The organism is Hyphomicrobium sp. GJ21 (assembly GCF_001006785.1).
GTDB lineage: Bacteria > Pseudomonadota > Alphaproteobacteria > Rhizobiales > Hyphomicrobiaceae > Hyphomicrobium_B.
In genome coordinates, this window is sequence record NZ_CDHO01000003.1 from 449,360 (window position 1) to 505,768 (window position 56,409).

The window sequence follows — 56,409 nt, forward strand, 5'->3', positions numbered from 1 at the left end:
AAAGCGCAAAGCGATCCGCAAGGAACGCCAGGCCGCCGTCGCGCCGGGGATCGAGATCGAGCACGTCACCGGCCGCGACATCACCGAAGCGCACTGGGACGCGATGTTCGCGTTCTACATCGACACCGGCAATCGCAAGTGGGGCCGGCCCTATCTCAACCGCGTGTTCTTTTCCGAACTCGGACAGACGATGCCGGAAAGCTGTCTGCTCGTCCTAGCGAAACGCGACGGCCGCTATATCGCCGGCGCGTTGAACCTCATCGGCGGCGATTGCCTCTATGGCCGCTACTGGGGGTCAACCGAGCATCATCCCGCTCTGCATTTCGAAATCTGCTACTATCAGGCCATCGATTTCGCGATCAGCCGCAAACTGGCGCGCGTCGAGGCGGGCGCGCAGGGCGAGCACAAACTGGCGCGCGGCTATCTCCCGGTCGAGACCTACTCCGCCCACTGGCTTTCAGACCCCGGCCTGCATCGCGCCGTCGAGCGGTTCCTCAAAAAGGAGCGAGCGCTTGTCACGCAATACTCTGCCGACTTGACCGACCTTGGTCCCTATCGCAAAGACGACGCCTAGAGTGCTTCCGGAAAAGTGGGAACAGGATTTCCGATAAGAAGCGCGACAAAACGAAGGCCTGGAGCCTCCCGCGATTCAGCGAAAAGCGGCAAGGCTCTAGGGCACGTGCGGATGGGCCGGACGTGTAAAAAGCCAGCGCGAGCGAGCCTCATCATGTCCTATGACACGAACAACATTTTCGCGAAGATCCTGCGCGGCGAAATCCCATGCCACAAGGTCTACGAGGACGCCGACGCCATCGCCTTCATGGATGTGATGCCGCAATCGCCGGGGCACGCGCTGATCCTTCCTAAATCGGCCTCGCGCAATCTCCTCGACGCCGATCCGGCTGTGCTCGCGAAAATCATCCCGCTCGTGCAGAAAGTCGCGGTCGCCGCGAAATCGGCTTTCGACGCTGACGGCGTCAGCATCGCGCAATTCAACGAAACCGCAGGCGGGCAGACGGTCTTCCACCTGCATTTCCACGTCATCCCGCGTTACGAAGGCAAGCCGCTGAACACGCACGCGCGCAACATGGAAGACAACGCGGTGCTCGCAACCAATGCCGAAAAGCTGAAGGCGGCGCTCGCGGCGTAAGCCGGAACCGCGCTCGGCTTCAAGGATTTGGTCTGATACGCTCGAGACATCAGGCTGAACGGGAGTTGACGCTCATGGCTTTGATCCTTGTAATCGGCGCGAGCCGCGGCATCGGACTGGAAACAGTGAAGGCGGCGCTCGCAGCGGGCCATAAGGTGCGCGCCTTCGCACGATCGGCCCCATCGATCGATATTTCGGATCCCAATCTCACGAAGATCACCGGCGACGCGCGCGTGCGGGGCGAGGTTGCAGCAGCCGTGCAAGGCGTCGACGCTGTGATCTACGCTGTCGGAGCGACCAGCCTATCGGATTTGCTTTTCGGAACGACGTTGTTTTCCGATTCAACGCGCGCACTCGTCGAGGCGATGCAAGGCGCCGGCGTTCGCCGACTGATGATGGTGACGGGCGCCGGTGCCGGAAACAGCCGCGGCCGCATCAATTTCCTTTATGACAACCTGATTTTTCCGCTCGTGCTGCAACGGGCCTATAACGACAAGGACATCGCCGAAGACATCGTCGAAAAAAGCGGGCTCGACTGGACGATCGCGCGACCCGGTGGGCTGACGAACAGACCTGCGACAGGGCGCTACAAAATCCTGAATGAGCCGAAGGACTGGCGCGGCGGCTTCATCTCGCGCACCGACGTCGCGAATTTTCTCGTCAAGCATCTCGACGATGCAACGCTCTTTGGAAAAACGCCGCTCCTGGTCGATTGACAACCTGACAAAGAAAATCCTGCCAAAGAAAAAGAGCGCGGCCTGGACCGCGCTCTTTTCAATCCCAGTCGCGCGGTGATCCGCGCAACTATTCCTCTTTCTTTTTGCGCGGAACGCTCGGCACCGCACCGGACTCTTTCGGCTTCTCGCCCTTCTCCTTCGGACCGGGCAGCGCCTTCTTCGGCGTTGCATCGGCGAGCACGGGCTGCGGACTGTCGTCGTCCGTCTCCTCGTCCTCGACCGACCGGGCCCGCTTCGACGGATCGAGCGGCAGGAACTCGAACGCCAGTTCGCGATCCGGGCCTTTGCCCTTCACGAGCACCTTCACCGTTCCACCGTTCTCGAGCTTGCCGAACAGCAGCTCTTCCGCCAGCGGCTTCTTGATGTGCTCCTGAATGACGCGCGCCAGCGGCCGTGCGCCGAACTTTTCGTCGTAGCCCTTCTCCGCCAGCCAGCGCGTCGCCTCGTCCGACAGCTCGATCGAAACGCTGCGATCGGCCAGCTGCGCTTCGAGCTGGAAGATGAACTTCTCGACGACCTGCGCGATGATCTCCGGCGACAGACCCGAGAACGGCACGATGGCGTCGAGACGGTTGCGGAACTCCGGCGTGAACAGCTTCGTCACGGCTTCCGTATCTTCACCCTCGCGCTTCTGACGGTTGAAGCCCATCGGCGGCCGCGCCATGTCGGACGCGCCTGCGTTGGTCGTCATAATCAGAATGACGTTGCGGAAATCGACCGACTTGCCGTTGTGATCCGTCAGCTTGCCGTGGTCCATCACCTGCAACAGGATGTTGAACAGATCCGGATGCGCCTTCTCGATTTCGTCGAGCAGCAACACGCAATGCGGATGCTGATCGACGCCGTCGGTCAGAAGACCGCCCTGGTCGAAGCCGACGTAACCTGGCGGCGCACCGATCAAACGCGAGACCGTGTGCTTCTCCATGTATTCCGACATGTCGAAGCGCAGAAGCTCGACGCCCATCAGATTGGCGAGCTGCTTCGCGACTTCGGTCTTGCCGACGCCGGTCGGACCCGAGAACAGGTAGCAGCCGATCGGCTTCTCCGGTTCGCGAAGACCCGCGCGCGCCAGCTTGATCGCGCTCGACAGAGCCTCGATGGCCTTGTCTTGCCCGAACACAAGCCGCTTCAGATCGCGATCGATATGCGCGATGACCTGCGCATCGCTCTTGGTGACCGTTTTCGGCGGGATGCGCGCCATCACGGCGACCGTCGCCTCGATCTCCTTGGTCGTGATCTTCCGCTTGCGCTTGCCTTCCGGCAGCAACATCTGCGACGCACCCGTCTCGTCGATCACGTCGATCGCCTTGTCGGGCAGCTTGCGGTCATGAATGTACTTGGCCGAAAGATCGACAGCCGCCTTGATGGCTTCGTTCGTGTATTTGACCTTGTGATAATCCTCGAACACGGTCTTCAGACCCTTGAGGATCTCGATCGCGTCTTCGACCGTCGGCTCCTTCACGTCGATCTTTTGGAAGCGACGGACGAGAGCACGATCCTTCTCGAAGTGCTGGCGATATTCCTTGTAGGTCGTCGAGCCGATGCAGCGCAGTGTACCCGACTGCAGGGCCGGCTTCAGCAGGTTCGACGCATCCATCGCGCCGCCGGACGTCGCGCCCGCGCCGATGACCGTGTGGATCTCGTCGATGAAGAGCACCGCGCCCGGGAAAGCCTCGACTTCTTTCATCACGGCTTTGAGGCGTTCCTCAAAGTCGCCGCGATAACGCGTTCCGGCAAGCAACGCGCCCATATCGAGCGCGAAGATGGTCGCGCCCTTGAGCACGTCCGGTACCTGTCCGCCGACGATCTTGCGCGCCAAGCCTTCGGCAATCGCCGTCTTGCCGACGCCCGGATCACCGACGAACAACGGATTGTTCTTCTGACGGCGGCAGAGCACCTGCACGGTGCGCATGACTTCCTGCTCGCGGCCGATCAGCGGATCGATCTTGCCGTCGCGCGCCTTCTTATTGAGGTTCACGCAGTAGGTGTTCAGCGCGTCGCCGGGCTTTCTCTCTTCGCCCTCTGTCGCCGTGGCATCCTCGTCGACGCCGCGAACCGTGCGCGGCTCGAACATGCCCGGACGCTTCGCGATGCCGTGCGCGATATACTGCACGGCGTCGAACCGCGTCATTTCCTGTTCCTGCAGGAAGTATGCAGCGTGACTTTCCCGTTCCGAGAAAATGCCGACGAGCACGTTGGCGCCGGTGACTTCCTCGCGGCCCGACGTCTGCACGTGGACGATCGCGCGCTGCACGACGCGCTGGAACGAGTTCGTCGGATGCGCGTCGCGCGCCGACTTCGACACGATCGGCTTAAGCTCGGTGTCGAGGTATTCGATCAGCCGCGCACGCAGCTGCTCGAGATCGACCGAGCAGGCGCGCATGACGGCCGCTGCATCGCGGTCGTCAACGAGCGCCAGCAACAGGTGCTCAAGCGTTGCAAATTCGTGATGGCGCACATTCGCGTACTGCACCGCGCGGTGCAGTGATGCTTCGAGATTTTTGGAGAGCGATGTCAATCGAGTCCTACTCTTTCTCCATAGTGCACTGTAGAGGGTGGCCATGTTGCCGCGAAAAGTCCATGACCTGCGTCACCTTGGTCTCGGCAACCTCGTACGTGTAGACCCCGCAGATGCCGACGCCCTTGTGGTGAACATGCAGCATGATGCGCGTCGCGTCTTCCTGTCCTTTGTTGAAGAACCGCTGAAGGACAAGAACGACGAACTCCATCGGCGTGAAATCGTCATTGAGAAGGAGAACCTTGTAGAGGCTCGGCTTCTTCGTTTTCGGTCGGGTCTTCGTGACGATGCCGGTCTTTGAATCCCCATCGCGATCGTCGCGACCCGGACCATTCGGTTGGTCGTCGTTCCCTGCCATCCGGATCAACGCAGCAATGGGCAAATTTCTCGTCTTCATCTCCCGCCTCAAGGAAGTCCCGAATCCTTCTATCCTTCGGAACCTAGCCGCCAATACGGACGCGGGCGAGGCAGAAAAGCTGCGCTCCACTGCCCAGACCCGGGCCCAGACGGCTACCAATGCGTTTCGCCAAATATCCAACAGAACGCGCCCACACGAATTTGGATCTCAATATAAGCATCGCCCAGGCAAAAAACAGAATGGGCAAAGTGGGGTGTCGCATCGCAATTCGCAAATTTTCCGTTCGAATGATGTCATCGAAGCTTTCGATCAACCGCAAGCGGGTTGTCTCCGAGGAGCCGTCCACCCGCTCTGCTGGAAAGATCTGAATTCTTCCAAGCTCGCCCCCTCCGCCGTTCCCGACACAATTTGCCCATTCCCGTTTCAGGACGTGCCGTTACCCGATATTTACCGCGGTTTTTAACGTTACCGCAGCCCCTCCGCGATACAGTCTATAAGCTCCTTGAATGTGCGGGCCGGTGCTCCCGCGCCCAAAAGGTGCCTAAAAACAGTGCTCTGCTCGAAAATCTGGGTGGGGCAAACCCGCGGGAGCCAAATTTGGCGAACTCGCGGCGCAACAGGCAGTCAAGCGGGCCGCTCCTTCGGGCGGTTAGAGGGATTAGCGTCGTGTTCCGACGGGCGTTTGCGTTTGCGCTCCTATGTCTGGCGTTTTCCGGAGCCGTCCCGGCGCGCGCTGCGGCAGCCCCGCAGAAGCACGCCGCGTTCGTGCTGGACGTGAACTCCGGCGCGGTCCTGCACAATGACGACGGCGATGCCATTCGCCATCCGGCTTCCCTCACCAAGATGATGACGCTCTACCTCACGTTCGAGCTCATCGAGAGCGGCCGGCTGAAAATGTCGGACATGATCACAATTTCAGAGCGCGCCGCGAACGCTGCGCCATCCAAGCTCGATCTCAAACCCGGCGCTCAAATTTCTGTCGCCGACAGCATCAAGGCCGTCGTCACGAAATCGGCCAACGACATAGCCGTTGCGCTCGCCGAGAAGATCGGCGGCACGGAAGCGAACTTCGTCCGGCTGATGAACACCCGCGCCCGCGACCTGGGTATGACGAAGACGCATTTCGAGAACCCGTCCGGACTGCCTGACGACGATCACGTCTCCACGGCGCACGATATGGCAATTCTGGCGTTGCGCCTGATGGACGATTTCCCGGTGCACTACCAGGTCTTCTCGACCCGCACCTTCGCGTATCGCGGCAAGTCGTACCGCAACCACAACACGATGCTCAACACGTTCCAGGGCGTCGACGGCATCAAGACCGGCTATACGCGAGCTTCCGGGTTCAACCTCGTAACGTCCGTGCATCGCGGCGGCCGCCATCTCGTCGGCGTCGTATTCGGCGGCTCGACGGCAGCGGCGCGCAACGCCGAGATGCGCGTTCTGTTGACGAAAGCCTTCACGCGCGCCTCGACAGCGAAAACACGCAAGCCGATGCTGGTTGCCAAACTCAAAGGTGCGCCGAAAGCTGCGCCGCGCCCATCCCTGCGCACGCCGAAGCCGACTAACGTTGCGGCCGCCGAGCCGGAACCGCTATCCGCAAAACCGGCGCCGCGCTTCGCTGAAGCAAAAAGCCGCGAAACGCCGATCCAGATTTTCAAGGTCAAACCCGTCCCAATGACGGCGAAACCCGCCGCGCCGGATGCCGGCGAAACGACGGATATGCAGGACACGCCTCAGGATTCCGCTCCGGAGTCACGCCCGGACACCGGCGAAGCGCCGGAAACTGGCGTCGTCCAGACCGCAAGTGCCGATCACAGCGACGATGCCGGGTTCCTTGCCGCTGCCGAACGCCTTGGCCAGCGCGCGGAAATGCTCGGCACGTCCGGCACGGCAGCGCGTAAGCCTGCTCCCGCCGCCAAGCCGATCGCGCGACCCGCCGCGAAACCCGTGGCTTTTGCCGCGGCCTCGACGCCTGTGGCCGAAACCGAGCCTGCTCCCGCGCCGCCTCCGGTGGCTATCGGCGACGCACAGCCGTCCGAACCCCGCCAGCGCGGCCTGCCGCCTTCGACGCTCAATGCGCAGGCGTGGGCCTTAACGGGCCGGTCGCAACCGCCGCCAGCTCAGCCACAGTACGAGCAACGGCAGGTCACACGTGTCAGCGCCGCAGCCGGGGCTTATGAAGTCCAGATCGGCGCATACGGCTCGATCGCAGAGGCCCAGCGCGCGCTCAATTCCGTGCAGGACCGCGCCAAAAAGCTTCTGGCCGGTGTTCCGTCCGTCACCCACCCGGCGACAGCCAACGGCCGCCAGATTTTCCGTGCCCGTTTCGCAGGCTTCGACGCCGGTCGCGCCGCATCGACATGCACGGAGCTACGCCGCAAAGGCGTCGATTGCTTCGTGATGGCTGGACAATAGATCCACTCACCACGCGCCAGCTCGTAGAGATCAGACGTTGCGAATTGCACCCTTCGCGGCACTCGTCGCCATCGCGGCGTAAGCCCGGAGTGCTTTCGAAACCTGCCGTTTGCGCGGCACGGTTGGCTGCCACCCGATCGCCGATTGCTTGGCGCGACGCTCTCCGAGTTCCTTGTCATCGACCCTGAGATCGATCTTGCGATTGGGGATGTCGATATCGATCATATCGCCATCTTGGATCAGCCCGATCGCACCGCCTTCCGCGGCTTCCGGAGACACGTGCCCGATCGAAAGCCCGGACGATCCGCCCGAGAACCGCCCGTCGGTGACGAGCGCACAGGCTTTGCCCAAACCCTTCGATTTGAGATAGCTCGTCGGATACAGCATCTCCTGCATGCCCGGACCGCCGCGCGGACCTTCGTAGCGAATGACGACGACGTCGCCCGGCTTGATATCGCCCCCGAGAATGGCAGACACCGCCGCGTCCTGACTGTCGAACACGCGCGCGCGGCCCGAGAACGTCAGCAGGCTATCGTCCACGCCAGCCGTCTTCACGATGCAGCCGTCCTCGGCGAGGTTCCCGTAAAGAACGGCCAGCCCGCCATCCTGCGAGAACGCATGCGCCTTATCGCGGATGACGCCCTTCTCGCGATCGAGATCAAGCTCCGAGTACCGGCGTTCCTGGCTGAACGCGACTTGCGACGGCACGCCGCCCGGCGCTGCGCTATAGAATTTATAGGCCGTTTCGCCGTTGGTCTGCTTGATATCCCAGCGCGCTAGAGCTTCGCCGAGACTTGCCGAATGCACCGTCGGAAGCTCAGTCTCGAGCAGCCCGGCACGATCCAGTTCGCCGAGGATCGCCATGATGCCGCCCGCGCGATGCACATCTTCCATGTGAACGTCCGACTTCGCCGGCGCGACCTTGCACAGACACGGCACGCGGCGCGACAGCCGGTCGATATCCTGCATGGTGAAAGGAATGTCGGCTTCATGCGCCGCCGCAAGTAGATGCAGAACCGTGTTGGTCGAGCCACCCATCGCGATATCGAGCGTCATCGCATTCTCGAACGCCGCAAAGCTCGCGATCGAGCGCGGCAAAGCGCTGGAGTCATTCTGCTCATAATAGCGGCGCGCCAGATCGACGATGAGGTGCCCCGCTTCGACGAACAGCCGCTTGCGATCCGCATGCGTCGCAAGCGTCGAGCCGTTGCCCGGCAATGCGAGACCCAGCGCCTCTGTGAGGCAGTTCATGGAATTGGCCGTGAACATGCCCGAGCACGACCCGCACGTCGGGCACGCCGATCGCTCGATCGTCTTGACGTCTTCATCCGAAACGCTGTCGTCGGCCGCCGCGACCATAGCGTCGACGAGATCGAGCGCGTGCTGCTTGCCGCCGAGAACGACTTTGCCCGCTTCCATCGGTCCGCCGGAAACGAAGACGGTCGGAATGTTGACGCGCAGCGACGCCATCAGCATGCCGGGCGTGATCTTATCGCAGTTGGAAATGCACACCATCGCGTCGGCGCAGTGCGCATTGACCATGTACTCGACGCTGTCCGCAATCAGCTCTCGCGAGGGAAGCGAATAGAGCATGCCGTCGTGGCCCATCGCGATGCCGTCATCGACAGCGATGGTATTGAACTCCTTCGCGACGCCGCCCGCCCGCTCGATCTCGCGCGCAACCAGCTGACCGAGGTCCTTGAGATGCACATGCCCCGGAACAAACTGCGTGAACGAATTCACGACCGCGATGATCGGCTTGCCGAAGTCCTCATCCTTCATGCCGGTCGCGCGCCACAGACCGCGGGCCCCCGCCATGTTCCGGCCGTGAGTCGTCGTTCGTGAACGATAGGGAGGCATGTCAAAGTCCGTGTTGTTGAACAGCGATTTTAGGATGAGCACGCCGCGACGCAATTGTCACCGTGCTTCACCACGATTGGCAGCATACCAGTTGTGTTGGCAATGCGGTAACACGCCGTGGGGGTTAACGCGGCGCTAATGCCCGCTCCCCGCTCAGCGCCGTCGCGGCAGGCGTTCTAGCGATACCACAGCAGCCATTTTCGCCTGATTACGGCGCTGCCGCCCCGTCGCATGCCCCTGTCCGCCGCCCGTACTGGATTTCGACGTTCTTCAATTTTCCGGCCGCATCCTTGATCTCGATGCGGCCACGAAAGGCCGTGGGTTCGAGAGCGAACATGCCAACCGCGCTCGATATGTCCGCCGACGCACACTGCGCGATGAAACCGGTTCGCGTTTCCCCGGCACAGACCTCGTATTTCGGACAGTCCGACGCCGGCATATCGCTGAGAATGGCAAAGACCTCGTGCTTGACGATCGCGGGGGCTTCGAGGCAGCGCTCGACCTTGCGAACCGTCTGCTGTGCTTTGGTCGCCGGATCTTCTGCGATCACCTCGACCTCATAGCTGCCGGGCTGCAGGACATGGTTCAACCCCGTGCCCTGCGTTTCGCTCGACAGGAACGCCATCGCCACAACGGCGAGCGCCCCGAAGTAATGCGCATTATGAAAGCCCATCGCTGCTTCCTGACGGCTGCAACACCTATCGCTTCGGCGGCGGTTCGGGGAAATACTGGATATCGAACGGCCGCGAATACTTCAGATAGAGAACGCACGGCGCGGAGGCTCCGCATTCCAAGCCATGCGGAGGCGCATTGCCGGGAAAGCTGATGTAGGCTGGCCCATTGAATGCCGTCCTCGTTCCATCATGCGCTATGAGCGTGAAAGCTCCGCTCAACCAGAGATAAACCTCGTCCGACGTGTGGCTGTGATTGGGAACCACGTATCCCGGCGGAAACCGCAAAAGCACCTCGGCGTCGCCCTTGGAAAGGTCGCCTCTGAGGACTGCGATCTCGCCCCCTTCCGGCAATCCCTCGACTTTGAGCGGGCCCCAGACGGCCTTGCCGATGTCGACGATTGTCTGATCCTTGCCGAAGGACAACGGCGTCACATTCGATCCGACCTCAGCCGCGCTCGCGGTCTGCGCTGCAAGAAAAAGAGCCGACAGAAAAATGGATGCTTTGAGCATTCAACCTCTCCCTAGTTTTGGTGAGTGAGAGAGCATTTTGCGTGCCACATCCCGTCCAACGGAAAATCATCAGCGTTATAACGGAGTTACACCCTCCACGAAATTTGCGCCGAACTCATTTGCGAAATGTCATAACCACGCTATCGTGAGAAATCGCAAACAAATGCGAAATCTCGCAATGACCGATAACAGCTCTTCTGCCATCATCGGACAAAGCCGAAGTCTCCGGCAATGTGTGGAGCGCGCGGATGCCGTCGCGCTGACCGATGCAACGGTTCTCATCCTCGGCGAGTCCGGCGTCGGCAAGGAACTCATCGCCCGCCGCATCCACGAACGTAGCCGGCGCGCGCGCCAACCGCTGGTCGTCGTGAACTGCGCGGCCGTCCCGAGAGACTTGTTCGAAAGCGAATTCTTCGGCCACGTGAAGGGCGCCTTCAGCGGCGCAACGCGCGACCGCAAGGGGCGGCTCGAAACCGCGCATCAGGGAACACTGCTCCTCGACGAAGTCGGAGAGATCCCACCTGAGCTGCAGGGAAAGCTTTTGCGCGCGCTTCAGCAAATGTCCTTCGAGCGCGTCGGCGACGACCAGACCCGGCAAGTCGATGTCCGGGTGATCGCGGCGACCAATCGATGCCTGGCGGACGATGCGGCATCCGGAAGATTCCGGCCCGATCTTTACTACAGGCTGAGTACGTTTCCGATCGAGGTTCCTCCTCTGCGAGAGCGCGCCGACGACATCGGCATGCTTTCGGATCACATCCTGGCCGAGATCGCAGGCCGCTTGCGGCGCAAACCGCCGCGTCTTTCTAAGCAGCAAGTGCGCCAGCTCTGCGCTTACGACTGGCCGGGAAACATTCGCGAGCTCCGCAACGTCCTCGAGCGCGTCATTATTCTTGGCAGCGCGGATTTGGACGCCGTCCTGCCGCCCGCTCCGAAACCGAGGGCAGCCGCTCTTCCGCGCACGCCAACCGAAACCGTCGATGGCGACTACGTCACCGCCGATGAAGTGCTGTCTTTCGAACGCAATAATCTGATTGCCGCACTGGAAGTCGCGAAATGGCGTGTATCCGGCAAGGGCGGCGCAGCGGAACTTCTGCGCATGAATCCATCGACCCTGGCGTCGCGTCTCAAAGCTTTGGACATTCAGCGACCCGCAGCAGACTCGCTGTATTTGCGGATCGGAGGGCGCGCGACGATCACCGCGCTGGCGCGTGACCTTCTTGGCCGCATGCAGGCAGATCCGCAAGTCGGCCGGTTCTGGTCCGATCGCAGCATCGTCGGTATCCGCCAGGAAGAAAAACTTCTGATTCAGTATCTCTGTTCAGAGCTTGGCGGGCCCACACGTTACGCCGGGCGTGACATGGTAAGCGCCCACGCGCACCTCCCGATTACGGCAAGCGATTGGCGGGTTTTTCTCCAATATCTGGAGCGAACGTTTGAAGCGTTGGGCCTTGATCAAGGCAGCAGACGCTCGCTGCAAGCTGCGGTGGGACAGCTGGAGCCGTCGATCGTAACGTCGTAAGTTATCTCATCAAAAACCGGCTGCCATTGCGAAACGTTCTAAATCCGGAGCCAGCCATGGGTCTCGACGAACTTCATGGATAATTTAACTTGTTCTTCGATATAGCCGAAACGCTATATATAAGTTTGTTTCGACGCTACCCTCAAAATCGAGCGCGCAACCGATGTTTGTTCGTCAATTGACCTACCTTGTGACGCTGGCTCGTGAAAAGCACTTCGCGCGCGCGGCCGAGAAATGCAACGTTACCCAATCGACGCTCTCCGCCGGATTGAAGGCGCTCGAACGCGAACTCGATATGCGGCTCGTCATTCGCGAGCCTCGCTTCATGGGGCTGACACCCGAGGGCGAGCGCGTCGTCGAGTGGGCAGCCCAAATCATCGTCGACTACGAAAGCCTGAAACAGGACGTCGAAGGATTGCGCGACGGCCTCAAAGGCACGTTGCGCCTGGGCGTCATTCCGGCAGCCATTCCGGCTCTCGCGAGGCTGACCGCAGCATTCAGTGCCAAGCATCCGCACGTTTCCGTCGACGTCAACTCGATGACGTCGGTCGAAATTCAAAGCGGCCTCGACAAGTTCGAACTCGATGCGGGCTTGACCTATCTCGACAACGAACCCTTGGTGAACGTCCGTAAATGCCGGCTTTACGAAGAAAAATACGTCTTCGTTACGAGCGCACACGGCCCCTTCGCAAAACTGCCGAGCATCACGTGGCAGGACGCTTCGAACGAGAATCTGTGCCTGCTGAACGAAAGCATGCAGAACCGGCGCGTCCTTAACAATATCGCCCGTTCAGCTGGGCTCAAGCTCGCTCCGACCGTAACGACGAACTCGTTCTTAGCCGTCTGTTCCTACGTCTGCAGCGGCGTGTGGTCGAGCATCGTCCCGCACACGTTTTCGTACCTGTTTTCCGAATGCAAAGATCTCGTATCGATCGACCTCATCGATCCAATTCATTCACAAAACATCGGCCTGGTCACATCCGATCGCGATCCAATGCCACCGCTGGCGCATGCTCTGTTGCAATGCGCAAAACGCCTCGATTTCGAAGACGCTCTGCTCGCAGCGAGCTGACAACGACGTGATCGATGGCATCGATCAAACGACAAAATCCATTTGTTTGACGATTTTGGCGCACGCCCCGACAGTCGCGCCAACCTTAACGCGCGACAACGGCAAGAGACATTGCCACGCCGTCGAGGTGAGGAAGCGCGAGGAGCAGCAAACGCGATTAGCCGAGGGCTGATCCGCAACCAGCCCCTCATCATAAAAGTAATCCACCTGCACGCGAGTGCGGGGGCGCTCCCTCATGCCCTAGTCCATGAAGGAATATGAAAATGGCAAAAGTCGTTTGTGTCCTCTACGATGACCCCATCGGCGGGCTTCCGAAGTCCTACGCGCGGGATGATATCCCCGTCATCACCAAATACCCTGACGGGCAAACCGCGCCCACGCCCCAGGCCATCGACTTCAAGCCCGGAGAACTCCTCGGCAGCGTTTCGGGCGAACTCGGCCTGCGCAAGTTTCTAGAAAGCAACGGCCACACACTCGTCGTCACGTCCGACAAGGACGGCGCAAATTCCAAGCTCGACCAGGAACTGCATGACGCTGAGATCGTCATCTCGCAGCCGTTCTGGCCCGCCTACATGACAGCCGAACGCATCGCCAAGGCGCCGAAGCTGAAGATGATCGTCACGGCCGGCATCGGATCGGACCACACCGATCTTCAGGCTGCGATGGATCGCGGCATCACCGTTGCTGAAGTCACGTACTGCAACAGCAACAGCGTTGCCGAGCACGTCGTAATGACGATGCTCGCGCTCGTTCGCAACTACATCCCGTCCTACAACTGGGTGATCAAAGGCGGCTGGAACATCGCCGATTGCGTAAGCCGCTCCTACGACCTCGAAGGAATGCACATCGGCACCGTCGCCGCCGGCCGCATCGGCCTGCGCGTTCTGCGCCTGCTGAAGCCTCACGATGTCCACCTGCATTATCTCGATCGCCATCGTCTGCCCGAAGCCGTCGAGAAGGAGTTGAACCTCACCTATCACACGAGCCTCGAAAGCTTGACGAAGGTTTGCGATGTGGTGACGCTCAATTGCCCATTGCATCCTGAAACCGAGCACATGATCAATGACAAGTCGCTGAAGAACTTCAAGCGCGGCGCGTACTTGGTCAATACCGCTCGCGGAAAGCTTTGCGATCGCGACGCGATCGTGCGCGCTCTCGAAAGCGGTCAGCTCGCAGGATACGGCGGCGACGTCTGGTTCCCGCAGCCGGCTCCGCAGGATCATCCGTGGCGGACGATGCCGCATCACGGTATGACCCCGCACATCTCCGGCACGTCGCTGTCGGCGCAGGCCCGCTATGCGGCTGGAACGCGCGAAATCCTCGAGTGCTATTTCGCGAACAAGCCGATCCGCAACGAATACCTGATCGTCCAGGGCGGCAAGCTTGCGGGCGTCGGAGCGCATTCCTACAGCGCCGGCAACGCCACGGGCGGCTCTGAAGAAGCCGCGAAATTCAAGCGCTAGAACTTCAAGTCACATGACAATCGGCGGCGAGCGGCGACGCTCGCCGCCTCATCACCATCTTGGAGAGCACCATGCGTCGCGATCAATTGACCGAGAAGATTCTTGATATCAAGCGTGCGAAGGGTTGGAGCTGGAAGCACATCACCGATGCGGTCGGAGGTATTTCGCCCGTCCTTGTCGTCGGCGCATTGCTCGGACAGCAGAAGCTCGTCAAACCGCTGGCAAAGAAAGCAGCCAACCTTTTCGGTTTGTCGGAAAGCGAGGAGCGCCTGCTCAATGAAGTGCCGTACCGCGGCATGCCAATGCCCCCGACCGATCCGCTGATCTATCGGTTCTACGAACTCGTCATGGTCAATGGACCGGCTTGGAAAGCCTTGATCGAGGAAGAATTCGGCGACGGCATCATGTCGGCGATTGATTTCGACATGAGCATCGAACGCCAGCCGCACGCCAAAGGCGATAGGGTGCAAATATCGATGTCAGGCAAGTTCCTGCCGTACAAGTATTACGGTAACGAGGAAGGCATCCAGGAGACCGGAACGAAGGAAGACTAGCGTCCGCCTTCTCCTGTACCGCCATTATAAGATGGATATTTAGAGTGCCGGTCACGTTGCTGCGACGCAGCAGCAGGGCCGGCATTTTTCAATTTGATTTGGCTCATGGTGCGCGCTTTTGAACGCTGCAAATATTCAATATAGTCGCTAGGCTATGAATAGGCGTTCGCAGCCCTTGCTCTGCATCGAACGCTGGCATGGACGATGCGCGCTCTCCGAGCCGGCTAGATCCATCTTAAGACGATAAGGAAAAGGATTTTAGAACGCGATGACGGACGCCAGCGAGAAGCACGTTACCCTGACCAAGATGTGCGAACTGCATTCCATCGCGATGCCTCGCGACGGCGAACTCGCGGAGCGATTTCAAAAGGCCTTCCCGACAGCCGCATTCGACGAGTCCGCTCAGGAATGGCGCATGGTCTGGAAGAAGGGCACATACGCCGTCTCCAACGCACGCCTCGAGGCGTTTTTTCACGACAACGGCGCATCCGTAGTCCACGTCGATAAGTGCTGAGTCCTGGGGAACCCGCCCGGCGATTCCCAAATCCCTTTAAATCGGCGCTTTTCTCGGAGAACTCGCATGCATCATGCTAAGGAGGCCCACCATTTCGACAAACCTCCAAGTCATGCGTTTGCATTGCCCAGGGAGGGCGGGCTGACCGAGCTGCTCCTGAAGGAATTTCCCGAAGCTCACTTCAATGAAGAGTTTCAGGAATGGCGGATTGATTGGGACGAGAAGGCCTTCCCACACCAGGGTCAGCGGCTGGATGCGTTCGCGACGACCCACGAACTCGAAATTTTCCATCGCTATTAATGCGCGTCGCGCAGTCGGCAACAGAGTTCAAACGATGCGGAACACCATTCCGCATCGCCTCGATCGTTGAGCCCCTTATCTTACGCAGCCATCACTTCCGATGTGGCAGCAATCCTGTCGAGCGAGAGAACACTGATCATCCGCCCCTCGCCTGCGATGACGCCTTGAATCAGATTGCGCGTGGCAGCTGAGGCGACATCCGGCGTCGGCTGAATGTCGTCGTCCTTTCCGCTGAAGATTTCCGAGACAGCATCGACCAGAAATCCGATCACCTGCTTGCCCATTTCGACGACCATGATGGCATGGCGTGTCGAGGGTTCGGCGGGAGCGAACCCCATCCTCGCGGAAAGATCGATGATCGGCAGCACCGTTCCGCGGAGATTGATGACGCCGAGCATATAGCTCGGCGCGTGCGGAAGCGGCGTCACCGGCGTCCAGCCGCGAATTTCGCGAACGTTCATCACATCGAGACAGAATTCCTGCTGTCCCAGCCGAAACGCGATCAGTTCGCGAGCCTGAGTCCCGTCGGATTTCGTTAGCGTCGTCGTCATGATCTCATCCCTTGGACAAGGTTTGAGGGCTCGGCCGAACCGAACCCTCTCCATTTCCGGTAGCGATTAGAATTCCGTCCAGCCATCATCCGCGCCGTTGACGACCTTGCGGGCCGATGCGGCCGGTTTGACTGCAGACCGCGCCGCCGCCCGTTGCGGTCGCGACGCAGCGGCTCGTCCCGCCGCAGAACTCGGCGCGTTCCGGAAGGCATGCGGAGCGGCACGTTCGAGATCCCTGCGCAGGGTATCTTTTTCACCGATGTCGAAGTTCGCCATGAGACTCGCCATCGTGTCGGCTTCCGCCGCCAGGGCATGGACCGCGGCCGTGCTCTCCTCGACCATCGCCGCGTTCTGCTGCGTGCCTTCATCCATTTGAGCGATGGCCTTGTTGATCTCGCTCAGGCTCGTTGCTTGCTCTTCGGCGCCGGTCGCGATGTGACGCACGAGATCGCTGATCTCGTTCACCCGCAGGACGATGCGGTTCAAGGCATCGCCTGTCTCGCTGACCAGCTTTGCCCCGGTTTCGACCTGGTGCGAACTGGTGGAAATAAGGCCCTTGATCTCCTTCGCGGCTTCAGCCGAGCGCTGCGCCAGCGCTCGAACTTCGCTCGCCACGACCGCGAAGCCACGTCCGGCATCGCCCGCGCGCGCCGCTTCGACGCCTGCGTTCAGCGCCAGAAGATTGGTCTGGAAGGCAATCTCATCAATGACGCCGATGATCTGCGAAACCTTGCGCGATGAAGCCTCGATCTGCTGCATCGCCGTCACCGCCTGACGGACGATCTCGCCGCTACGCTCGGCCTCGGAACGTGCCGTGCTGACGGTCGCGCTCGCCTGCTTCGAACCTTCCGCCGTCTTGGTGACGGTTGTCGTGATCTCGTTCAGCGCAGCTGCGGTTTCTTCGAGAGACGCAGCCTGCTGTTCCGTACGCCGCGAAAGATCATCGGACCCGCCGGCAAGTTCAGCGGCGCCGGAACGGACCGCGTTCGCATTAATGCCGATGCCTTTGAGAGCATCCTGCAGCTTGCTCATCGCGACGTTGAAATCGCTCCGAAGTTGCTCATACTCTTGCGGGAAGGCCTCGTTGATACGGAACGTCAGCTTGCCTTCGGTGAGCTGGTGCAGCCCGTTTCCGAGCGCCTTGACGACCTCGTCCTGACGCGCCGCAAGCTCTTCACGATCGTGCTCGTTACGCGTGCGCTCCTCTTCGGCAGCCGTGATGTCAGTCGCGAACTTGACGAACTTGTAAACCTTGCCGTTGGCATCGAACATCGGATTGTAGGAGGCCTGAATCCAGACATCCTTGCCGCTCTTGGCGATCCGGCGGAATTTCTCGGCGACGAACTCTCCGCGATTGAGACGGTCCCAGAAGTTGCGATAATCGTCGCTCGCCGCGTATTCACGGTCCACAAACATGCGGTGATGACGCCCGGCGACTTCCTCCGCTGTATAGCCGAGAACGGACAGGAAGTTCTCGTTGGCCTGAATGACTGTGCCGTCGAGGTTGAACTCGATGACCCCCTGCGACCGGTTCATGGCGGCGACTTTTGCTTCCAGATCCTTGATTCGCTCCGCTTCTGCCGGATCCACAACGACAGTTTCGACATCCCCCTGTTTGGCCTGCTCGGGTTCTGCCTGGCGCGTCCATTTCAAAAACATCGGGGGGATCATCTCCGGATAACGTCTGAGCTGCGCAGGATCATGCGGCCGTGGTCGTCAAGAAAACGCGCGCAAAGGATCGACGCCGATAGATCATCGGGCGATTCGTGCACGAGAAAGTTGGAAGGCGGATCAAATCATCCCGGGCAGACCGGAACGGAGAGAGGCGGCTTCATGCCCTGATCGTGTCGATCAGTCGCTCCGTGTGCTGAAGTTATCCGAATATTAGTTTACAGATAATAAACTTAAAACAGCGAGCGGGGGCATCATAAAGCCGTCGATGCCCCGCAATTACAATCATCGCCCTACGACACAAATGGCAACGCGGGCCGCAACTCGAACGGCCTGATCGGATTGACCGACTGCGCATTATCGGCGTCAACCGCCGCAAAGGTCTGCCCGATCGCCGCCGGATCATCCAGCACACGGACGATCAGTTCGGCGACGTCATCGCGATTGATGAAGCCATGCGTCTCCGGATCCTGCGTGAGGATGCCCCGCCCCGTTCCCGGATCTGAGCGAAGTCCGCCGGGACGGATGATCGTCGCAGACGGGATCACGCGTCGCAGATGGTTCTCGGCCCGCGTCTTGGCATCGACGGTCGCGCCAAACGCGGCGATAACACGCTCGGAGCGAAACGGAGCCATGTCGCCACAACCGATCGACGTGACGAAAACGAAGCGTTGGGCGCCATGAGCCGCGGCGGCGTCGATGATGTTGATGTTGCCAACCTCATCGACATAGATGCCATCCGGCGTGCGCCCACCGATCGTCGACACCACATCGCATCCAGCCGGTAGACACGCGAACGCAGCGGCGACATCCTCGCGCGACATCGCATCACCATGCACAATCCGAACGCCGAGGGCCGCGAGTTCATCTCTCGCAGAGCCGGAACGCAGCATAGCCGTTACCGGAACGTCCCGCCGGCGCAGCAGCCGGGCCAGCGCGAGGCCGACACCACGGCTTGCGCCGAAAATCAGAAGAGGACGCATCTACACCTCACCACCCGAACCAAATCTGCCTTCGAGCGCCCCGAACCGCGCGACCTGACCGGCCTTGAAGTGGCGGTCCTTGTCGCGCCCAACAAAAATCTTGAACATCGCTTCTCCGTCGGCGTTGAAGAACTGCACCGACATCGTCCCCTGAACGGCCGGCACCGTATTCTCTAGCCCGGCACCGAAAGTTCACGCAACGGCGCAAACGCGCGCCATCGCATCAAAGCTGCGCTCAAATTCGCAATGACGTTTTAGGGATCGCAACCGACCGAACGAGCGGCCGTCAGTGCAGCCCGCGATCGATCTTTCCGCTTGGGTTCGGCTGCTTCAGGCGATGCTTCCACACGGCAGCTTCAAGCCGGCTCGCGAGGTTTAACTTGCGCAAAACGTTTTTGACGTGAACCTTCACCGTCGCATCGCTGATCCCGAGTTTGCGCGCAATGGTCTTGTTGTTCAGCCCTTCCGCCAGACATTCGAGAATCTCGCGCTCGCGCGGCGTCAGAAGTTCCTCCCCGGAGCTTCCGGCGATGACCGGCGAAAGCAGCGCACTTTTCAAAACTTCCGCCAGCGTGTCTTGTAGAACCGTGGCCCCGCTCGAAGCCTTGAGCAGGTTCGTGCACAAGTCTTCCGGCTCCATATCCTTGAGCAGATAACCGTCGGCGCCTGCACGAAGCGCCTCGATCAGATCGTCTTCTGAGTTCGAGACCGTCAGAATGATATAGCGCGCAAGAAGATGCGTCGCCTTCAAGTGCCGAAGCGTATCGATCCCGGTCATGCCCTTCATGTTGATGTCGATCAGCACGATATCTGGGTTCAACGCCAGGGCGAGTTCGATGCCCTGCTGTCCGCACGCCGCCTCCCCGACAACCCTGAAGTTTGGGTCCTGCGAGATCATTTGCCGAACGCCTTTGCGAAACAACGGATGATCATCAATGAGGACAACCTTGATCATGATCGGCACCTGAACATCATTGATACTGCAATTTCTGCGGTGTGAACGTCAGTGTCACGCGCGTACCGGCTTCCGGCCTCGGACCGATATCGATCGCTCCGCCGAGACTGAAAGCGCGCTCCTTCATAATCGTCTGCCCATGATGCGACGTTTCCTTGGTTTCCGCCGGGCGGTATCCAATCCCGTCGTCATCGATTGTTACGGTCACTTCCCCATTCCGTCGAACGTCCATCGTGATCCAGACGTTGGTCGCGCGCGCATGGCGCAGGATGTTGCTCAGCGCCTCGCGCACGACATGCAGGACATGAAATTCCTCGTTCACCGTTAGCGTGGCACCGGTGAGCCTGTTATCCAGAGCGATCGGCAGGCCCGACCTCTGACTGAATTCTTCGATCGCGGACGCAATCGCAAAATCGAGCCCCCGGATGTCCATGTGAACACGGAAGGTGGCAAGCAGCTCGCGCAATTCCCGGTACGCATTGTCCAGCCCATGGCGCAATTCGCTTGTGATGGCCTTCGTCTGCTCACGGGACTCGCTGGTCACGTTGTTCTGATATGACTGCAACCGCGCGAGCTGGATCTTCATGAAGGACAAGGACTGTGCCAGCGAGTCGTGCAGCTCTCGCGCGATCGCGGCGCGCTCTTCAAGCACGGCAATACGTCGGGCCTCCTGATCGTGCCCATCGAGTTTCGCCGCCATCGAGAGCAGGCTGGCCGTAATACGTAGCGTCTTGATCTCGAGCGCTTCCAGCGTCCGATCGCCCGACAACTCGATCAGCAGCACGCTCGTTTCGCCCGTCGCATCGACGAATCCGAGACCCACTCTGCGCGTGCGCAATTCTTCCGAATGCTCTTCAACGATGGTCCCGGCTCCGGCCTGAGATATCTCCGCTTCGAACTGCTTCGACAGCGCCGCCGGCTCCCGGTTCGAGAATAGGCATCGTCCGGAATGAAACACCGCCGCGTCCTCGGAAAAAACGATCGCCGTGTTCTGCAAATCGAGCGTACGCTCCAGCGCATAGAGAATTTTCCGAAGCATTCCGTCGCCAAACGGATGCCGAAGCATCACGCTCATGGCATTCGAAAGATAATCTTGAATGCGCGTCATGCGCTCGAGGGAGTTACGCGTTTCCTTGCTTGCACCCGAATTTGCGATCTCGGTCAGCAAGCGGCCAACGCGTTCCTCGATCCGTGCAATCTCATCGCGGTGCGCTCGATTGTTAGAGTGTGCGCCGCCAGCGCACACCGCACCCGCGATGCCATCCACGCGATCAACGAGAACCCGCCGAGACCCAACGCTCAGACGAGCGAGGCAAAACAGCAAAACGCAAAAGCTCAACAGCTGCAGAAACGCGACCTGCGTACGCCTCGCCTCGAAATTCCGTTGAAGATTGAGCCCCGCCTGCCGCAGCAGCTCGATCGCATCGCGAGAGGCTGCTTCGCCTTTGCGCTGCTGACCGTCCTTTAGGACGTCGAGATTGACGTCCGACTCTCGCACAATGATCTGATCGTCGAAAACGCCAGAGCCAATGAGATCTGCAACGGCGGATGCGTTTTGATCCTTCGCACCCTCGAGCGGCTGCGCAAGCAATGAAACCTCGGCTGCATGCAGCTTGCGCAATGCATCGCCGATAGCCGCGCCGTAATTCGACAAGTACCACGATGCCGTGAAAAGAGTCAGCGCCGCAAACGCTGCGATCACAACCAAGCCCACAGTTCGAAAATATAGCGGGTAACGATCTAATGCTTTACGCACACGGCTGATATAAGCAGAATAATTTCCGCGATCGCCGAAGCGGGACTGCGTGAAGGAACGCGCTGTTTCGGTGGTCATCGGACTGGTCGTGCTCATGACGATGCTCATTTTCAGCACCATACAAGCATTCGCCCTCTTCGGTCTGGGAGCGATCGCGATACTCGTTGGCGTTATCGTTCTGGTGCTCGTCCCGATTGTTCGACGCGGCGAACAAATAAAATCGAGCGATGATGATCCGGAACTGGCCCAGCCTGTATTGACAAAGATCAAACCGGACTCGACTCCGCAAACAATTAAACCGCTCGGCTCGGCAGCCCAGCTCGACCCTCCGAACGAGGCACCCGGACCTACCGCGCAAGCGCTCCCAAGAGATCGCCTTATGCCGGTCGACTACCGCCAGATCGTCGAGCACATGGAGCAGATCGTCTTTACGATCGACGGCGATGGAAACATCTCGATGCTCAGCTCATCGTGGGAGAATTTGCTGGACTACACGATCGCCGACAGCCTCAATCAGCCTTTCGGTACATTCGTGCATCCCGAAGACCGCCCTTTGGTCGACGCCCAGATCAGCGGTTTGCTGCGCCGCAGCCGCGACACCTGCCGGATGGAGCTGCGCATGATCGCGCGCAATCACACATCCCGTTGGCTCGATATGCGCGCCAGAAGCGTCAGCGGTTCGGATCGCACCGTCATCGGAACATTGACGGACATAAATCAGCAGAAGGAAATCGAAGCGCGCCTACGCGCGGTGCGGCGCTCTCTGAGCACACTGCTCAACAGCATTCCGGGCATGGTCTATCGATGCAAAAGTGACCGCAACTGGAGCTTCGAGTTTGCCAGCGACGGCTGCCTCGAAGTCACCGGGTACGAGCCGTATCATCTGGTGAACGACCCCAACCTGTATTTCCAGCACATCATGTTTCCCGACGACCGCGACTACGCGTGGAACCACGTGCACAAGCAGGTCATGCTGAAGCGCAACTTCCAGCTCGTCTATCGCATCATCGACAGGTCTGGCCGGGTAAAATGGATCTGGGAGCAAGGGCGCGGAGTCTATTCCGTGAGCGGCGAACTGCTGGCGCTCGAAGGCTTCATCAGAGTGATCGCCGACGACAGCGCCAAAGCGCGCGTCGTGCTCGAAGGGTTCCACGACTTGATTCTCGACGAGCCGCTGCCGTCGTGAAGAAAGCCGGCACTCATAAAAAAGGCCGCTGAGAATGCGGCCTTGGTCCCAATCGACTGTCGTGGGTGATCAGATCAAGCCGAGAGTTGCTCGAGCTTCACCTCATCGAGAACGTGTACCTCGGTCGAGTTGACGATCTCGATCACGCCCATGCTGCGCAACTTCGTCAGTGTTCTGCTGACCGTCTCGATCGTCAGGCCCAGAAGATCGCCGATATCCGAGCGGCGCATCATCAGGCTGAAGGCGCTGCCATTCCGCCCCGAACTCGCTGCGCGGTCACTCAACCTGACGAGAAAAGCGGCAATGCGCTCCATCGCCGTGCCCTGGCCGACGCAAACAAGCAGGTTGCGGGCGGTTGCAAGCTCGGCCGATACCGCCTTATAGAGCGTCAGCGCGAGGTCAGGATCGGACGCGGCTGCTTCTTCAAGGGCCGTGGCCGGGATGCATTTAACCTTTGCGGCGCAAGTGGCCTGCGCGTCGAAAATGTACTCGCCGTGAAGGCCAAGCCCAATGTAATCACCGGGATAAGCGAAATCGATGACCTGTCGGCGCCCGTCACCCAGCACTTTCGAAAGCGCGACGACCCCTTGCTCGACATAAAAGACCTGCGTTCTCGGATCGCCTTCGCAGAAAATGTACTCTTTGGCTCGCAGCCTTCGGATCGTGGCATGCTCGAACCCATCACGCTTCCTTACGCCCGAGTTTCGCGATAGCCCCTGATGAGGGTTGTACGGAAAAGCATCATGAACAGTTGTTGCACCCAGCATATCCGCTCTCCTTGGCTCGCGAACGGCGGCATCAATCGAGACCATAGAAGCCGATAGCTTTCGCCCAGGTTTGCCTTAACGGTAAAGAATTGTAACAATTTGTAATCTATACACTCACCGCGCCATGCCCCTCGGAGAGCTGACGTGACAACGAAAATCCTGGTTGTTGACGACGAACCCGAAATTCGGCGTCTGCTGAGGACGTGCTTCGAGCGCGAAGGGTATGCCGTGGCCGAAGCAGCCGATGCCGCAGCGACGCGCGCCGCGCTGAATGAGGGTATCGTCAGCCTCGTCACGCTGGATTTGGCCCTTGGGCAGGAAGATGGACTCTCCCTCGCCCGCGAAATCCGGGCCAAGCACGATGTCCCGATCGTGATGGTCTCCGGCAAAGGCGACACCGTCGACCGCATTGTCGGCCTCGAGATCGGAGCCGACGATTACATCTCGAAGCCGTTCAACCTCCGCGAGGTTCTCGCCCGCGTGCGCTCCGTCCTGCGACGGCACGACGGCGGCAACCGCGCCGCCGCGACGACATCCTCCCCGGCGCACGAGATCTACGAATTCGGCGGTTGGTCGTTGGACGCCACCAGCCGCGAACTCAAAGACGAAAAAGGCGTGTCACGCGAATTGACGACCGCCGAATTCAACCTCCTTGAGATGTTCGCGCGCCGCCCGCATCGCGCTCTGACGCGCGACGAGATCATGGACATCTTGAAGGGGCACGACTATTCGCCGCTCGATCGTTCGATCGATGCATTGGTCAGCAGAGTGCGCCGCAAGATCGACAACGGGTCAAACGCGTCGCCGAAGATCAAATCCATCCGCGGCATCGGATATATGTTCACCTGCGATGTCAGGCGACGAAAAGCCTAGTCTGCGCCCCGTCTCAATGAACTCTGCCGCGAATAGTCAACGGCTGCACGCTCAAGCCTTGCGCTTCTCCAGCGTTTTCCGGACGATTTCAGCAAGGTCTCTTTGCCCATAAGGCTTGCGCAGGATCGGCCATTCATCGGCGATCGTGGCGATATCGCCGGCGTCTCCCGCAAAACCCGTCGTCAAGATCACTGGCAGAGCCGGATCGAACGCGCCGATCCAGTTTCTGAGATCGACCCCCGTCATCCCGCCCGGCATGATGATGTCGCTGAATACGAGGTCGGCCTTCAATCCGCCCATGAGCGCTTCGCGCGCCGCCGTCCCCGTGGGAAACTCCACCACTTCGTAGCCGAGACGTTCGAGACGCTGAACTGTCAACGCACGTACGTCGCCGTTGTCTTCAACGACCAAGATGCGCTCGCCACGACCTCGTTCCTCCTTTGCCGCGTCCGCCACGGAAACGACGGCGCCCGGATAATCGAGGCATCGCGGGAAATAGAGGTTCACGGTCGTGCCCGCTCCGGGCTCGCTGTAGATCGTGATGCTACCACCGGATTGTTTGATGAAACCGTAGATGGTGCTGAGCCCCAATCCCGTTCCGCGTCCCGGTGGCTTCGTCGTGAAGAAAGGCTCAAAAACACGCCCGAGCACGTCCTTCGTCATTCCGGCGCCATTGTCCGATACCGAGACGCGCACATAGTCGCCCGCCGCCAGCGAACCCTCGAAGCCGACCTCGTCGCCTTCCAGCGTCGCATTGCTGGTGCGGATGGCGAGTTTGCCGCCATTGGGCATCGCATCGCGCGCGTTGATCGCGAGGTTGATAACCGCGGATTCGACCTCACCCGTATCCGCGCGCGTCAACCACAAATCACGCGCGAAGCTCGTCTGCAGATCGATGGTCGCGCCAAGCGTGCGATGCAGAAGTTCGGTCATGCTCCGAACCTGCTCGTTGAGATTGATCACCTCCGGCGCCAGTTGCCGGCGGCGCGCAAACGTCAGCAGTCTCCGGGTCAGACGCGCTCCCGAGTCGGCAGCCCGCATCGCCCGCGAGAGAAGCTCACGATCATCAAGATTTTCGATCGTTCCTTCCAGCAATTCGAGATTGCCGGAAATGATCGTCAGCAGATTGTTGAAGTCATGCGCGATGCCGCCCGTCAACTGCCCCACGGCTTCGAGCTTCTGCAGCCTGAGCGAGCTCTCCCGCCGCTTCATCTCATCGGTCATATCCCGGAACAGGCTGACCACCGCCATCTGCGTCCCGTCAGCGCCCGCAATGACGGCGATATGCCCCTGCGCCGGAAACGTGCGCCCGTCCTTGCGGCGGAGTACCGTTGAAATCTCAACGCTTCCGCCGTCGGCCGCATGTTTCGATGCAATCTCTTTTTCAAGTTGCACCTTATCCGGCGGCGCATCGAAAAGCGTCGTCCAGTCGAGCCCGATCGCTTCGCTCGCGCTATAGCCGAACATGCGCGTTGCGGCGGGATTGATGAGAACGATCTGTCCCTCGGGCGCCGAGATCACCAGCGTCTCTGGCACGTAGTCAAACACGGCCTGAAACAGCAGCGACTGGCGGTCGATCTCCGCCTGCAATCGGGCATGCGCGCTCAAATCCGTGATAATGCCGGAGAAGAAGCGCTCGCCCTGCATCTCGAATTCACCAACCGCAAGGTGGATCGGAAATATCGATCCGTCCTTGCGTTGGCCCGCAACCTCGCGGCCGATGCCGATGATCCTTTTCTCGCCAGTCTGGACATACCGCTCCATGTAGTGGTCGTGCTGCGTGCGGTACGGCTCCGGCATCAACATGCTGACGTTGCGATCGAGCATCTCTTCCGCCGTATAGCCGAACATGCGCTCGGCGGCCGGATTGACCGTCCGCACCCGCCCGCGATCATCGATCGCCAGGATCGCCACGACGGCGGATTTGAGAAGCGCCTGCAGCATCGGCCGGCTTTTTCCTTCATTTCACGTATTGGATAGGCATCTGACGTAACGGCTCAGCTTAGCAGAACCATTGCCGAATTGCTTCATGCATGGTCCAGTAACACCCCATTTCTACTGATTTCGATCAAGGCGTCACCCGGCATGCGCGGCAAAGATTTGGAGGACGAAAATACACTATGAGCGCGCAGCCTCGGCATGACACACACGCGGACATGGATCTTGGTGACGGATGGCGGCAAGGCCCGCATCCTGGAGACGACCGCAAACCGCCAGAGTGTGCATGTCATTTCCGGATCGAACTCACGACGCGAGGAAGCGCCAGACCGTAAACTCGGCAGGACGCCTTCGGAGCGTCTCTACGGCTCCGCCGGACTTGCCCGCCTCGGTGTCGCTTCGCGCAGAGTTTCCAACACGGCCCTCGAAGCTTTGTTCGCGAGCCAGCTCGCCACGATGCTCGCGGAACACTCCGCCAAGGAAGCATTCGACCGGTTGGTGATCATCGCCCCCGGCACCATGCTGGGCAATCTCCGCAAGATGATCAAGCCGGAAGTCCGAAGCAAAGTCGTCGCCGAGATCGACGAAGATCCGGCCGAAATTCCAAACAACGAAATCGCTTCCCGCATCGAGACCGTGCTTGGCGCCTCTCGCTAGAGCCGCTCGCGACAGTGCATCTCCTGAAAACTTCAATCCCGCGCCATTGCGGACCGAACCTGCCTGTCCCGCAAACACCCGATTCCGATAACGCATCGGAACCTGCGTCAAACGTAGTCGCGACATGATGCGCTGAGCGATTTCGACGCGCAGCTTGTCTCTTTTATCCAAAGACAAGGCTCCCTCTCAGAGGCCGTGCTTGACACAGCCTGAGGCCCGAGAACGAACGATCCGTCAACAGATCAATCGGCCTGTCAGGGCTACGTGACGAGCGCGCTGTGATCGACCGGCCGCAGCGCTCTCGGCAAATTTAGGCGCGAGAGCCACAAGGAGGAGATTGCATGATATTCCACCGCTTCGGGGCGGTTGTCGGCCTAATAATGGCCGCACTACTTTCGGTACCGGCTGCACATGCAGACCAGCAACAGCATATGGCGCAAAAGGCCGCCCCGGCCGCCGACGCGCCAGCCAAGAAAGAAAAGCCGAAATCCCACGAGGAAGAAAAAACAGATCCGACGCCCGGCGCCCACGCGCCTGTCGTATTCACCCTCCGCACAGGCATCGCTGAAGGACGCATGGTCTACATCGGCGTCGGCGGCGACATCGACCACAAGATCAATCCCACGCTCGTCGTCCACGAAGGCGAAACCGTTCAGATCAACCTTGTGAACGGCGAAGGTGCGCAGCACGATGTCGTCGTTGATCAGTATGCGGCGCGATCGGCGATCGTTAACGGCAAGAACGCCAGCTCGACCTTCTCGTTCGTCGCCAGCAAAGTCGGTGAATTCAATTATTATTGCTCGATCGCAGGCCATCGCCAAGCCGGCATGGAGGGCAATATTCAGGTCCTGCCGGGCAATCGCGCCGAGATGAAATCATCCGGAGCCGACATCACGCGCGACCCCGCCGATCTGCCAGGCCCGATCGGTCCGCGTCAGGCAAAGACCGTCCGCATCGATCTCGAAACGGTCGAGGTCAAGGGACAGCTCGACGACAACACGACCTACACGTACTGGACGTTCAACGGCAAAGTCCCGGGTCCCTTCCTTCGCGTTCGCGTCGGTGACACGGTCGAGCTGCATCTCAAAAATCACAAAGACAGCTTGATGGTTCACTCCGTGGACTTCCACGGTGCAACCGGACCCGGCGGCGCAGCCGCATTCACGCAGACCGATCCCGGCGACGAGACCGTCGTGACGTTCAAGGCGCTGATCCCCGGCATCTATGTCTATCACTGCGCAACGCCGAGCGTGCCGACGCACATCACCAACGGCATGTACGGACTTCTGCTCGTTGAGCCGGAAGGTGGCCTGCCGCAGGTCGACCGCGAATTCTACGTCATGCAAGGCGAGGTCTACACGGTCAAATCGTTCGGCACTGCCGGCGAGCAGGAAATGGACTACGAAAAGCTGATCAACGAAAAGCCGGAATACTTCCTCTTCAACGGCTCGGTCGGTTCGCTTACGCGTAGCCATCCGCTTTATGCCAGCGTCGGCGAAACCGTGCGCATCTACTTCGGCGTCGGCGGACCGAACTTCACATCGTCGTTCCACGTCATCGGTGAAATCTTCGACCACGTCTATTCCCTCGGAAGCGTTGTTTCGCCCCCGCTGATCGGCGTGCAGACGGTTTCGGTTCCTCCGGGTGGCGCCACGATCGTCGACTTCAAGCTCGATCGCGCCGGGCGCTACATCCTGGTCGATCATGCCCTCTCTCGCCTGGAGCATGGCCTTGTCGGCTTCCTGAATGTCGACGGTCCGAAGAACGACTCGATCATGCATGAGGGACCTGCGAAGCAGTAGCGTCGCGTAGAGTCCAAAGCGTAACGGAGGCCTCAGCGTTGACCTGAGGCCTCCGTATTTATTTGCGGGAACCGGACGGCCGAAGCAGCAGCTTCCGGAACGCGAAAAGAAAGAGCGCGAAAGCTGCGATCCAACTGCATCCGGAAATAGGCAGCCACGCGTGTCTTGAATCTGCCGTCGCCTCCGCAACGATGCGCGCCGGAGCCGCGAGAGCCGCGCAGGCGAGAGACAGCAACAGAGACGCTGAGACCGCGAACGGCGTACGCGCGTGACGCCGGATCATGCTGGCCATGACGGCGATGCCCATCAACCCGATCACTCCGATACCCCAGGCATGAAGCGCTGCGGCTTGGCTCACGGCCGACGGCCAAAAGACGGCCGCGGCGTGAAGCGCGAAGCCGATGGGTATCCAGCTATAGCCAACGTGCAAAGCAAGTATCGGCGCCGAACGTGCAGCCCGCCATCCCTGCCAGCGAACCAAGCGTCCCGCTTGAGCGAAGCAAGCGAGCCACGAAGCCAGCGCGCTGACCTCGGCCTCAGGCGCAACCGCCCAGACCAGAAGCGCACCTATGACCGCAACGGCGGCAGTCGGCTCCAACCAATTGCCGCGAACCTTTATCGCCGCTTGTCCTCTCGCCTCTAACCAAGCTGCGGTAAGCGCCGGCACGATGCGTCCGCCCAACACAACGACGAGAGCGAGCACACTCGCCAGCCCGAGACGCAGCGCCGTCACACTCTCCGGATACAGCGATTGAAATCCTGTCACCGCGGCGAACGCAGCAAGAAGCAGCACGACCTTGATCTCGCGCCATGCACGACCCGCGATGACTTGCCGGGCAGCGATGAGGCTCAAAGCGACTATGAACAAGAAAGAGATAGCCGGAACCAGCGCGCTTCCATGAATGCTTTCCGCCGACACGACGTGCGCGACGCGCCCCGCAAGCCAAAGACCTGCGAGCGCTAACACCAACCTCGAGCTCGCCGGTGCACATCGCGTCCAGCGCGGCAATGCCGTGAGCACAAAGCCGGCGAGAACCGCCGGCATCATTCCAAGAAGAAGTTCGTCCCGATGCCAGACCGCCAGCGGCACGCCGGCAACGTCGCTTGCCGCGTAGCCGAGAAGCCTCGGGAGCCACGGCGCAATCGCCGCAATCGCATCGAGGGCAGCGAAGACAAAGAAAATGCGGAACGGCGGCACGGCGTACGCCTCGGCACACAAGAAGCGCACCGGGCGCACGCGATACATCATGCCTTATGCGAAGACGCTAAGCCGCGGCCTTGGAGCGTTCCTCTTCGCGCACACGCCCGAACGCTTGCGCCAAGCGCTGGATCATGTCCTGGCGATCGGCCAGCGGCACGCCAAGCCGTGCCAGTGTCCCGATTTCTCCCTTCAGATCGTGGAGGAAAACGTCCCGCACGATGATCTGAGCGCGCTCTTGATCGGTCATAGGTTCCTCGTGTGTGGAGACTGCCAGGCGACTTCACGCACACTCGCGACGCGCGGCAAAATCGCCGCGATCGGCCCGCATCAAAGACCGGGTGATCGCACGCCTGCAAATCTACCCCGTTTCCAATCGATTCTGATTATCCGATATCAACTGCGCCGGAACGCATCAGCGCATGCAAACAGGTTGACGCAGCACCGAACTCCGGATTTACGTCGGCGGCTGCGAGGGACCGGCACTGCGCACTGCGCGATCTGACGCCGGTTGAGGAACTCATTTCAGAGACGGGCAAGCATGACAGCGTCGTTGACGGCCAGAATCCCGACTTTCGATCTCATCCCACCGCAGGGCCTTTGGACGATGATCGACCGGATGGCGGCAGCAGGCGCCATCCTCATGCTCAGCACGATCATGCTTTCATCATCGTTCACGGGCGACCGCGACAACGACTCCGCTGGGAACGCTGCCGTACCGGCCACTGCCTCATCGTGGTTCAACTCCAGGGAAACCGTCGCAAGCGGATATCTCAGCGCGCCGTACTACCATCAGAGCGACGTGCATATTCAAAGGCCGGACGGAACGGATCTCACGCTCAAGAACATGAGCTGGGACGGCGACACCTTTTACTTCCCCATCGATGGCGGAGCCCGCGTCATCCGCTGGGCCGGTTCGTTTGGAACCATGATCGATTTCATGCACAGCAAAGCCATCGCCCGCCTCGGCAAAGGTGCGCATGGACGCAAGATCAAGAATGGCGTTGTCCAGGACGTGGAGACCACCGGTACACTCAAAGGCGCGCCCGCTCCTTCGCCGTTGCATTTGACGGATCTGTTCGATCGTCTGGAATTCACGCACGGCCACAACGTTCTCTATGCCTCGGGTCTCGTGCGCCTCGCGCCGATCACAGCCAAGCTGCGCCCCTACTTCGGTATTGGACTTGGCGCCGCCGTGCCGCACGTCGAGGCATGGTTTGCCGGTGAGCCCCCCACGAAACGAACAAATGAGTATCAGTATGCAGGCCCAGCAATTCAATTTCTCGCCGGGCTCGAATTACGCATCGGGCGCGGCTCCTATTACGTCGAATATAAATTCGTCTGGTCGGCGCTCGAAGCCGCGCTGACCGGCGGCAAATCATGGTCGCTGAAAGATTTGAAATCCGATTGGCTGCCGCGCTGGTTCGTCGAACCGTTCTCTGGCTTGACCGAAATGCCCGGCGATCTTTGGCGGCAATTCACACGCTGGCGCACCGGCACGACGCCGCCCGAAGGTACGCTGCAAACGAGTCTGACATCGCACCAGATCGTCATCGGCGGCGGTTATGTCTGGCCAAGCGCAAGCCCGGTATCCACAGGCCCCACTCCACATTAGAGTCATTCTGAGATAGCATCAGAAGCCATTGATTTTCCGACAAACGGAAGTTAGCATTTTCGGCGCGGCCGGCTTGTGAGCATCACGCGCGGCTGCATCGAACCGTCACGCGTGCAGCTTGACCTTCAACAAGGCCAGAGCACACGCCGACGCATAGAAGTCGAGTAATACGCTGCCGGAATACGGGACCGGCAATGACGACAAAGGTTTCGTCGCGGAGACGAACACAGGGGCAGACGTGACGCGCGCAGGGGGGAAAAGGCGCTCGACGTTCTCAGCAGCGATCGCGCTGCTGGGCGTGCTTTTCTATATCGCGCTCATCCCCAATCACTTTGTCTCCGAATTGCGGCAAACCCTCCGCGCTATCGATATCGGAAATCTCGCCGATCTCATTTGCCATACCGGCAAATCACACCATTCCGCCTCCACGCATTCCGCGCCGGAACAGGGCTCAAGCGGGCAGGACTCGACCGATTGTCCGTTCTGTAAAGGCTTGGCTGCGTTTCATCTCGCGATCACCGCGACGCCTCCGATCGTCCGCCCGACCAAGGATATCGGCCAGACCATCCGCGCCGCAACGATCGCGCTTCTCGCCATCGATTTCACGATCGATACGCGCAACCGTGATCCCCCTTCGCTGAACGCGCTCTGATCGCAGCGTCTCGCGATCACCTTCCACCATAAACCAGTGAAATCTGAATACCGGCGATTGGCTGCGCTTACGCATGCCTCGTCGACGGGGGAATCGTACCATGTCCATCAATTTGAAAGCCCGGTTGCTGTGTGCAACCGCTGTGATGGCGATCACGCCACATGCCTTGAGTTCACGCTCGCTCGCTCAGGAAGCCGGAGTCAGTACCGAGTTGCCGGACGTCGTTGTTCAGCAGCAGGCGCATCAGCATCACCAGCACAACACCAAGGCGAAGAAACCCAAAGCCAAATCGGTCGCGAGCCAGAGCCCAGCACCAACGCCGTCAGTGTCAAACGAACCGCAGCACGCTTCGCACGAGCAATCGCACGCAGCATCGGAATTTGACACAGGCACCGGCACACGCGGCCTCGCAGTGCCGCTCAGCAGCACGCGCATTTCCGGCAAGGCCATTCAGTCTCAGCTTCCCGGGACGAGCGACACCGCCCAGCTTCTGACGAAAGCTCCAGGCGTCAGCATCTTCCAGTCTGGCGGCATTTCGGGCCTACCCTCGATCAACGGACTGAACGACGACCGCGTCAAGATTTTGATCAACGGCATGGCCGTGACATCGGCCTGCACCAACCACATGAACCCGCCGCTATCATACATCGACCCGTCGCAGGTCGCGGTTGCCGACGTCATCGCAGGCGTGACTCCCGTCAGCAAAGGCGGCGACAGCCTCGGCGGAACGATCGTCGTCGAATCCCTGCCTCCGCGCTTTGCCGACGTTGGCGACGGCGTGCGAACATCGGGAAGCCTGTCGACATTCTACCGGAGCAACGGCGATAGCGTCAGCACCGCCGCGCACGCCGAAGCCGCGACGCAGAACGTCAGCTTGGGGTATTCCGGCGCCTGGAACAAAGCCAACGACTATTGGCGCGGAGACGACGGTCCGATCGTTCGCTCGACACTCTATGAAGCGCAGAATCACGCTGTGACGCTGGGCATCAAGAACGGCGCCGATGTCTTCACGATGCAGGGGATCTACGCCCACATCCCCTACCAGGGCTATGTCAACCAACGCATGGACATGGTCGACAACACCGCCTGGCTCTTCAACGCGCGGTATCTGACGCATTTCGATTGGGGAATGCTCGACGTCCGAGCCTTCTATCAAAAGACCGACCACCGCATGGACATGCTCGCCGACAAAAGCGGCAAGATGCCGATGAACTCCGAAGGCACGGATGCCGGCTATTCAATAAAGGCGGAAATTCCGCTGACGACGGCAGACGTTCTCCGCGTCGGCAACGAGTTCCATCGTGTGACGCTCGACGACTGGTGGCCGCCGGTCGCCGGCATGGAGCCGATGATGGGGCCGAACGACTTCATCAACATCAATAACGGCACGCGCCAGCGCCTCGGAACGTTCGTCGAGTGGGAGCATCGCTGGGATAGCGCATGGAGCACGCTGCTCGGCGTCCGTAACGACATGGTGTGGATGGATACCGGCGATGTCGCAGGCTACAGCATGATGTACGCCGCCGATGCCGCCGCCTTCAACGCACGCAATCACCAGAAGACGGACGCGAATTTCGACGTGACCGCGCTCGCGCGTTACCAGCCGACAGCGATCGAAACCTACGAATTCGGCTACGCCCGCAAGACGCGCTCGCCGAATTTCTATGAGCGCTATGCCTGGAGCACCGGCGACATGGCGGCCGACATGATCGGCTGGTATGGCGACGCCAACGGCTACGTCGGCAACCTCGACCTGAAACCCGAAGTCGCCAACACCTTCAGCGTGACCGCAGGTTGGCACGATCATCAGCACCACGCGTGGGATATCAAGATCACGCCCTACTACACCTATGCGCAGGACTACATCGACGCCGATTACGTCAAGACCCAGGGCGGAATGGGCATGGGTGGCGGAATGGGTGGTGGCGGCATGGGCGGCATGATGCCGTCCTCCGAGTTCGTGACACTGCGCTTTGCAAACCACGACGCACAGTTGTACGGCGTCAACGTCTCCGGCAGCGTCGATCTCTGGAACAGCGAGAGGTTCGGCTTGTTCGGGCTCTCTGGGCTGATCGGCTACGTCAACGGCGAGAACCTCGACACCGGCAACACGCTCTATCACATGATGCCGATCAACGCGCAGATGACGCTCAATCATCAGCTCGGCAATTGGACGAATGCCGTCCAGGTGACGATGGTGAACGCCAAGACCGACGTCAACGAGCTGCGCAACGAACCGACGACGCCCGGATACGCGCTCGTCGATTTGCGATCGAGCTACCAGTGGGAAAACGTGCGGCTCGATCTCGGCATCAACAATCTGTTCGACAAGCTTTACTACGCGCCGCTCGGCGGCGTCGACTGGGCCGACTACAGTGCCGGAGGACGCGTGGGTTTGATCTCGCCGGTTCCCGGTCAAGGCCGGTCATTCAATGCCGGCGTCACTGTTACGTTCTGATTGCATCCGGAGGCTGGCGTCACATCGGCGCCGGCCTCGCGTCACCGGATCGTTCGGTCACCGCGCCAGCTTGTAGGCCGCGTGACAGCCGCTGCAGTTGTTGAGAATATCGGCGAGATCCGTCAGCACCTCGGTGCGCGATGTTCCGCGCCCCGCCTTCCCCGCAAGCTTGTCGAACTTGTCATGCGTATCGAGGCTCATCATCGTGAACCCGACCGGCGCTTTGAGACCGGTCATCGGATTAATGCCGCTCAGCATCTTGTTGCCCGAACGCGCCGCAATCTTCGGCACACGCGCCGTTTTGTTCTCTGCGAGAGCCGAGACGATACTCTGGATCGTCTCCAGATACGTCCGCATGCCGGCGAGCAGTTCCTGCGCCTCTTCGCGGTTGAGCATCACCGCCTCGCGTTGGTCCCCCTTGCCGGTGGCGCGATCTTTCGCGACGACTGAACCCGCGACCATCATCGCGACGAGCGGCAACATGGCAGCGGCAGACCACGAGAAGCGCATAGTCCCTCAAGTATTGCGAACCGACTCGAATGTAGTCCGAAGCTAGCGTCGCCGAAAACCGCCACGTTGATAAATGTCACGCAGATGTGGCTGCACCGCTAGGCGACACAATGGGCTCGAGCCGTTCGCACTATGTCGTGAGCTGGCGATAAATCGCAGGCAGCGCCGCAGGCAAACGCGCGATGTCGCGAACGATCGCAAAGGCGCCGCGCCCGAAGATATGCGGAAAATAATCTCGCGCATTCTCGTCGATGGTCACGCCAAACACACGCAACCCGGCTTTGCGCGCCTCGCGGATCGCCATCCGCGTATCCTCGATGCCGAACCGGCCTTCGTAGTGATCGACATCGTTCGGCTTGCCGTCGGTCAGAAGAAGCAGCAGACGATGCCGCTGCGGACGCTTGACGAGTTCGCTCGTGACATGACGGACGGCAGCGCCGATGCGCGTGTACTGCCCGGGCTTCAGCGCTGAAATCCTGCGCACGATGCGTTGATCGAGCGCCTCATCGTAGTCTTTGAGCGTCGTCACCGTCACGTTGGTGCGACGGCGCGACGTAAAGGTGTAGATCGCATGCTCATCGCCGCACGCAGTCAGACCATGCGTCAGCGCGAGAAGCGCGCCCTTCTCGACATCGAGGACGCGCCGCTCCTGCATCCACGCGTCGGTCGACAAAGATACGTCCATCAGCACCGCGACCGACAGATCGCGCGCCGCTGGCCGCACATCGGTAAAGATACGTTCGCTGCCGGACTCTCCGGCTTTTCGATCCGCGATGGAGCGGATCAGCATCGACAGGTCCAGTTCCTCGCCGTCCGGCTCGGCATGCAAGGTCTGGCGTCGCGGCCGCAAGGCTTCAAACTGGCGGCGAACATGGCGAATATTCCGCTGAGTCACCACATCCGCCGACCAGTCCTCCCCCTCTTCCGACGCCTGCCCGGCAATCACCCGGCAGTAGTCGGGACGGTAAGCCTGCCGCTTCCAATCCCATTCCGGATAGGTATGGTCGGCGACGAGCGCGGTCGTATCCATCTCGCGCGGCGCAAGATCGAGATCGATCTTCAGCCGCGACGACGGACGTTTCTTGTTCGAACCGATCGTTAGTTCTGGCGTATCTTCCAGCGCCTGCCGCGCACCCTCGTCATCGTCGTCATCAACGTCACGACTGACGTTGATCATCTCGGCGATGCTGAAGATCGTCTCGAAGCGATGCAGCATCAGCGGATCGTTGCGGTCGCTGCGGTCCGTCGATTTGCGCACGCCGGTCCGGCGTTTTGCATCGACGGCAATCGAATCGCCGCCTGGCTCGTCCGCATCCGGACCACTCGCGCCAGCCGCGTCCGCCTTGACGTCGCCCCACAGCGGCACTGGGAGAAACGTGCGATAGCCCCGCGTCGAGCGGAGAGTCGGATTGATCTCGCCATTTCCCGCAATCGCATCGAAAATCGCGTCGGACGCGGGAATTGTTTCACTGAGCACATGCACGATCGCAGCTTCGATCTGCCCTTCGATGCCCGGCAGATTGCGCCGAGGCCGCTCGTTCAACGTCATGCGGCGAAGGCGATCGTAGACCGGCCGCAGGCCCGGCCAGGCGGCAAGCGTCCTGCGCGTCGTCTGTACGGCAGCGCGCAGGCAGTAGAGATCATTTCGCAACGGATCATCGTCCTGTTGCGGCGGAGCGGCGTGCGCGAACCAGATGGCCAGCCACTCGTAAAGCGCTTCGTTGTCTTTCGATTGAGCAAACAGATCGACGCTTCCCGGCAAGCGCAGCGCGCTCGCGTCGAGCGTCGGACGCTCGATCATCTCGGTGCCGAGACCCAGCGCCTGTTTGAGATTGAGCCGGTGACCCGAGGCCGTCGCGGCGCTGCCGACGATGCGGATCGCACCGTCCCCTCCGCCGGCCCGGAACAGCAATCCAAGCCGGACACGGATCGGATCCAGCGTCACCGCAGCGTCTGCGTGCCCGCGATAGGAACGCGACGATCCGACGAGACGGTGCCAGTATTGCCCGAAGGCTTCTTCCGGCTCGAACAGCGGCATGGCGAACTACCCGAGCGCGATCTGCACGACGCGCTTCAGCCCATCGACGATTTCGGGATCGTCCGACAGCGGCTCGATCAGCGCCACGCGCAAAGCGGTGTCATAGTCGACGCCAGCGCGGATCAGCGTCGCACAATAGACGACGAGCCGCGTCGATGCGCCTTCCTCGATGTCCTGTCCCTTCAAACCGCGCAATGCCTGCGCGACACGAACGAGCGGCAAGCAACGCTCGTGCGGCAGGCCACTCTCATGCGCAACGATGTCGGCTTCGGTATTGAGCGTCGGGAAGCCGAACTCCATCGCGAGAAAACGCTGCCGCGTGCTCGGCTTCAGCGTCTTGAGCACGTTCTGATAGCCTGGATTATAGGACGCCACCAGCATGAACTCCGGCGGCGCCTGCAGCAGTTCGCCCGTGCGCTCGAGCGGTAGTGTACGACGGTCGTCGGTTACCGGATGCAGGACGACCGTCACGTCCTTGCGCGCTTCCACAACCTCATCGAGATAGCAGATTGCGCCCTCGCGGACGGCCCGCGTCAGCGGCCCGTCTACCCATACCGTGTCGCCGCCTTTCAGCAGATAGCGGCCAGTCAGATCCGCAGCAGTCAGGTCATCATGGCATGCCACCGTATAGAGCGGACGGCCGAGCCGCGCCGCCATATACGCAACGAAACGTGTCTTGCCGCAGCCCGTCGGTCCCTTGAGCAGAACCGGCAGGCGATTGCGATAGGCGTGCTCGAAAATCTCACATTCCGAACCGACCGGCGCATAGAACGGCAAGTCTTTCTGTTTCGCTGACGTACTGACACTTTTCAACATGCCATGATCCCTCGTGTTACGAACCTGAGCTAGTTTGCCGGCTGCAGCGGCATGTCGATACGAGCCGGCTTCTCTTCCCGTACCGGTCCGAAGATCGAATAGAGGAACAGCACGCAGGCAATCGCAACAAAGGCACCGGCGCCGAGACGCATCCAGTAGAACAGCGCTAGCTGATCCTGGACTTCCATGTAGCTCATGCCCAGCACGCGCTGCAGATGGACCTGCACGACGCCCGCGAACGTCAGCGTGAAGGTCATGAACGCCATGGCCGACGTCATGATCCAGAAGCTCCACATGTTGAGCACCTGGTTATATGGCGCACGCTTGCGGAGATACGGCATCGCATAAGTGATCATGGCGAGGTTCAGCATCACGTAGGCACCGAAGAACGCGAGATGCCCGTGCGCCGCCGTAACCTGCGTTCCGTGGCTGTAGTAGTTGACGAACGACAGTGTGTGCATGAAGCCCCACACACCGGCACCGAAGAACGCGCCGACCGTGCAGCCGAGCGACCACAGCATAGCCGCTTTGTTCGGATGATCGCGGCGGCCTTTCCAAACCATCGTGAAGGCGAAGATCACCATCGCGAAGAACGGCGCGACTTCGAAGGTCGAGAAGATGCTGCCGATCCACTGCCAGTATCCCGGCGCACCGATCCAGTAGTAGTGATGGCCGGTGCCGAGCACGCCCGAGAACAGCGCCAGACCGACGATGGCGTAGAGCCACTTCTCGATCACCTCGCGGTCGACGCCAGTCATCTTGATCATCAGGAACGCGAGGACGGACGCCATCACGAGTTCCCACACGCCCTCGACCCACAGATGGACGATGTACCACCAGTAGACTTTATCGAGCGCGATGTTGCCGGGGTTGTAGAACGCGAACAGCCAGAATACCGCGATGCCCCACATGCCGAGCAACAGCACGTTGCCGATTGCCGTCTTCCGGCCTTTCAGGATCGTCATCGAAATATTGTAGAGATAGATCAGCGCCACCACGACGATAGCGGCCTTGATCCACAGCGGCTGCTCGAGGAATTCGCGGCCTTCATGAATGCCGAAGACATAGCCGACGACTGCCGCCAGTGCCCCGAACATCAACAGACCGAGCTGCACGTAGGCCAGCATCGGACTTTCGATGTCGCGCTCCGCTTCTTCCGGAACGAGATAATAGCCGCATCCGAAAAATCCCATCAGCAGCCACACGATCAACGCGTTGGTGTGGATCATGCGCAGGACGTTGAAGGGAATGACGTCGGATAGGAAATTCGGAAAGACGTATACGGTGCCGGCCAGGACGCCGACGACGATCTGGACGCCGAACAAAACCATGGCGCAGATGAAGTAGGCCAAAGCGACCCGTTGCGTAGGATATTTCATTGTTCGCGTCTCCTCAGCCTGAAGCCTTTGGCGGCCAACCTTGTGTTTTCACGCGGCTGGTGAATTCCAGAAAATCGATCAGATCGTTGGTTTCTTGATCGGTCAGCTTGAAGTCGGGCATCTGCCGGCGGCCTTCGACGCCGCTGGGCTGGGAGTGCATCCAGGCAAAGAGCCCTTCGCGAGCCGCCTTCGGATCCTCGAGACCGTTGTATCGCACCCAGACATTTCCTAGTTCGGGTGCGAAGTACGCGCCCTCACCAAGCAAGGTGTGACAATTGATGCAGGAGTTCTTTTCCCAAACGTGCTTGCCGCGCCGGACGCTATCGGAAAGCTCAGCGCTCGCAGTGCTCGTCGTTCGGATGTAGTAGTCCGTCTGCGCCGTCAAACCGACGAAAATAATGAAGAAAAAAATTGACCCCCCGTAGAAAATATTGCGGGCAGCCGCCTTAGTGAATCTCTCACTCATTGCCCTTCGTCTCCTCCAGCCTTGTCCCGATCCCGCTCCCGGCACACACGCATGCCGTGATCATCGGCGGGCTTATTATCAAAGGCGAAGCGGTCCCCTCTTTGCGCTCGGACAACAAAGAGGTATTTTAAATTCATATTATAGGTCGCAGGTAGCCGCACGGGATTGGATGACATTGGCGCAGACGTATCGAGAGCCGGAGGAGCAAACGTCGGAAGCGCAAACCGCGGATTGGGGCCCCCTTAATGGCCTGCCCGGAAATCCCATGATGTGGATCCTGATCCTGGGCGAACTGGCTGTATTTGGCGCGCTTTTGCTGGGCTTCTCCGTAGCGCGCACGCTTAATCCCGCAACGTTCGCCGACGCGCAAAATCACCTGCATCGCGTGCTCGGTGGTTTGAATACGCTCGTACTCGTCACCAGCGGATTTCTGGTGGCGGCGGCGATCTGGCGCAGACACGAGGGACGCGATGCCCGCCTGCTCCTGCTCTCAGGAATGGCGCTAGGGCTCATATTCCTCGCCGTCAAAGGCGTCGAGTACGGTGACCTCATCGCTGCCGGGATAGGCATCGAGACGAACACCTTCTTTCAGTTGTATTTCCTGATCACGGGATTTCACGCGGCCCACATCATCCTCGGGCTGATAATTTTCGCGATCGTCTATTTCGCCGACAGCATCGAGAACCTCGAGACCGGAGCCGCGTTCTGGCATATGCTCGATATGGTCTGGGTGCTGATCTACCCCATCATCTATCTGGTGCGCTGAACATGGCGACGTTGGTGAAGGTTTGGGTCGTCCTGGTGGTGCTGACGCTGATCTCGATGTGGGCCGGTGCGGTCCAGGACGGCGCAATCCCGATCCTTGCGCAGGTCGCGGTCGTGGTGACGGTTGCCGGCGTCAAAGCCTGGACGATCCTGCAGCACTTTCTCGGGCTTCGAAGCGCGCCCGGTGGCTGGCGTGCGCTATTCGCCATCTATCTCATCGCGCTTTCAGGTGCGATCTTCGCGATCTACACCGCCGGAACTGTTCTGGCCTCTCGCGCCCATGTCATTTCGGGATCATTGCAATGAACGAGCAGCAGGTGGGGCTTGTCACCCTCACGCCCGTCCTTCTGATTTTCATCTTCTTCATGTACCGTCAGGGCGCCATCCCGAAGACGGGCGCGGTCGTCGCGGCCCTGTTGTCAATCGCGATTGCAACCGCCATGTTCGTTGGGCAAATCTAGCCGCAGGCTGATGGACGTTGATCCGGCGCCGTCACGAATCTCATGGAGCGAACTCATGGACAGCATTTTCTCGTTTTCAGGCGCGCTCGTGCTCCTTCTGATGGCGGGCGGCACCATCATTTCCCTTATTACCGCCGTCGTCTTGATCGCATTGGTCGGACTGAATGAACGGCTGAAATCCATAGGCCGCTGATCGGCAATCGCGAATTGCGCTGGACGCCAGAATGTGATTGCGAGCGCGCGCCTAGTTAACAACTGGCGCAACGGCCATTCGGACGCACCTGACGCCCAAAATCAGTTGGCCTAGCGCAAAGAGTCTGCCCCAGATCGGAGTAGCATTCTTCCCGTTTTCGCAGAAATCGGGAGAAGGGCTTTGCAATCGACACTCCTTCGTGCTTACGGCGAAGCCCGGCTGCCGCGCTACACGAGCTATCCGACCGCTCCGCTTTTCTCTCCCGTCGTTGACGACACAGTCTATGCAGGCTGGCTTTCGGCGCTTGCACCCCGCGACCCGGTCTCGCTCTACCTTCACATCCCTTATTGCCGATCGATGTGCTGGTACTGCGGTTGCAACACCACGATCAGCGGCCGCGACGAGCCGGTCGCCAACTACCTCGACATCTTGCACCGCGAGATCGAGCTGGTCGCATCTCAAATCGGACGCCGCCAGCGCGTGAAATACGTACATTTCGGCGGTGGCACGCCGACGATCATGAAACCCGCACAGTTCATCGGGCTCGTGCATTTGCTGCGCGACGCATTCGACATTGTGGACGATGCCGAGCTGGCGATCGAAATCGATCCGCGAACCATCACCCGCGAGATGCTGGCGGCGATGCGCGGCAGCGGGATCAATCGCGCCAGCCTCGGCGTACAGACATTCGACCCGAAGGTTCAGCAAAGCATCAATCGCATCCAGAGCGTGGAATGCACGTCGCAAACCGTGGCGGCGCTACGGCGCGTCGGCATCAACCGGATCAACTTCGATCTGATCTACGGCTTGCCGAACCAGACCGTTCAATCCTGCATCGAGACGGTCAAAACGGCCCTCACAATGAAGCCGGACCGCCTCGCGGTCTTCGGCTATGCGCACGTGCCGGACGTCAAGAAACATCAGCGTCTGATCGACGCGAAGACACTGCCCGACAGTGCCGAGCGGGTCGAGCAGACGATCGCCATCGCTGACGCGCTGGTCAACGCCGGATATAAGCAGATCGGCCTCGACTGTTTCGCGCTTCCCGACGACGAGCTCGGCTTGGCTCAGGCATCGCACCGTTTGCGCCGCAATTTTCAGGGCTACACGTCGGATGATTGCGAAGCCCTGATCGGCTTCGGCGCATCCGCGATCGGCAAGACCAAGCACGGCTATGTTCAAAACGAAACCGCGATCGGCAACTACTCCACGCGCGTTCGCGACGGCCGGCTCGCCACTGCGAAAGGCTATAGCCTGACGTCCGAAGACCGAGGCCGTGCCGCAATCATCGAACGCTTGATGTGCGACTTCGAGGCCGACCTTCCAGGCATCTGCTCACGATACGGCCTCGACCACGCGGCGCTGACGGGCGGAAACGAAAGGCTTTCGCGCGCCATCGACGAGGGCTTGGCGCAAATGGACGGCAACATCCTCCGAATCGAAAACGATCATCGTTACCTCGTCCGTGTTGTTGCGGCAGCGTTCGACTCCTACCTTGACCGCTCTGCCCAAAGGCACAGCAAGGCAGTCTGACGCAGCATCCGGGCATACTTCTCTTGTCCTGGGTCAAGCAACGCGACAACTAAGTTTACTAGATAAGTAATGAATATCGCGGCCAGCCAGACCCCCATGGGCCAATGAGTGGCGCCTTATTCGCCAAGACCGCACACGAGATTGGAGCCAACATGGCACGACGTTCGATCCTCCCCCTGGCAATGACAATGCTGGGGCTGAGCGCGCCCTCGGCATTTGCCGCCGAATATCCGATTGGCAGCCCGCACAAGACCAACGGCATCGAAGTCGCTGCCGTCTATCTTCAGCCGATCGAGATGGAGCCCGCGCATATCATGCGGGCCGCAGCCGAATCCGACATCCACCTCGAAGCCGATATCCACGCCTTGGCGGACAACAAAAACGGCTTCGCCGAAGGTGACTGGATTCCCAACCTCAAGATCGAATACACGCTCGTCAAGGTCGATGGCGGCGAACGCGCGTCGGGCGTGTTCATGCCGATGGTGGCGAGCGACGGACCGCACTACGGCGACAACGTCAAGCTGATGGGCGCGGGAAAATACAAACTGACCTTCACGATCAAATCGCTCGGCGCTGAAACCACCGATCATTTTGGACGCCACGTCGATAAGGAAACCGGCGTTGGCCCGTGGGCCGCACCGTTCAGCGTCGACTACGAGTTCACTTACGCCGGTACCGGCAAGAAGGGCGCGTACTGATCGCCGATCGACCGGTTGCGTTTCGTTCGCCTAGTCCAGCGCATTGATTGCGCTGACTAGGTGGATGTCAGGAAAGAAGGCCTAAGCACCATGTCATTTCCAGTCCGGCTGATGTCGCTCGCTTTTCTGGCGCTCTTTTCCGGAGCCGCGGCGTTGGCCGAGGAAGACCCGGTCTTCACCATCAAATTCGCGGACGGAAAAATCGATCCGCCCGTTGTCGAGGTCCCGGCTAACCGCCGCTTCAAGCTAATTCTGCAGAACGAAGGAACGACGCCGGTCGAGTTCGAGAGCAACGAGTTGCGCCGGGAAAAAGTTCTGGGTGCCGGCACGTCGTCGTTCATCGTCATTAAACGCCTCGATCCGGGCGAGTATCAGTTCTTCGACGATTTTCACCTCGACACGCCCCCCGCCAAGCTGATCGCGCGAGAACCCGCCAGCCCGTGACGCGACACTATCGATCGTTGCCCAGCCGCTGGCTTGCACCGATCGCACGACGACATCCGGCGCGCACGCGCGCAGGGGAGACGACCCGATGACGATCTGCACGCTGCCAGAAAGAGACCACGCACCCGTTCTTGCCGCCGCGCAGCCGGACGTCTGGGCGCGCCTCGGTGACTGGCTCCAGCGTCATCAACGAACCATCCACAAAACACAATGGACCGTCGTCGCGATCTATGTCGTTCTGCTCATCGTTCCCGTACTGCTGCCCCTGCCCGATAACGCAGCCTACATTTGGACCAACGTAACGCGCTTCGCACAATTCGCGTTCTGGGGCATCTGGTGGCCGTTCGTGATTTTAGGAACGGCATTGGTCGGACGCATGTGGTGCGGGTTGCTCTGCCCCGAAGGCGCGATCACCGAATATGCGAGCAGCGTCGGCAGGGCGAGAGCGACGCCGCGCTGGATCACATGGGCGGGCTGGCCGACCGTCGCTTTTGCCTGCACTACGGTCTACGGCCAAATGGTCAGCGTCTATCAATACCCGCTGCCGACGCTTCTCATTCTCGGCGGATCGACCGTAGCGGCAGCCGCCGTCGGCTATCTCTACGGCCGCAACAAGCGAGTCTGGTGCCGCTATTTGTGCCCCGTCAGCGGCGTATTCGCACTTCTGGCGAAGCTCGCGCCTTTGCATTTTCATGTCGATCCGGAACAGTGGCGAGGGTCTCAGTCGGCAGGCTGCCGGCCCGGTCCGGTAAACTGCGCGCCCCTCGTGCCGCTAAAGAACATGCGTGGCGCATCCGCATGCCATATGTGCGGCCGCTGCAGCGGCTTTCGCGGCGCAATCCGCCTCGCGCGCCGCTCGCCCAATAATGAAATCGTCCACGTGGCGGGCGAAACACCCAAGCCTTGGGAAACGATCCTCATCGTCTTCGGCCTCATGGGTCTCGTCGTCGGCGCGTTCCAGTGGTCATCGAGCCCGTTTCTGATCACGGTCAAACAATGGGCCGCACAGAACTTGATTTCCGCCAATGTGACCTGGCCGCTTGAGGCCACGGCACCGTGGTGGATTTTGACCAACTATCCATTGAAAAACGACGTGCTAACATTGCTCGATGGAGCGTTGTTGATTGCCTACATCTTCGCAGCCGCGCTCGCATGCGGCGGAGCGATCACGCTGATGCTGGCACTGGCGACGCGGAGCTTGGGCTCATGGAATACGGCCAGATTTCATCACCTGGCACAGGCCTTGATCCCACTCGCAGGCGCCGGAGTCTTTCTCGGATTGTCGGCGCTGACCGTAACGCAGCTCCGGTCCGACGGCATAATGTTGCCCTACGTCAGCGAAGCCCGCGCAAGCATACTGGTCCTCGCGACGCTGTGGTCCGCGACTTTGTGCTGGAAAATCACCGAACTCTATTCCGACCGCACGACACTCAGAATTCCGGCGCTGGTCGCATTCTGTGGCGCGATGCTTCCCGCCAACGCCGCATGGTTCGTTCTGTTCTGGATTTGGTGAATAAAGCAAGCGATTACAATTTGCCTTTGGCACGGCCTATCGCTGATCGCGCTTGCGCTGAAACAATCCGGGTTCCTTGCTTTATGTTATCCCGAAACCCATTCAGCCCGGCTTAAATGCGCTGACGTCCGTGACGTCGACATTGGGAATGGCAAATTGACCAGGACCGTCAAATCTCCCCGCCGCTCCGATCTTTCCCTGCGGCTGCATCGTGTTTTGTCGTCGGCAGAATTGGATTGCGAATGCCGCACAAAACTGGATCAGGCGCTCGACCGCTTCTCGGTTCTGGAAGCCCGGCGACAGTTGCGCAGCGCATTAAAGGAAGCGCGGCATCGTCGAGATCTGATCGCGGATCAGATTTCATATCTTGCCGATATCGACGAGATTACCGAGAACGAGACCGACATCTCGGTCTTTAAGGAACTTGCGCTGCTGTTCGATGAAATCGCCGATCAGGCGGACAAAGCCGCCGACGCGCTTCGCGAACTGGAAACACTCTCCGCGCAACCGTTGAAACGCAACTCAGACTGACGCCCACAAGTAATCGTCAAACGCAATCGCGCCTCAAGCAGCGGGCGCTTCCGTATACGGCTTCGCAACCGTCGTCCGGTACCAATCCAGAACCGCGTTAGTCTCGGCGGGAAGCCACGTCGCCATTCCCTCGTGGAACATATCCCACGCCGGTATGTATTCGTCGCGCACGGCGATCAGCACCGGAATGCCTGACAGAATTGCATTCTCGATGATCGGTCTGAGGCCGGTTCCCTCCGACTCCGACCGGCCGAACCGGTTGAGAATGAGAAGGTCCGCGCCGCCTTCGACGATCGTTTCCAGCCGTCGCGTCGCCTCCGCGAGCGCTCCGGGATCGAGGCGGCAGCCGCGAGCATTGGGCCCGAGATCCTGAGAAATCTGCATCAACGAGCCATCCGCGACGTCGCGCAATTGCGTGGTCGACTTCGCCCCGTCGACGCCTGCAACTTCTTCCTGCACGATGCCGCGCACGTTCACCCCCCATGAGCGGAGAACAGCGGCAGCCTCGGCAAGCGTCGCATCGACGGGTGTTTTGCCCGTCGCACGGATGGCCGCGAGTACGGGGATGTCAATCGCCATGCGCCTGGCCTTTCCAGTTTCGTCATTAGGAGTTTGCTGCATGACTGCGCCCCATCGCGACATGGTTGCGCAAAGCGGCCACGTCCGCGACCGTCACGTTTTCCTGATGCACAGAAATACCGAACGGCCGCAACTTTGCCAATGCCCGCGATAGGCTCTCCGGCGTCATGCCGAGGCGTTTGGCAATCAGCGCTTTCTCGTACGGCAGAACGATCACCGCCGATCCCTGTGTTTGACCGCTGAGCTCGACGAGAAAATCCGCAACCCGCTGCGAGGCATCGAGCACTTTGATCTGTTCGATATGCCCAACAAGAAACTTCAAATGCTGCGACAGTGACGCGAGGATCGCCAACGCCAGATCCGGCTCGACGCGAATCCGCCGCCGGAAGCTGTCGCCGTCAACCTTCAGCAGACGCGACGTCGTCACGACCTCGGCCGCGACGGGATACTGGCGATCCATGAAAATCGCAGCCTCTCCGAACGACTCTCCGCGTCTCAGAACACCGACGATGGCTTCCGTTCCATTCGGCGTGATCCGAAACAGCTTCACCCAACCGTCAAGAATGACGAAGAACGCGTCCGATGGTGAATCTTGCTGAAAGAGCAGCGCGCCCTTCTCATACGTCCGCACGCCTTGCCCGGCAACAATGCTCTCCGTCACATCTTGCGATAGAGAACTGAATAACGGTGTCGCGCGGATGGTCCGCCAATCGTTGTGTTCCATGTATTTCCGCCTAATCCAACTTCATCAATGTACTGCGTCTAAAAATGTGATGAGGACGGCACGCTTCCAATTTGCCTTGGCGTCCCGTTCCAGCTTTATAATTTCGATCGTGACGTGCTCCGGTTACGATCCGCATGCGAAGCTACGCTATCCGCATCGGCAACGCCGCAAACCCGCCCGCCGGATAGACCGCGAGCGTCGCCGGACGGCCGGGAATGAACGCCATAGTCTCGGTTGCCTGAAGCAGCTCCTCCATGATCACGCGCAACTCCAGCCGCGACAGTCCCGCACCCGGGCAGACATGAATGCCACGCCCATAGAGAAGATTTTGCTCCGGATCGCGGTCGAGACGAAGCTCATCCGTGTCCTCAAAGACGGCCTCATCGCGATTTGCCGATGCCCACATCAGCGTGATGCGCTCGCCGGCGGCAATCTTGCGGCCATCGATTTCAACCGGCCTATGCGCCACACGCCGGTTGGAAATAAGCGGGGCACGGATTCTGAGAATCTCATCGATCGCGGACGGGAGCTGATCCAAATTCGCGCGCAGCTGCTTCTGAACCTGCGAATGTTCTGCGAGATAATGAGCCAGAATGCCGACGCACGCCGTGATGGTGCCGAGTTCGCCGACCGTCCAGTTCCGCAGAATGCTTACGATCTCGTCATCCTTCAACGGACGTCCGTTGATCTTTTCCCGGACCAGATCGGTGGTGATGTCGTCCGGCGCGGCAGCGCCAGCCTGGCGCCGTGCATCGAGCAGCGCCATGATATATCCGTCGAACTCCAGTGCAACGGCCGCCATCGCCTCGACATCGCGGGCGAGCGTCGCCTCGTGATTCTTGCGCACCCATTGCAGCAGCGGTTCGTGAAGCTCATCCGGCCAGCCGAGAAATGCGCACTGAATGCGCACGGCGAACAGGCGCGCGAGATCGACGACCAGATCGATCTCGGCATTCCGCTGCAGGCGCGACACCAGATCCCGTGAAATCGCCCGGCACTGCGGTTCGAATGCCTCAACGCGCGCAGGCTCGAAATGCCGGTCGATCAATTTCCGGTAGGCCGTATGCTCCGGCTGATCCATGCCGCTCGGAACAGAGAGATGGCGCGACACGACGCTGCTGAACGTTTCGTGGTCGTCGAGCACGCGCACGACATCTTCGTGCCGGAACAGCGACCAGCCGAGATAATCGCTGTACGCGACGGGACAGCGCTGCCGCATCGCATCGTAGGCCTTGATCTGATTTGAAAGCACGAGGTCAGAACGCGGATTCCAATCCTGTTCTCGTTTGGTCAATTCCGTCTTCACCGTCATCTCCTGAAAACATTCCGCTGGTGCGATGGAAATCGATTGCTGTTTCGCATTATTGTGCCCACCGCGGGCCAAAAGCTTTCCGTCAGCTGTCATGGCGCTGCGACCGCCTCCGCACCTGCGCGTCCACGCGCATATCCGTCGACGAGCGTTCCCGGCAAATCGAGGTTCGACAACAAGGTGCGCGCACGTTCCGGGTCTTCGTCGCCATTCAGGACGGATCTGTAGATGCGCGCCACTTGCACCATGTCTGATGTGTGCGGAGAAAGGCGGAGCCGTCGAATCCCCCGCGAAAGGAATTCGCTCACCGGCTGCATCACAGCATGAACCTGAGCCGACATCGTCTGCACGCCGTTGATTGCGAGAAATGATTGATCGTCGAGCGTATCGACGAGAAGCCCATCTGGGTCTTGCTCGCAGGTGAACTGGCAGGAATCCTTGTGCAGGCCGTGCAGTCGCGCATGATAGCAGCGCCCGGAAAGCGCTAGCGGCAAACGTCCGAACGCGAAGACTTCGAACTCCACATCCGAGCACGTCTGCGCAATGGCAGAGATATGCGCGAGCGACAGCTCCACCGGCGGACAGATCGTCCGCGCACCGCGGCGTCCGAGAAACTGCGCCGTCGCGCCGTTGTACACGTTGATGAACGGACCTGCGACGAACGGCTGACCCGACCTAACCGGCAACGCCGTCAAATCGTTGATCTCGACCAGGCGATCGTCACCGCAGAGATCTGCAATCGACCTCCGCTCGCGCACCGTCATGGGCGTCGCAAGCGTCGACAGCACGACCTCTTTTCCGGCCTGCTCCAGCCGCTCGATCACGTCCGGCCAGACCGGATCAGAGAACGGCATTCGCTTTCCGCAAACGACTTCGCCGACGTGAACACGTTCGACTGGCGCCTCATCAGCAATGCGAAAATAAAAGTCTCTGAGCCTTTCCGCTGGCCAATGAAAAAACACGGGACCGAGTGTCAGCGCGACTGGCGGCATGGGCATCACCTCCAGGTCTTTCGATAGGCGCCGGTCGTTTGCCGGCCGCCCTCTGACATGCTGGCGAGAATGCTATCGATTTCCGTCGGCGTACCGCCTTGCTCGACGGCATCGACCGCCCTGCGGAAGGCGCGCACCACTTCGCTGACGTATCCCTTGCCCCGCTGCCGCCCTTCGATCTTCAGAGCTTTGACGCCCGCCTCGCGAAACGCGACGATCATGCTTCCGGCATTCAGGCTGACAGGATCTTCAAACAGATGCCCCGTCTTGCCGCTGGCCTTGAACCGTCCCTTGCAAAGGGTCGGATACCCTGTCGGTTGACCGGCTTCGTAACGATCGATCGTGAAGCCTGAAAGCTGCGCGGTCGTCCCGTTCGCGTCTTCGACATAATGGACGGCCTCGGGTGGCGAGCACACGCCGTTGAGATTCGGCGACTTGCCCGTCGCATAGGACGACAGATGGCAGCGCCCCTCGACCATCACGCACAATCCGCCAAAGACGAAGGCTTCCGTTTCGACGGCAATAGCCCGATTGAGTGCGGCGATCTCCTGAACCGAGAGCACGCGCGGCAACACCACGCGTCGAACACCGAACGCATCGGCATAAAAACCGATGGCCTCCGGAGTTGCTGCGGCCGCCTGCACGGAAAGATGCAGGCGCGTGTCCGGATGGTTCGTCGACATGTGATCGAGCACTGCGATATCGGCCGCGATGACCGCATCCGCCCCACTCGCGACAGCGGTGTCCGCCGCCCTGCGCCACGGCTCGGTGTTCTCGGCGCGCGCGAACGTGTTGATCGCCACCAGAACTTTACTGCCGTGATCGTGCGCGAAGCGGATGCCGTCCGCCATCTCCTGAGCTGAGAAGTTGAGACCTGGAAAATTGCGAGCGTTGGTCTCGTCACGAAAGCCGCAATAGATCGAATCGGCGCCCGCCTGCACAGCCGCGCGCAGCGTCGCCGGAGTTCCCGCCGGGCATACGAGCTCCATACGGCCTCGCTCGCTCATGCCCGCTCCTTCTGACGCTGTGCCGCGCTCGCCGCCGCGCCCCGCGCAAAATCTACTCCGCCGAGAATGGCGGTGTTGGCGATGCTCGCAGCCATACCTTTGAGTCCAAGAAGATCCGATGGTTGCAGCTCCGCATCCTCGATCGCATTGCGTAGCGCGACGATCGCCTCCGTCCGCCCCGTGATTGAAATCGTGCGATGGAAAAACAGAGCGTCGCCGTCGAATGTACCGTCGACGATGCCGAGCAGCGCCATGATCGGACCGCGCAAAACGACATCGGCGATCTCAGGCTGGCTTCCGCTCGCGATCTGCACCGTCGCCGATTGCCCGTTCGGCACGACGTCAAATACGAAAGGAAGATCTGTCGGATCGATCAGGTAGCGCCCGCTGCAAAACTCACCGAGCCGTTCGAATATCTCAGGTCTGCGCCGCGCGAACGATCTGAGCGACAGCGTCAGCACCGGGCCGAGCGGAAATCCGACCGCCGCAGGCAGAAGCCGCCGCACAAATCCGGGCAAGCTCATTTCGTCGGCAATCTGCCCCATCAACGGCGGTCTCCATCGCAAGGCGATACCATAGGCGTTGCCTACCGATTAACCTTTGTCCCAGAGCAAAGAATGCAAGGCGCACGCTGCTACGAAAAATAACGACAGCTTCGTCACCGCAGCAGAACGTTCATGCACCAACGTCGTCTTCCATCGTTCCAGAGCCTATCGTCGTTTCTCTCATTCATCAGTGAGCAGAACGAAATTTCTTCGATAAGTGCGCCAATTTCGATGCATCTCGAAGCAACGGAGCTGCACCGCAGGGTCATCGCGAACGGCGGTCCGGTCCTGAAATTGGAGCGCCCATTAAACGCGAACGGCGTAACGTCGCCGCTTCCGGTCGTGACCAATCTCTTCGGAACGCGCCAACGAGTCGCGTGGGGACTTGGCACAGATCAAGAGGGGTTGGCATCTCTCGGCGAATTGTTGGCGTGGATGCAGTCGCCAAAGCCGCCACGTGACTTACGTCAAGCGTGGTCGCTTCTGCCTGCCGCCCGCAACGCGCTGCATGCTCGTCCAAGAGCGACGTCGGCGCCGCGCGAATGGCGAACAGCAGATCCGGATTTCACACAACTGCCGGTGCAGACCTGCTGGCCTGACGATGCCGGACCACTCATCACCTGGGGTGTCGTAATCACGCGTCCGCCAGGCGACAACAAATTCGAGAATTACAATCTCGGTGTCTACCGCATGCAGGTGCTCGATCGCGACAGCGCCATCATGCGCTGGCTGCCGATGCGCGGCGGGGCCAAGCACTATCGGCAATGGCAGGCACTGGGTCAGAACTGTCCCGCTGCTGTCGTGATCGGAGCCGATCCCGCGGTTCTGCTCGCAGCCGTCATGCCCGCGCCGGAGACGATATCCGAGCTGGCGTTGGCCGGCATCCTGAACAATCAGAGAATCGATATGGCGCCGTGCGCGCACATTCCGCTGCACGCACCCACGAGCGCCGAAATTCTGCTCGAAGGCACGGTGTCCGCATCACAAACCGCTCTCGAAGGTCCCTTCGGAGATCACACCGGCTACTACAATGCGCCGGAACCCTATCCGGTTTTCACTTTGAAGGGCATGCGCATCCGCGATCGAGCCAGCTATCTCACGACGTTCACCGGCCGCGCGCCGGACGAACCCTCTGTGCTCGGTGATACGCTCCTCGACGTCTTCAAGCCGCTCCTCCGTCAGCTGATCCCAGAAATTCTGGACATCTGGCTTCCACCGGAAGCCTGCTCGTACAGAATGGCGGTCATTTCCATCGCTAAGCGATATCCGGGGCAAGCTCGCCGCGTGATGATGGGATTCTGGTCGCTGCTGCCGCAATTCTCGATGACCAAGATGCTGATCATCGTCGACGACGACGTCGACATACGCTCCTGGAACGACGTGATGTGGGCCCTCGCAACGCGGATGGACCCCGGACGTGATCTAATGGTGATCGATCGCACGCCGATCGACCCTCTCGACTTCGCATCTCCGTTGGAGGGCTTAGGCGGCAAAGCGGGTTTTGACGCGACACGTAAAATCGGCGCGGAGACGACGCGCGACTGGGGCCGCACGATCCAGCCGGATCGGAACATTGAACGCCAGGTGAGTGAGCGATGGCAGGAATTCTTTCCGAACCAGATAACGACATGAGCAAACGACTGATCGTCGGCGTCACCGGCGCATCGGGCTCGGCGCTCGCGCTGGAAACCCTGCGCCAGCTTTCTCGCGCGGGCGTCGAGACACATCTTGTCGTGTCGGAAGGCGCCGGCGTCACGATCGCGCAGGAGTTAGGATCGTCGGGATTGGGTGATCTGACGAGTGCCGCAAGCCTCGTGCACGACCCGCGCAATCTCGCAGCCCCGATCGCCAGCGGATCGTTCCGAACCGACGGCATGATCGTCGTACCGTGCTCGATGCGCAGCCTCGCGGCGATGGCGCACGGCTTCGGCGACAACCTGCTTACCAGGGCCGCCGATGTCGCATTGAAGGAGAAGCGCCGGCTCGTGGTCGTCCCGCGCGAAGCGCCGCTCCACGAAGGCCATCTGGAAGGGATGCTGAAACTGGCGCGCCTCGGCGCCATCATCGCGCCGCCAGTCCCGCCGTTTTATACGAAGCGTGAAACGATGCAGGGCATGATCGAGGAGATCGCTGCACGCCTCATTGGTTGGGCCGGCATCGAGCCCGGACCGGAGATGACTCGCTGGGGCGAGCCAAGCTAATTCCGATCACATCAAGTCAAACGCCGTGCCGGCGCAAGACGTTCTCGATATCGCCGACGCTACGGATTTCCATCATCTCGTCCATCGACAGGCGGATGGAATACGTCATCTCCAGCGTCCGGATGAGCGCGATGTGCTGCAACGAGTCCCACGTCGCGATATCGTCCGCTGACGTCTCGAGCGTCAAAGGCTCGGTGTACTGAAATATATCGGCGAAGATCGCCACAAGATCGGGATAAGACAACGCCGTCGGAGCGAGAGCATCCATGTTACGCCTCCCAATTCAAAGCGACGAACTGCGATCGCGGCGGCTGCATGGCGGTCACATCAAACGTCCAGCTCGTTCGTTCGCCATCAGCCCCGGCTGATTGCCAGCCGCAGGAGGCGTAAAATTCTTTGACCATTGCATTCTTCCTTGTTGGAATATAATCGCCGCTGATGCGCCTGACTCCGCGACGTTTGAGATCTTCGATCAGCGCAGCGAGAAACGCCCGCTCGACCTCGCGTCCGATGACGCGGCAGCTCATCAGCAGCGACCGAATAACTGCTTCCGCACCATTGATCTCGACCGTCGCCGCGATGACGAGCCCATGATTGCCGAACTTGTCGCGCACGCGGCCAACGAGCGCGACGCCTCGATTGCCGGACTCTATGAGCGCGGAAATTTCCGCTTCCGTCGAACGCAGAGTGGTCAGGTTGAACTGGTTCGTTCTCTCATGCATCTGCACGACACGCGGCAGCGTCGCCTTGCTCACATGAGCGACCGTCAAATGCTGCTCGAGTCCCTTGAGATAATCCTCGAAGTTTACAGCACTTGCCTTTGCGTTTTCCGCGTCGCGTCGCGCCGCATACAGCGCCGCTCGCGTTTCATCTTCAGCGGTGAGACGCAACGGCCAAGTGCGAGTCATCCGCCGAAGCCAAAGCGGACGCTCTGCCGGGTCCACCGGCATCTCGGGAACCGAGACCTCAGGACAGAGTCGGCGCATCGCCTCGCGTTCATGCGGGCTGTCGTCGAGAAAGACGAAGCTGTCGAGACCGAGATTGAGCTCGGCGGCGATTTTGCGGATGTTATCGGGCTTCGGCTCCCAGTTGATCGCCGTCGCAGCAAAATCATCCGCTTGCAAAAGCATGCCGGCGTGCGTCTGGAACGCCGTGATCGCGTCCGGATTATTCTTGCTGAGCGCGACCAGTAGCATCCCCTGTTGCCGCAAACGGAGACATTCCACCTGCAGCGCGCGGAAGGCATTGCCAGGAAAATCGTCGCCGCACGCCAACGCTTCGACACCGTCGTCGCCATAGACGCCGCCCCAAAGCGTGTTGTCGAAGTCGACCGCCAGAACTTTCGCAGGCCCGCGCTTCAGCGAGCTCCATGCTTCGGCGAACGCACGAGCCAGCAGGCGGACGGCATCCGCAGAGTACGCGATCCGTCCGTAGTACCAGAGCTTGGCGTCCGACTGATCGCGAATGGGAAGCGACGCAAGCGCCTGATCCGCATCGACGACGATGATCTGCTTCGATTGCTCCGCAGCTTCGAGAATATGCCGGTTGATCCGATCGACGGCACGCCGCAGTCCCGAAGCATGGCTGCAATCGAGAAATCCGGCCGCAGGCGCCGCAGGCACCGGGATGGTATTGATCAACAATGGTGATTGCGAATGCGCCGTGAACTCACGCAACGCCGCCGCAAGATGAATGATGCGTTCCGCCAGCAGATCAGACGCGTCCGCCGCCGAGCGCCGCCAATCCTGCGGCGCGAATCCATCGAGATCGAGAAGCACCATATACGCATCCGCCCCTTCCGGCGGACGCATGAGTTCGGCAAGCAGGGTTCCGAAATCAGCTTGATTTACGTCGGCACGCCAGCCGACAGCCGCAAACGACGGCTTGAATTCGTCCGCCAGCGTTTGCGTCGTCGACGTCCCGATGAGGCGCACGCGCACGACCGGCAGACTATCGACATAAGGCGCAACCGCCTTGCCCGCGCGTTTCAGAATGCCTGGCGCGCGAAGCTGCTGCGCCAGCGCGAGGCGAACCGCTTCGTCCGCCCAGCCAAGCGCCGTAAACTTCTGAACGAGTGCAACAGCGACATCGGCTTCGATCTGATCGTCGGCACACAAAGCCGGGAGCATGCCAGCGATGTCATCGCGCTTTTCAGAAGAACTGCCCTGACCGTTGACGCGGTTCAGCGCGACGAGCGCGGACGTTAACGTCTTTTCGAGATTTTCCGGCAGAACGTGCCCGGCCAAAAGCAATTGCTTTGCAAGCCACCTCGGCACCGTGACGCGCGCATCCGCGAGCGTCGATATCAGAAGCGCAACCTTTACCGGCGCGACTTCCGCCCAATTGATAGCCGGCAATATCGCCCGGCGCAGCACGCAATCAGGCGCCGCGGAAATCGCTTCATCGACGATCGTCTCAATTGCCGATTGCACTACCGGCATCGACGGCGCATTCGCGCTCGCAGGCATGCTTGGAATTCCTTCAAATCATATGCTCGCCACCGGTAACGAGCATGTTTTCACCGGTGATGAAGCTGGCATAGGGAGACGCGAGCATCAGCGCCGCACCTGCGACGTCGTCAGCCGTCGCTAACCTACGTAACGGCGTGCGCGACACCGTCATCTGACGCATGCGTTCGGGGATGTTTGAGACGAGATCGGTATCGACCATCGACGGCGATATCGAATTGACCGTGACGCCGTGAGGCCCAAGCTCCTGCGCGAGATTTTTACTCATCGCCAGAAGCGCGCTCTTCGCCGCAACGTAGGGCAGCCAGTTGTAGGCCGTCCGCCCGATCGCCGCCGCCGACGCAATCGTGATCACCCGGCCTTTGCTTTTCTTCAATGCCGGAAGCGCGGCCTTCGTAACGCGAAACACGCTGCCGACGACAAGTTCATAAGCCTGCGCCATATCGGGCCACTGGAGATTGGCGAACGTCGACGAATGGATTTTTGGCCCGGCGTTATTGACCAGAATATCGAGCCCCCCTGCAG

General features: G+C 60.3%; 58 protein-coding genes (2 of these 58 only partly in view). 29 read left to right on the forward strand and 29 right to left on the reverse strand.

Annotation, left to right across the window (positions count from 1 at the left end; translation table 11 throughout):
- From HYPGJ_RS10495 to HYPGJ_RS10505, 3 genes are all read left to right on the forward strand, one after another.
- On the forward strand, positions 1-574 hold the 3' end of the coding sequence (locus tag HYPGJ_RS10495; RefSeq protein WP_046848317.1) for a GNAT family N-acetyltransferase. The gene continues 599 nt to the left of window position 1, outside the view; only the last 574 of its 1,173 coding nucleotides appear in the window; its start codon lies beyond the left edge, outside the window; the stop codon is at positions 572-574.
- A 153-nt stretch (positions 575-727) separates the two neighbouring features.
- Positions 728-1,150, forward strand: coding sequence for an HIT family protein (locus HYPGJ_RS10500; protein WP_046848318.1), 423 nt, complete (start codon positions 728-730; stop codon positions 1,148-1,150).
- A 74-nt stretch (positions 1,151-1,224) separates the two neighbouring features.
- Complete coding sequence (locus tag HYPGJ_RS10505) at positions 1,225-1,866, forward strand: SDR family oxidoreductase (protein ID WP_046847134.1); 642 nt, start codon at positions 1,225-1,227, stop codon at positions 1,864-1,866.
- Positions 1,867-1,954: 88 nt separating this feature from the next.
- Here HYPGJ_RS10505 and clpA read toward each other — a convergent pair whose 3' ends face one another.
- The gene (gene clpA / locus HYPGJ_RS10510; protein ID WP_046847135.1) at positions 1,955-4,405 is read right to left on the reverse strand and encodes an ATP-dependent Clp protease ATP-binding subunit ClpA; all 2,451 of its coding nucleotides are present in this window, start codon (positions 4,403-4,405) and stop codon (positions 1,955-1,957) included.
- 7 nt (positions 4,406-4,412) lie between these two features.
- Positions 4,413-4,763, reverse strand: a complete 351-nt coding sequence (gene clpS, locus HYPGJ_RS10515) for an ATP-dependent Clp protease adapter ClpS (RefSeq protein ID WP_046847136.1) — start codon at positions 4,761-4,763, stop codon at positions 4,413-4,415.
- Between the two features lie 16 nt (positions 4,764-4,779).
- Between clpS and HYPGJ_RS19100 the strand changes: the two genes are divergently transcribed.
- Positions 4,780-5,226, forward strand: coding sequence for a hypothetical protein (locus tag HYPGJ_RS19100; protein WP_143440512.1), 447 nt, complete (start codon positions 4,780-4,782; stop codon positions 5,224-5,226).
- A 203-nt stretch (positions 5,227-5,429) separates the two neighbouring features.
- Positions 5,430-7,181, forward strand: coding sequence for a serine hydrolase (locus HYPGJ_RS10520; RefSeq protein ID WP_046847137.1), 1,752 nt, complete (start codon positions 5,430-5,432; stop codon positions 7,179-7,181).
- 30 nt (positions 7,182-7,211) lie between these two features.
- Here the strand turns inward: HYPGJ_RS10520 and ilvD are convergent, their stop codons facing one another.
- From ilvD to HYPGJ_RS10535, 3 genes are all read right to left on the reverse strand, one after another.
- A complete protein-coding gene (gene ilvD, locus HYPGJ_RS10525) occupies positions 7,212-9,041 on the reverse strand; it encodes a dihydroxy-acid dehydratase (protein WP_046848319.1) in 1,830 nt (609 codons plus the stop codon).
- Between the two features lie 208 nt (positions 9,042-9,249).
- Positions 9,250-9,714: a hypothetical protein gene (locus HYPGJ_RS10530; RefSeq protein ID WP_046847138.1), complete on the reverse strand. Its 465-nt coding sequence runs from the start codon at positions 9,712-9,714 to the stop codon at positions 9,250-9,252.
- Positions 9,715-9,739: 25 nt separating this feature from the next.
- Positions 9,740-10,225: a hypothetical protein gene (locus HYPGJ_RS10535; protein ID WP_046847139.1), complete on the reverse strand. Its 486-nt coding sequence runs from the start codon at positions 10,223-10,225 to the stop codon at positions 9,740-9,742.
- Between the two features lie 178 nt (positions 10,226-10,403).
- Here HYPGJ_RS10535 and HYPGJ_RS10540 point away from each other — a divergent pair, with 178 nt between their 5' ends.
- The 6 genes from HYPGJ_RS10540 to HYPGJ_RS10570 all read left to right on the forward strand — a co-directional run bounded on the left by HYPGJ_RS10540 (position 10,404) and on the right by HYPGJ_RS10570 (position 15,650).
- Positions 10,404-11,747 carry a sigma 54-interacting transcriptional regulator gene (locus HYPGJ_RS10540; protein ID WP_046848320.1) on the forward strand — a complete coding sequence of 448 codons (1,344 nt, stop codon included), beginning with the start codon at positions 10,404-10,406 and terminating at the stop codon, positions 11,745-11,747.
- 163 nt (positions 11,748-11,910) lie between these two features.
- Positions 11,911-12,819 carry a LysR family transcriptional regulator gene (locus HYPGJ_RS10545; RefSeq protein ID WP_046847140.1) on the forward strand — a complete coding sequence of 303 codons (909 nt, stop codon included), beginning with the start codon at positions 11,911-11,913 and terminating at the stop codon, positions 12,817-12,819.
- Between the two features lie 263 nt (positions 12,820-13,082).
- Positions 13,083-14,282: an NAD-dependent formate dehydrogenase gene (locus HYPGJ_RS10555; protein ID WP_046847142.1), complete on the forward strand. Its 1,200-nt coding sequence runs from the start codon at positions 13,083-13,085 to the stop codon at positions 14,280-14,282.
- Between the two features lie 71 nt (positions 14,283-14,353).
- Positions 14,354-14,836, forward strand: a complete 483-nt coding sequence (cynS, locus tag HYPGJ_RS10560; protein ID WP_046847143.1) for a cyanase — start codon at positions 14,354-14,356, stop codon at positions 14,834-14,836.
- Between the two features lie 268 nt (positions 14,837-15,104).
- On the forward strand, positions 15,105-15,350 hold the full coding sequence (locus tag HYPGJ_RS10565; RefSeq protein ID WP_046847144.1) for a hypothetical protein: 246 nt from the start codon (positions 15,105-15,107) through the stop codon (positions 15,348-15,350).
- 66 nt (positions 15,351-15,416) lie between these two features.
- Positions 15,417-15,650, forward strand: coding sequence for a hypothetical protein (locus HYPGJ_RS10570; protein WP_046847145.1), 234 nt, complete (start codon positions 15,417-15,419; stop codon positions 15,648-15,650).
- Positions 15,651-15,730: 80 nt separating this feature from the next.
- Here the strand turns inward: HYPGJ_RS10570 and HYPGJ_RS10575 are convergent, their stop codons facing one another.
- The 6 genes from HYPGJ_RS10575 to HYPGJ_RS10595 form a co-directional block, all read right to left on the reverse strand.
- On the reverse strand, positions 15,731-16,201 hold the full coding sequence (locus HYPGJ_RS10575; RefSeq protein ID WP_046847146.1) for a chemotaxis protein CheW: 471 nt from the start codon (positions 16,199-16,201) through the stop codon (positions 15,731-15,733).
- 66 nt (positions 16,202-16,267) lie between these two features.
- Positions 16,268-17,860 (reverse strand): PAS domain-containing methyl-accepting chemotaxis protein, encoded by a 1,593-nt coding sequence (locus tag HYPGJ_RS10580; RefSeq protein WP_052750877.1) that lies wholly within the window; start codon positions 17,858-17,860, stop codon positions 16,268-16,270.
- A 305-nt stretch (positions 17,861-18,165) separates the two neighbouring features.
- The gene (locus tag HYPGJ_RS10585) at positions 18,166-18,855 is read right to left on the reverse strand and encodes an SDR family oxidoreductase (RefSeq protein ID WP_046847147.1); all 690 of its coding nucleotides are present in this window, start codon (positions 18,853-18,855) and stop codon (positions 18,166-18,168) included.
- Complete coding sequence (locus HYPGJ_RS18790) at positions 18,856-19,020, reverse strand: ChuX/HutX family heme-like substrate-binding protein (protein WP_244466089.1); 165 nt, start codon at positions 19,018-19,020, stop codon at positions 18,856-18,858.
- Between the two features lie 121 nt (positions 19,021-19,141).
- A complete protein-coding gene (gene narL, locus HYPGJ_RS10590; protein ID WP_046848322.1) occupies positions 19,142-19,810 on the reverse strand; it encodes a two-component system response regulator NarL in 669 nt (222 codons plus the stop codon).
- 16 nt (positions 19,811-19,826) lie between these two features.
- Positions 19,827-21,524 carry a histidine kinase gene (locus HYPGJ_RS10595; protein ID WP_244466090.1) on the reverse strand — a complete coding sequence of 566 codons (1,698 nt, stop codon included), beginning with the start codon at positions 21,522-21,524 and terminating at the stop codon, positions 19,827-19,829.
- Positions 21,525-21,615: 91 nt separating this feature from the next.
- Here HYPGJ_RS10595 and HYPGJ_RS10600 point away from each other — a divergent pair, with 91 nt between their 5' ends.
- Complete coding sequence (locus tag HYPGJ_RS10600; protein ID WP_244466091.1) at positions 21,616-22,752, forward strand: PAS domain-containing protein; 1,137 nt, start codon at positions 21,616-21,618, stop codon at positions 22,750-22,752.
- 74 nt (positions 22,753-22,826) lie between these two features.
- Here the strand turns inward: HYPGJ_RS10600 and HYPGJ_RS10605 are convergent, their stop codons facing one another.
- Positions 22,827-23,519, reverse strand: a complete 693-nt coding sequence (locus tag HYPGJ_RS10605; protein ID WP_046847149.1) for a helix-turn-helix domain-containing protein — start codon at positions 23,517-23,519, stop codon at positions 22,827-22,829.
- A 144-nt stretch (positions 23,520-23,663) separates the two neighbouring features.
- On the opposite strand from HYPGJ_RS10605, the gene HYPGJ_RS10610 reads away from it, so the two are divergent.
- Positions 23,664-24,392: a response regulator gene (locus HYPGJ_RS10610; RefSeq protein ID WP_046847150.1), complete on the forward strand. Its 729-nt coding sequence runs from the start codon at positions 23,664-23,666 to the stop codon at positions 24,390-24,392.
- Between the two features lie 51 nt (positions 24,393-24,443).
- Here HYPGJ_RS10610 and HYPGJ_RS10615 read toward each other — a convergent pair whose 3' ends face one another.
- Positions 24,444-26,336, reverse strand: coding sequence for a PAS domain-containing hybrid sensor histidine kinase/response regulator (locus HYPGJ_RS10615; RefSeq protein ID WP_046847151.1), 1,893 nt, complete (start codon positions 26,334-26,336; stop codon positions 24,444-24,446).
- 195 nt (positions 26,337-26,531) lie between these two features.
- Here HYPGJ_RS10615 and HYPGJ_RS18435 point away from each other — a divergent pair, with 195 nt between their 5' ends.
- A complete protein-coding gene (locus HYPGJ_RS18435; protein WP_083984099.1) occupies positions 26,532-26,987 on the forward strand; it encodes a host attachment family protein in 456 nt (151 codons plus the stop codon).
- A 380-nt stretch (positions 26,988-27,367) separates the two neighbouring features.
- On the forward strand, positions 27,368-28,789 hold the full coding sequence (gene nirK, locus HYPGJ_RS10625) for a copper-containing nitrite reductase (protein ID WP_244466092.1): 1,422 nt from the start codon (positions 27,368-27,370) through the stop codon (positions 28,787-28,789).
- A gap of 58 nt (positions 28,790-28,847) precedes the next feature.
- Here the strand turns inward: nirK and HYPGJ_RS10630 are convergent, their stop codons facing one another.
- Entirely contained in the window at positions 28,848-30,035 is a 1,188-nt protein-coding gene (locus tag HYPGJ_RS10630) for an NnrS family protein (protein WP_046848325.1), read from the reverse strand.
- A 19-nt stretch (positions 30,036-30,054) separates the two neighbouring features.
- Positions 30,055-30,237, reverse strand: coding sequence for a hypothetical protein (locus tag HYPGJ_RS10635; protein WP_013214627.1), 183 nt, complete (start codon positions 30,235-30,237; stop codon positions 30,055-30,057).
- Between the two features lie 291 nt (positions 30,238-30,528).
- Here HYPGJ_RS10635 and HYPGJ_RS10640 point away from each other — a divergent pair, with 291 nt between their 5' ends.
- The 3 genes from HYPGJ_RS10640 to HYPGJ_RS10650 all read left to right on the forward strand — a co-directional run bounded on the left by HYPGJ_RS10640 (position 30,529) and on the right by HYPGJ_RS10650 (position 34,712).
- The gene (locus HYPGJ_RS10640; protein ID WP_046847153.1) at positions 30,529-31,602 is read left to right on the forward strand and encodes a hypothetical protein; all 1,074 of its coding nucleotides are present in this window, start codon (positions 30,529-30,531) and stop codon (positions 31,600-31,602) included.
- A gap of 238 nt (positions 31,603-31,840) precedes the next feature.
- Positions 31,841-32,254 carry a DUF2946 domain-containing protein gene (locus HYPGJ_RS10645; RefSeq protein WP_046847154.1) on the forward strand — a complete coding sequence of 138 codons (414 nt, stop codon included), beginning with the start codon at positions 31,841-31,843 and terminating at the stop codon, positions 32,252-32,254.
- A 100-nt stretch (positions 32,255-32,354) separates the two neighbouring features.
- Positions 32,355-34,712 carry a TonB-dependent receptor gene (locus HYPGJ_RS10650; protein WP_046847155.1) on the forward strand — a complete coding sequence of 786 codons (2,358 nt, stop codon included), beginning with the start codon at positions 32,355-32,357 and terminating at the stop codon, positions 34,710-34,712.
- A gap of 57 nt (positions 34,713-34,769) precedes the next feature.
- Here the strand turns inward: HYPGJ_RS10650 and HYPGJ_RS10655 are convergent, their stop codons facing one another.
- The 5 genes from HYPGJ_RS10655 to HYPGJ_RS10675 all read right to left on the reverse strand — a co-directional run bounded on the left by HYPGJ_RS10655 (position 34,770) and on the right by HYPGJ_RS10675 (position 39,921).
- The gene (locus tag HYPGJ_RS10655; protein ID WP_046847156.1) at positions 34,770-35,222 is read right to left on the reverse strand and encodes a hypothetical protein; all 453 of its coding nucleotides are present in this window, start codon (positions 35,220-35,222) and stop codon (positions 34,770-34,772) included.
- Between the two features lie 130 nt (positions 35,223-35,352).
- Positions 35,353-37,260, reverse strand: coding sequence for a VWA domain-containing protein (locus HYPGJ_RS10660; RefSeq protein WP_046847157.1), 1,908 nt, complete (start codon positions 37,258-37,260; stop codon positions 35,353-35,355).
- A gap of 6 nt (positions 37,261-37,266) precedes the next feature.
- On the reverse strand, positions 37,267-38,076 hold the full coding sequence (locus HYPGJ_RS10665; RefSeq protein WP_013214621.1) for a CbbQ/NirQ/NorQ/GpvN family protein: 810 nt from the start codon (positions 38,074-38,076) through the stop codon (positions 37,267-37,269).
- A gap of 29 nt (positions 38,077-38,105) precedes the next feature.
- A complete protein-coding gene (locus HYPGJ_RS10670; protein ID WP_046847158.1) occupies positions 38,106-39,455 on the reverse strand; it encodes a cbb3-type cytochrome c oxidase subunit I in 1,350 nt (449 codons plus the stop codon).
- Positions 39,456-39,468: 13 nt separating this feature from the next.
- Positions 39,469-39,921, reverse strand: coding sequence for a cytochrome c (locus HYPGJ_RS10675; protein WP_046847159.1), 453 nt, complete (start codon positions 39,919-39,921; stop codon positions 39,469-39,471).
- A gap of 169 nt (positions 39,922-40,090) precedes the next feature.
- Here HYPGJ_RS10675 and HYPGJ_RS10680 point away from each other — a divergent pair, with 169 nt between their 5' ends.
- The 9 genes from HYPGJ_RS10680 to HYPGJ_RS10715 all read left to right on the forward strand — a co-directional run bounded on the left by HYPGJ_RS10680 (position 40,091) and on the right by HYPGJ_RS10715 (position 46,059).
- Complete coding sequence (locus tag HYPGJ_RS10680) at positions 40,091-40,687, forward strand: cytochrome c oxidase subunit 3 (protein ID WP_046847160.1); 597 nt, start codon at positions 40,091-40,093, stop codon at positions 40,685-40,687.
- 2 nt (positions 40,688-40,689) lie between these two features.
- Positions 40,690-40,992, forward strand: a complete 303-nt coding sequence (locus HYPGJ_RS10685) for a cytochrome C oxidase subunit IV family protein (RefSeq protein ID WP_046847161.1) — start codon at positions 40,690-40,692, stop codon at positions 40,990-40,992.
- The gene (locus tag HYPGJ_RS19330; RefSeq protein ID WP_200185724.1) at positions 40,989-41,147 is read left to right on the forward strand and encodes a hypothetical protein; all 159 of its coding nucleotides are present in this window, start codon (positions 40,989-40,991) and stop codon (positions 41,145-41,147) included. The genes HYPGJ_RS10685 and HYPGJ_RS19330 overlap by 4 nt, the downstream gene beginning before the upstream one ends.
- Positions 41,148-41,202: 55 nt before the next feature.
- Positions 41,203-41,340: a hypothetical protein gene (locus HYPGJ_RS19210; RefSeq protein ID WP_159108294.1), complete on the forward strand. Its 138-nt coding sequence runs from the start codon at positions 41,203-41,205 to the stop codon at positions 41,338-41,340.
- Positions 41,341-41,520: 180 nt separating this feature from the next.
- Positions 41,521-42,873 (forward strand): oxygen-independent coproporphyrinogen III oxidase, encoded by a 1,353-nt coding sequence (gene hemN, locus HYPGJ_RS10695; RefSeq protein ID WP_046847163.1) that lies wholly within the window; start codon positions 41,521-41,523, stop codon positions 42,871-42,873.
- Positions 42,874-43,025: 152 nt separating this feature from the next.
- Positions 43,026-43,571 (forward strand): iron transporter, encoded by a 546-nt coding sequence (locus HYPGJ_RS10700; protein WP_046848326.1) that lies wholly within the window; start codon positions 43,026-43,028, stop codon positions 43,569-43,571.
- Positions 43,572-43,661: 90 nt separating this feature from the next.
- Positions 43,662-44,015 carry a cupredoxin domain-containing protein gene (locus HYPGJ_RS10705; protein ID WP_046848327.1) on the forward strand — a complete coding sequence of 118 codons (354 nt, stop codon included), beginning with the start codon at positions 43,662-43,664 and terminating at the stop codon, positions 44,013-44,015.
- A gap of 88 nt (positions 44,016-44,103) precedes the next feature.
- Positions 44,104-45,528 carry a 4Fe-4S binding protein gene (locus HYPGJ_RS10710; RefSeq protein WP_101536130.1) on the forward strand — a complete coding sequence of 475 codons (1,425 nt, stop codon included), beginning with the start codon at positions 44,104-44,106 and terminating at the stop codon, positions 45,526-45,528.
- A gap of 156 nt (positions 45,529-45,684) precedes the next feature.
- Complete coding sequence (locus HYPGJ_RS10715) at positions 45,685-46,059, forward strand: hypothetical protein (RefSeq protein WP_013214610.1); 375 nt, start codon at positions 45,685-45,687, stop codon at positions 46,057-46,059.
- 33 nt (positions 46,060-46,092) lie between these two features.
- Here the strand turns inward: HYPGJ_RS10715 and HYPGJ_RS10720 are convergent, their stop codons facing one another.
- From HYPGJ_RS10720 to HYPGJ_RS10745, 6 genes are all read right to left on the reverse strand, one after another.
- Positions 46,093-46,638 carry a DUF2478 domain-containing protein gene (locus HYPGJ_RS10720; protein ID WP_052750879.1) on the reverse strand — a complete coding sequence of 182 codons (546 nt, stop codon included), beginning with the start codon at positions 46,636-46,638 and terminating at the stop codon, positions 46,093-46,095.
- Between the two features lie 25 nt (positions 46,639-46,663).
- Positions 46,664-47,362 (reverse strand): cyclic nucleotide-binding domain-containing protein, encoded by a 699-nt coding sequence (locus HYPGJ_RS10725; protein WP_046847165.1) that lies wholly within the window; start codon positions 47,360-47,362, stop codon positions 46,664-46,666.
- 142 nt (positions 47,363-47,504) lie between these two features.
- Entirely contained in the window at positions 47,505-48,674 is a 1,170-nt protein-coding gene (locus HYPGJ_RS10730; protein ID WP_046847166.1) for a cytochrome P450, read from the reverse strand.
- Positions 48,675-48,763: 89 nt separating this feature from the next.
- Positions 48,764-49,663 carry a U32 family peptidase gene (locus HYPGJ_RS10735; protein WP_046848329.1) on the reverse strand — a complete coding sequence of 300 codons (900 nt, stop codon included), beginning with the start codon at positions 49,661-49,663 and terminating at the stop codon, positions 48,764-48,766.
- A gap of 5 nt (positions 49,664-49,668) precedes the next feature.
- A complete protein-coding gene (locus tag HYPGJ_RS10740; RefSeq protein ID WP_244466093.1) occupies positions 49,669-50,670 on the reverse strand; it encodes a peptidase U32 family protein in 1,002 nt (333 codons plus the stop codon).
- Positions 50,667-51,215 (reverse strand): SCP2 sterol-binding domain-containing protein, encoded by a 549-nt coding sequence (locus HYPGJ_RS10745; RefSeq protein WP_052750880.1) that lies wholly within the window; start codon positions 51,213-51,215, stop codon positions 50,667-50,669. Before HYPGJ_RS10745 ends, HYPGJ_RS10740 begins: the two co-directional genes overlap by 4 nt.
- Positions 51,216-51,347: 132 nt before the next feature.
- On the opposite strand from HYPGJ_RS10745, the gene HYPGJ_RS10750 reads away from it, so the two are divergent.
- Both HYPGJ_RS10750 and HYPGJ_RS10755 read left to right on the forward strand, forming a co-directional pair.
- Positions 51,348-52,847: a UbiD family decarboxylase gene (locus tag HYPGJ_RS10750; RefSeq protein ID WP_046847168.1), complete on the forward strand. Its 1,500-nt coding sequence runs from the start codon at positions 51,348-51,350 to the stop codon at positions 52,845-52,847.
- Entirely contained in the window at positions 52,844-53,416 is a 573-nt protein-coding gene (locus tag HYPGJ_RS10755) for a UbiX family flavin prenyltransferase (protein ID WP_046847169.1), read from the forward strand. Before HYPGJ_RS10750 ends, HYPGJ_RS10755 begins: the two co-directional genes overlap by 4 nt.
- A gap of 16 nt (positions 53,417-53,432) precedes the next feature.
- On the opposite strand, the gene HYPGJ_RS10760 is transcribed toward HYPGJ_RS10755, so the two are convergent.
- The 3 genes in view from HYPGJ_RS10760 to HYPGJ_RS10770 are tightly spaced (at most 13 nt apart) and all read right to left on the reverse strand, a layout consistent with a single transcriptional unit that may run on beyond the window.
- Complete coding sequence (locus tag HYPGJ_RS10760; RefSeq protein ID WP_046847170.1) at positions 53,433-53,684, reverse strand: acyl carrier protein; 252 nt, start codon at positions 53,682-53,684, stop codon at positions 53,433-53,435.
- Position 53,685: 1 nt separating this feature from the next.
- Positions 53,686-55,884, reverse strand: a complete 2,199-nt coding sequence (locus tag HYPGJ_RS10765) for an HAD-IIIC family phosphatase (RefSeq protein ID WP_046847171.1) — start codon at positions 55,882-55,884, stop codon at positions 53,686-53,688.
- A gap of 13 nt (positions 55,885-55,897) precedes the next feature.
- Positions 55,898-56,409, reverse strand: partial view of an SDR family oxidoreductase gene (locus HYPGJ_RS10770; RefSeq protein WP_348270903.1) — the end only. 712 nt of this gene lie beyond the right edge of the window; the window shows 512 of its 1,224 coding nt (coding positions 713-1,224); its start codon lies beyond the right edge, outside the window; the stop codon is at positions 55,898-55,900.

Bases quoted from the DNA above. Each gene is read 5' to 3' on its own strand.
- HYPGJ_RS18435 (WP_083984099.1), top strand. From the start codon at position 26,532: ATGACACACACGCGGACATGGATCTTGGTGACGGATGGCGGCAAGGCC.
- cynS (WP_046847143.1), top strand. From the start codon at position 14,354: ATGCGTCGCGATCAATTGACCGAGAAGATTCTTGATATCAAGCGTGCG.
- HYPGJ_RS10585 (WP_046847147.1), bottom strand. From the start codon at position 18,855: ATGCGTCCTCTTCTGATTTTCGGCGCAAGCCGTGGTGTCGGCCTCGCG.
- clpS (WP_046847136.1), bottom strand. From the start codon at position 4,763: ATGGCAGGGAACGACGACCAACCGAATGGTCCGGGTCGCGACGATCGC.
- HYPGJ_RS10580 (WP_052750877.1), bottom strand. From the start codon at position 17,860: ATGTTTTTGAAATGGACGCGCCAGGCAGAACCCGAGCAGGCCAAACAG.
- HYPGJ_RS10635 (WP_013214627.1), bottom strand. From the start codon at position 30,237: ATGACCGATCAAGAGCGCGCTCAGATCATCGTGCGGGACGTTTTCCTC.
- HYPGJ_RS10650 (WP_046847155.1), top strand. From the start codon at position 32,355: ATGTCCATCAATTTGAAAGCCCGGTTGCTGTGTGCAACCGCTGTGATG.
- HYPGJ_RS10505 (WP_046847134.1), top strand. From the start codon at position 1,225: ATGGCTTTGATCCTTGTAATCGGCGCGAGCCGCGGCATCGGACTGGAA.
- HYPGJ_RS19210 (WP_159108294.1), top strand. From the start codon at position 41,203: ATGGACAGCATTTTCTCGTTTTCAGGCGCGCTCGTGCTCCTTCTGATG.
- HYPGJ_RS10735 (WP_046848329.1), bottom strand. From the start codon at position 49,663: ATGCCGCCAGTCGCGCTGACACTCGGTCCCGTGTTTTTTCATTGGCCA.
- HYPGJ_RS10660 (WP_046847157.1), bottom strand. From the start codon at position 37,260: ATGCCGCTGTTCGAGCCGGAAGAAGCCTTCGGGCAATACTGGCACCGT.
- HYPGJ_RS10705 (WP_046848327.1), top strand. From the start codon at position 43,662: ATGTCATTTCCAGTCCGGCTGATGTCGCTCGCTTTTCTGGCGCTCTTT.
- HYPGJ_RS10665 (WP_013214621.1), bottom strand. From the start codon at position 38,076: ATGTTGAAAAGTGTCAGTACGTCAGCGAAACAGAAAGACTTGCCGTTC.
- HYPGJ_RS10730 (WP_046847166.1), bottom strand. From the start codon at position 48,674: ATGACGGTGAAGACGGAATTGACCAAACGAGAACAGGATTGGAATCCG.
- HYPGJ_RS10670 (WP_046847158.1), bottom strand. From the start codon at position 39,455: ATGAAATATCCTACGCAACGGGTCGCTTTGGCCTACTTCATCTGCGCC.
- HYPGJ_RS10725 (WP_046847165.1), bottom strand. From the start codon at position 47,362: ATGGAACACAACGATTGGCGGACCATCCGCGCGACACCGTTATTCAGT.
- ilvD (WP_046848319.1), bottom strand. From the start codon at position 9,041: ATGCCTCCCTATCGTTCACGAACGACGACTCACGGCCGGAACATGGCG.
- HYPGJ_RS10710 (WP_101536130.1), top strand. From the start codon at position 44,104: ATGACGATCTGCACGCTGCCAGAAAGAGACCACGCACCCGTTCTTGCC.
- HYPGJ_RS19100 (WP_143440512.1), top strand. From the start codon at position 4,780: ATGGGCAAATTTCTCGTCTTCATCTCCCGCCTCAAGGAAGTCCCGAAT.
- HYPGJ_RS10750 (WP_046847168.1), top strand. From the start codon at position 51,348: ATGCACCAACGTCGTCTTCCATCGTTCCAGAGCCTATCGTCGTTTCTC.
- HYPGJ_RS10700 (WP_046848326.1), top strand. From the start codon at position 43,026: ATGGCACGACGTTCGATCCTCCCCCTGGCAATGACAATGCTGGGGCTG.
- HYPGJ_RS10575 (WP_046847146.1), bottom strand. From the start codon at position 16,201: ATGACGACGACGCTAACGAAATCCGACGGGACTCAGGCTCGCGAACTG.
- HYPGJ_RS10540 (WP_046848320.1), top strand. From the start codon at position 10,404: ATGACCGATAACAGCTCTTCTGCCATCATCGGACAAAGCCGAAGTCTC.
- HYPGJ_RS10755 (WP_046847169.1), top strand. From the start codon at position 52,844: ATGAGCAAACGACTGATCGTCGGCGTCACCGGCGCATCGGGCTCGGCG.
- HYPGJ_RS10605 (WP_046847149.1), bottom strand. From the start codon at position 23,519: ATGCTGGGTGCAACAACTGTTCATGATGCTTTTCCGTACAACCCTCAT.
- HYPGJ_RS10675 (WP_046847159.1), bottom strand. From the start codon at position 39,921: ATGAGTGAGAGATTCACTAAGGCGGCTGCCCGCAATATTTTCTACGGG.
- HYPGJ_RS10765 (WP_046847171.1), bottom strand. From the start codon at position 55,884: ATGCCTGCGAGCGCGAATGCGCCGTCGATGCCGGTAGTGCAATCGGCA.
- HYPGJ_RS10545 (WP_046847140.1), top strand. From the start codon at position 11,911: ATGTTTGTTCGTCAATTGACCTACCTTGTGACGCTGGCTCGTGAAAAG.
- HYPGJ_RS10615 (WP_046847151.1), bottom strand. From the start codon at position 26,336: ATGCTGCAGGCGCTTCTCAAATCCGCCGTCGTGGCGATCCTGGCGATC.
- HYPGJ_RS10760 (WP_046847170.1), bottom strand. From the start codon at position 53,684: ATGGATGCTCTCGCTCCGACGGCGTTGTCTTATCCCGATCTTGTGGCG.
- narL (WP_046848322.1), bottom strand. From the start codon at position 19,810: ATGATCAAGGTTGTCCTCATTGATGATCATCCGTTGTTTCGCAAAGGC.
- HYPGJ_RS10555 (WP_046847142.1), top strand. From the start codon at position 13,083: ATGGCAAAAGTCGTTTGTGTCCTCTACGATGACCCCATCGGCGGGCTT.
- HYPGJ_RS10500 (WP_046848318.1), top strand. From the start codon at position 728: ATGTCCTATGACACGAACAACATTTTCGCGAAGATCCTGCGCGGCGAA.
- HYPGJ_RS10745 (WP_052750880.1), bottom strand. From the start codon at position 51,215: ATGGGGCAGATTGCCGACGAAATGAGCTTGCCCGGATTTGTGCGGCGG.
- nirK (WP_244466092.1), top strand. From the start codon at position 27,368: ATGGCCGCACTACTTTCGGTACCGGCTGCACATGCAGACCAGCAACAG.
- HYPGJ_RS10720 (WP_052750879.1), bottom strand. From the start codon at position 46,638: ATGGCGATTGACATCCCCGTACTCGCGGCCATCCGTGCGACGGGCAAA.
- HYPGJ_RS10630 (WP_046848325.1), bottom strand. From the start codon at position 30,035: ATGTATCGCGTGCGCCCGGTGCGCTTCTTGTGTGCCGAGGCGTACGCC.
- HYPGJ_RS10655 (WP_046847156.1), bottom strand. From the start codon at position 35,222: ATGCGCTTCTCGTGGTCTGCCGCTGCCATGTTGCCGCTCGTCGCGATG.
- HYPGJ_RS10640 (WP_046847153.1), top strand. From the start codon at position 30,529: ATGACAGCGTCGTTGACGGCCAGAATCCCGACTTTCGATCTCATCCCA.
- HYPGJ_RS19330 (WP_200185724.1), top strand. From the start codon at position 40,989: ATGAACGAGCAGCAGGTGGGGCTTGTCACCCTCACGCCCGTCCTTCTG.
- HYPGJ_RS10565 (WP_046847144.1), top strand. From the start codon at position 15,105: ATGACGGACGCCAGCGAGAAGCACGTTACCCTGACCAAGATGTGCGAA.
- HYPGJ_RS10530 (WP_046847138.1), bottom strand. From the start codon at position 9,714: ATGGGCTTTCATAATGCGCATTACTTCGGGGCGCTCGCCGTTGTGGCG.
- HYPGJ_RS10570 (WP_046847145.1), top strand. From the start codon at position 15,417: ATGCATCATGCTAAGGAGGCCCACCATTTCGACAAACCTCCAAGTCAT.
- HYPGJ_RS10740 (WP_244466093.1), bottom strand. From the start codon at position 50,670: ATGAGCGAGCGAGGCCGTATGGAGCTCGTATGCCCGGCGGGAACTCCG.
- HYPGJ_RS10685 (WP_046847161.1), top strand. From the start codon at position 40,690: ATGGCGACGTTGGTGAAGGTTTGGGTCGTCCTGGTGGTGCTGACGCTG.
- HYPGJ_RS10680 (WP_046847160.1), top strand. From the start codon at position 40,091: ATGACATTGGCGCAGACGTATCGAGAGCCGGAGGAGCAAACGTCGGAA.
- HYPGJ_RS10535 (WP_046847139.1), bottom strand. From the start codon at position 10,225: ATGCTCAAAGCATCCATTTTTCTGTCGGCTCTTTTTCTTGCAGCGCAG.